The organism is Kribbella koreensis, assembly GCF_039525325.1.
Lineage (GTDB): Bacteria > Actinomycetota > Actinomycetes > Propionibacteriales > Kribbellaceae > Kribbella > Kribbella koreensis.
Genome location: NZ_BAAAHK010000011.1, coordinates 1 through 55,630 on the forward strand (window position 1 = coordinate 1; position 55,630 = coordinate 55,630).

The window sequence follows — 55,630 nt, forward strand, 5'->3', positions numbered from 1 at the left end:
CGGAGGTGGGGGCGGGGTTAGGGCTTGTCGGTTGTGGGGGCTGGGGGGCGCCGACGGGGTATTGGGCGGCGTGGGATGGGGCGGGGTGGTTCTGGGTCTACGTCGTGGCCGGCCAGGTGGTTGACGATGGTGCTGAGGACGGCGGCCGTCGGGACGGCCAGTAGGGCGCCGACGATGCCGGCGATGATGACGCCGGTGGCGATCGACAGGATGACCGCCAGCGGGTGGACGTTGACCGCGCGGCCGAGCAGGAACGGCTGCAGGACGTGCGCTTCCAGTTGCTGGACGGCGATCACGACACCGAGCATGATGATCGCCAAGATCGGTCCCTTGGCAACCAGCGCGACCAGGACGGCGACGATGCCGCTGACCAGGGCGCCGACCACCGGTACGAACGCGCCGACGAAGACCAGGATCCCGATCGCGCTGACCAGCGGCAGCCCGAGGATCGCGGCGCCGAGCGAGATGCCGATCGCGTCGACCGCCGCCACGATGATGGTCGCCCGGACGAACGCGGTCAGCGAGACCCACGCCTTGCGGCCGGACGAGTCGGCCTTCTCGCGGGCGTGCCGCGGGAACAGCCGCACCACCCAGGCCCAGATCTGCGGACCCTGGTACAGGAAGAAGAACAGGCAGAACAACGCGATGAACAGGCCGGCCACGACGTGCGTGGCGGTCGTCCCGACCTCGGCCGCCCGCTGACCGATGCCGCCACCGTTCATCACGGTGTCGCGGAGCTTGTTCAGCGAGTCGGTGATGTCCTTCTCGGTCAGCCCGAAGTTGAGCCGGAGCAGGTCGCGCAGCTTCTGCCAGCCCTCGCCGACCTGGCCCGACAGTTGGTCGAACTGACCCGCGATCTGCGTCCCGACCAGCGTGAGCAACCCCGCGACCAGCGCGATCGTGCCGATCACCGTGATCCCGGCCGCGGCGCCGCGCGGCAGCTTGAGCCGGCTCAGCGCGTTGGTCACCGGCACCAGCAACGCGGTGAGCAGGATGCCGACGGTCACCGGTACGACGACCTCGGACAGGTACCGCATCCCGTACGCGATCACGAGCACGGCCGCGACGATCACCAGGAACCGCCAGGACCACGCACTGGCGATCTGCATCCCCGGCGTGACGCCGGTGTCGATCGTCCCCTTGCTGGACGCCACCAGCAGGTGCTCCTCGTCGCGCGTCGAGACGACCGTGTCGCTGACGTGGTCGTCTGCCGCGTTGTCGGCGACGGGGCTCTCCCCGTCCCGCCCGACCTCGGGCACATCGACCCTCGTCGCGCTCTCAGCGGGCACCGCCTCGGCGCCGTCGGTCGAGTCGTCCCGCCGCACCGGCTCGTCCGGCTTGCTCATGACACCTCCGCGTCTCAGGTTCTCCTGAGACTAGTGCCCGCTCCGGACGGTTCCATGAATGTGCGCGGCCAGTCCCTCGGCCGCCTTCGGATCCAGTTCAGCCAGCAGCCCGACCCCGGCCAGCACATAGTCGGAGTCGACACACGTGCGCGCTGCGGTCGGTACCAGCCAGCCTTCCTCCTGCGCTCCGGCCGAGATCCCACCGAGGATCCGCGCCGCGACCTCCGGCCCGTTGTGCCGCAGCACTCCCCCGGACCCGACCAGCAGATCAACCTCGCGCAGATCCTTCCCGGACCGCTCGATCACCCGCCCACCCGGTCCGAACACGACCCGCTGCCGACCCGCGTGCCGCCGGAGCGCCACGGTCGCCGCCACTCGCGCCAGCGTCTCGTCGTACGACGCCTCCGTCGCATCACCCGGCAGGAACGACGGGTCCTCGTGCCGACGCACGGCCGCCGCCTCGAGCGCAGTACCGGCCTCGAGCAACCCAGCCTCCACACCAGCGCCAACGACCGGTACGGCGCTCCAGCGCATCCCCAGGTCGCCTTCGACCGTCCGCGTCACCGGATGCGTGGCGACCACCTCACGTCCGAGGTTCGCGTCCTCCGGATCGAGCTCGATCACCGAGTGAACGTCCGTCGTCGCCCCACCGATGTCGACGACGGCGACGTCTCCGTGCAAGGTGGCGAGGACCTCGACGCCGCGGAGTACGACATCCGGCGTCGCCGCCCGGACCATCCTCGCGAAACCCGGATCGCGCGACAGATTCTTGCCACCGATCACATGTGCCAGGAACATCTCCCGGATCGCCGCCCGCGCACTGTCCGGCGCGAACAACCCGATCTCCGGCACGACGTTGTCCGCGATCACGTGCGGAACATTTGCCTCCGACAACGACTCACGGATCCTGGACTGTGCCTCGACGTTGCCCGCAACAACCACCGGCCGCCGCCACTTGTACTTCGCCAGCACCGCGGCCGCGTTGGTGATCACCGCCGAGTTGCCGCCATCGGTACCACCGAGCAGCAGTACCACATCCGGCCGCTCGGCCCTGAGCGCCTTGAGCGAGGTTGCCGTCAGCCCACCGTTGACCACGGCAACCACCCGGCCGCCACTCGACAACGCGACCCGCCGGCCCGCTTCCGCGGTGACGAGCTCTTCGTTGCCGACGACACCGATGCGCAAGCCACCGCCCGCACTCGAACAGGCCAGTACCTCCGCCTCGGCGACACCCGAGTCCGCCGCCAGCAACGCAGTACGGCAGGCGTACCAGCCGTCCATCACGTCGCTGTCGACGGTCGTGCGGTGTTCGGCCCGGGCGACCAGGTCACCCGAGCCGGCGTCCACCGCGATCGCCTTGGTGAAGGTCGACCCGAAGTCGACCGCCACCCACAGGCTCATGACATCGCGCGGTCGAGGTCCTGGAGCAGGTCGTCGATCGTCTCGATGCCGACACTGAGCCGGATCAAGTCGGCCGGGACCTCCAGCGGCGTACCGGCGACCGAGGCGTGCGTCATCTTGCCCGGGTGCTCGATCAGCGACTCGACCCCGCCGAGCGACTCGCCCAGCGTGAAGACCTCGGCCTTGTTGCAGATGTCCAGCGCGTGCTGCTCACCACCGGTGACCCGGAACGACACGATGCCGCCGAACCGCTTCATCTGCTTGGCGGCGGTCTCGTGGCCGGGGTGACCCTCGACGCCCGGGTAGAGCACCGAGGTGACGCCCTTGTGCCGCTGCAGGAAGTCGACGACCTTCTCCGCGTTGTCGCTGTGCCGGTCCATCCGGACGCCCAGCGTCTTGATACCGCGCAGCACCAGGAACGAGTCGAACGGGCTCGCGACGGCGCCGATCGCGTTCTGGTGGAAGGCGATCTTGTCGGCCAGGTCGGCATCGCGGACGATCAGCGCGCCGCCGATCACGTCGGAGTGCCCGCCCATGTACTTCGTGGTCGAGTGCACCACCACATCGGCGCCGAGCTCCAGCGGCTGCTGCAGGTACGGCGAAGCGAAGGTGTTGTCGACGACCAGGATGGCGCCCGCGTCGTGCGCGATCTGCGCGACGATCGCGATGTCGGCGACGTTCAGCAGCGGGTTCGTCGGCGTCTCCAGCCAGACCACCTTGGTCTTGCCGGGGCGGATCGCGGCCCGGATCGCCTCCGGGTGGGTCACGGCCGCCGGGGTCATCTCGACGCCCCAGGCGCCGAGCACCTTGGAGAACAGCCGGAAGGTGCCGCCGTACGCGTCGTCGGGGAAGACGACGTGGTCGCCCGGCACGCACAGCGACCGGATCAGGGTGTCCTCGGCCGCCAGCCCGCTCGCGAACGCGAATCCGCGGGTGCCCGCCTCGATCGCCGCCAGACACTCCTCCAGAGCCGTCCGGGTCGGGTTGGCCGACCGGGAGTACTCGTAACCGTTGCGCAGCCCGCCGACACCGTCCTGCTTGTAGGTGCTGGTCGCGTAGATCGGCGGCACCACCGCGCCGGTGGTCGGGTCGGGCTCGTTTCCGGCGTGGATCGCAAGCGTCTCGAAGCCGTAGGAGTGTTCAGAGTTCACCGGACCAGCGTACGGCCTGGTCCCATTCCGGCTGGAATCCCGTCCCAGCCGCGAGACATGCCTGTGGATAACGGTCGGCGGGTGCACCTGGGATGGGCCTAGAGTTTCGCTGGCTGACGACAGACGGAAGGAATCCGCCGGATGAAGACGCAGGACAGGTCGCTCGACGAGGACAGCCTGGCGATGGCCGACCTCGCCGAGATCACCGACTGGACCCCGATCGCCGGGCCCGACGACGACGAGTCGGGCGAGGCAGTGGTCCGCGCGCTCGTCCATCGGGTGATGGCCTCGACCACCTGGAAGCCGTGGCCGCTCGAGCCGGGCGAGACGATCGACGACGAGATGGTCTCCTGGGGCTTCACCACCGGCCGTGGCATCACGATGGTCGTCTTCGCCGGGCTGGCGTTCTCGGACTGTCCGGACAGCGGCTGGTCGGCGTACGACATCGGTCCTGATGATCTGAAGGCCGCGGAGGCCGGGCTGGACGAGCGCTGGCCCGATCACCTCGCGCTGGCGACGCAGCATTGGGGTGTGCCCGACTACGTGAACGACGACAGCGCCGACGGGTTCGACGACGAGTGGGAACCGGGAGCGGGTGCGGGCCGTCGGCATCTAGCGGTCTGGGTGCGGCCGGGAGCGCAGTACCGGCTGTACAGCACCAGGCCGAGTAGCGATCCGCTGACGACCGCTGTCGGGGTCAACTACGCCGTCTACATCGACTAGGAGATCCGATGAGCCTCTCGAACCCGTCCCCGCGCCGGCTGACCCGGCGAGGCACCCGGACCCTGAAGGCGGCGTACGCCCAGGCGCAACGTGACGTGAAGCGGATGGACCCGGCCGTGCTGGCCGCCATCGGTCGCTCGAAGATGAACAGCCAGGACCTGAAGCACCTGGCTCACGCCAACATCAACGGGCTGCAAGGCGGAAACCAGGAGCGCGTCGCCCAGCAACTCAACGCGCAGGCCGCGGCGCAGGTCCAGGCGACGACCCCGGCCTCGCAGCGCACCCGCAACCCGTTCAAACAGCTCTCGAACTGGAACCAGAACCGCAAGGACATCCGGCACGGCAAGCAAACGCTCCAGATGGCCTACGCCCAGGCCAAGAGCGAGGTGAAGCGCATCGACCCTGCCGTCCGGCAAGGCATCGGCCGCTCCCGCGTCACGAAGCAGGACCTGGCCCAACTCTCCGTCGCCCAACTGGACGCACCACTGCGCGCCGGCATCAACCAGGCGGCCCAACACCACCACACCCAGGCCCGAATCGCCGCGGCAACCGCCGCCACCCAGCCCCCACGCCAATCCGCCGGCCAACGAGTAGCCAACGCGGTGAACACCGCCTCCCGCTGGAAGAACGCCGTCCGCGACGGCGCCAACGGCGCGATCGCCAAGGCCGAGAAGTTCCGCACCGACTACAACGAACGCCGCCAGAACCCGATCGGCCGCAACGCCCCCGCTACCACCGCCCCCTCGACCTCACCTCAGCCCGACCTCGCAGCCCAGAAGGCCGCCCAGGCCAAGGCTGTCCACGCCGGCCTGAACAACACGATGCTCACCCCAGAAGCCACCTCCCAGTCCCCCGAGGCCGCCTCGCAGTCTCCCGAAGCCGGCACCGGCCGCCACCGCGCCCCCGAAGCAGCCGCCGCCTTCGACGGCATCGCCCCGGCCAACGGGGCCGTAGCCTCCAAGCCGGCCACCCAACAAGCCACCACCGGCCAAGGCGAAGCCGTCCCCGCCCACAACAAACACCACAAACCCGAAGGCCAGGAACGCTGACCCGCGGGTTGTTAGTTGGTTTTGCGGGAGAGGACTGCGCCGGCTGCGTCGAGGAGGATGGCTTTCAGCTCGGCGTCGGAGACGTCGGATTCGTCCAGGCCGGTTGAGAGGACGGCGCCGACCACCTCGACGGCAGCGGCCGCGAGTACCCGGTCGGTGGGGGTTGGGTCGGGGCCGGCCAGCCAGAGTTGGAAGGCTCGGCTCTGGGCGATGAGGTCGTCCAGCTGGTCGTCGAAGGCGGCCAATACGGCGGTGATGTCGCGCAGGACGGTCGGGCCGGTGCTGCGGTGCTTGATGACGACGTCGAGGTAGGCAGCGAGTAGTTCGCGCTCGCGGTCCGGCGACCACGGCTGCTCGCCGACCTGGGCGAAGACGCTTTTGATGTCGTCGAAGAAGGTACCGATGATCGCCTGCAGGAGATCTTGTTTCGACGAGTAGTGGTAGTACAGCGACGCCTTGGTGATGCCGACCTGTTCGGCGATCTCCCGCAGGCTGGTCTTCTCGTAGCCGCGGCTCGAGAACAGCTCGAGCGCCGCCCGGTGGATCTCCGCCTTGGTGTCGCGAGCCTTGTCGCGCGCTCCGCTCTCATGCTGCACGTGACCACCCTCTCACTTCTCTTACCTACCGTGCGGCAGGTAGTCTACCTACCGACCGGCAGGTAGTTGGAAGGCAAGGGAGGGACCCTCGTGTTCAGCAAGCTCGGACGCTTCGTCGTCCACAACCCGTGGAAGGTGATCGCCGCCTGGGTGGTCGCCGCGATCGCCGTCCTGGCGTTCGCGCCGACGCTCGCGGACGTCACCAACAAGGACCAGGCGAGCTTCCTGCCTGATTCGTACGAGTCGGTTCAGGCGCAGCAGCTCGCCGCCGACGCGTTCGGCCAGACCAACGACGCCACCGCGAGCATCGTGATCAAGCGCGGCGACAACGGCGTACTGACCGCCGCCGACCAAGCCGAAGCCGCCGAACTGGCCGGCAAGATCACCGCCGAACACATTGACCGCGTCACCGGCGCCGTCACCGGCCCGCAGGCGCTCTCCCCCAACAAACAGGTCCAGCTGGTCAGCGTCGGACTCAAGGGACTGCCCGACGACCAGGCCGTCCTCGACGCCGTCCAGCAGGTCCGCGACCTGATCGGCCCCGCGATGGCCGACAGCGGACTCCGGTACGGCGTAACCGGCGACGCCGCCCTCTTCCTCGACAACCAGGACGCGTTCGACAACGCCTTGGTGGTAGTCGGCATCGCGACCGTCGTCCTGATCATCGGCCTGCTGCTGTTCATCTACCGCAGCCCGATCGCAGCCCTCCTGCCGATCCTCACCGTCGGCCTGGTCACCGCGGTCGCGCCCGGCCTGATCGCGCTCGCCGCCAAGGCGTTCGACCTGGAGGTGACGCAGGACCTGCAGACCCTGCTGACCGTCGTACTGTTCGGCGTCGGCACCGACTACATCCTCTTCCTGCTGTTCCGTTTCCGCGAACGCCTCCGCGCCGGCGAGCAGCCGAAGGAGGCGCTCGTCACCGCGACCGTCCGCGTCTCCGAGGTGATCGTCTCGGCGGCCGGCGCGATCGTCGTCGCCTTCAGCGCGCTGCTGCTGGCCGTGTTCGGCGGCTTCAAGAGCCTCGGCCCGGGCCTCGCGATCGCCGTCGCCGTGATGGCCTTCGCCGCGATCACCTTGATCCCCGCCGTCGTCTCGCTGCTCGGGCCCAAGGTCTTCTGGCCGAGCAAGTCCTGGCAGAAGACGCCGAAGGGCGCGGCCTTCAAGCGCATCGGCCGCTTCACCGCCCGCCGGCCGGGCGTGGTCGCGCTGGTCTCCGGCGGCATCATGGCAATCCTCGCCCTCGGCACCTTGGGCATGAAGGTCGACTACGACGCCTTCAGCCAGCTCCCCAAGGACACCGAGTCGTCCAAGGCGATCAAGGACCTCCAGTCCGGCTTCCCGGCCGGCGCCCTCGACCCCACCACGGTCTACGTCAAGAGCACGGACGGTACGCCGCTGAGCCCCGCCACCCTCACGTCGTACGCCGAAAAGCTGGCGAAGGTCGACGGCGTAGGCGCTCTCCTACCAGCCACCCCCGACGGCTCACCCGTCCTGCTCAACCAGGACAAGACTGTCGCCAAGCTCAACGTAGTACTCAAGAACCCGCCCTACGCAAAGGCATCCCTCGACCTCGTCGACGGCCCGTTGCGCGACGCGGCCCACGCCAACAAGCCGCCCAACACCACGACCCTGCTGGGCGGAGTCAGCGCGAGCTACACCGACATCCGCGACGCGAACAGCCGCGACCTCAAGGTCATTTTCCCCGTCGCCGGCGGCCTGATCGCGCTCATCCTGGCCCTCCTGTTGCGCAGCCTGCTCGCGCCCCTCGTACTGATGCTGGCGGTGGTACTCAGCTTCTTCGCCACCATCGGCACGACCGTCTTCGTCTTCCAGGGCGCGGCCGGCCACGCGGGCGTGACGTTCTCGCTGCCGATCATGCTCTACGTCTTCGTCGTTGCCATCGGCACCGACTACAACATCTTGATGATCGCCCGGCTACGCGAGGAAGCCGAGCGCGGCACCGATCCCCGCGAAGCCGCCGACCTGGCGATCGAACACGGCGGCCCGTCGGTCGCCGCGGCCGGCCTGATCCTCGCCGGAACGTTCTCCTCCTTGATGCTCGCCGGCATGGCACTCCTGACCGAGATGGGCTTCTCGGTCGCGGCCGGCATCGTGATCTCCGCGTTCCTGATGTCGATCCTGCTCGTCCCCAGCGTGACCGCACTCCTCGGCCACCGCGCCTGGTGGCCACGCAAAATCACAACAGCCCCGGTCTCCAAGGCCGAGGACCGCAGGCTCGAGCCGGTCGGCTGACCCTCATGGATTCCACAGGCTGAGGGGTCCTGTGGGTGTGCGGCTGCCGGGCCCCCTGGTCCGGCAGCCGCAGCTTTACCTGGCCGCTGCTTCGGTCTTGAGCTTGACCGTGAAGAGCGGAAGAAGGATGTGGACCAACGGCCCGATTGCCAGCGCATAGGCGACAGTCCCGATGCCGACCACGCCACCGAGCAACCAGCCGACCGCGAGCACGGTGACCTCGATACTCGTGCGGACAAGTCGCACGCTCTTTCCGGTACGCCGGACAAGCCCGGTCATCATGCCGTCGCGCGGGCCGGGGCCGAGCTGGGCGCCGATGTAGAGCGCACCCGCCAGGGCGTTCACCACGATGCCGGCCACCATGAACACGATCCGCAGCCAGAGCTGATCCGGCCGGTCCACGAGCGCGATGGTCAGGTCGACGGCCAGGCCGATCACGATGGCGTTGCTGATCGTGCCGAGTCCGGGCCACTGCCGCAGCGGGATCCAGGCCAGTAGCACGATGAAGCTGACCACGATCGCGATCGTGCCGAAGCTGAGGTCGACGTGCTTGGTCAGGCCGGAGTGCAGGACGTCCCAGGGGTCGAGGCCGAGGTTGCCCTGGACCATCAGGCCCATCGAACCGCCGTACAGCAGCAGCCCGATGTACAGCTGGATCAGGCGGCGCGGCAGGTGACCGGCCTTGAGTTGCTCGATCGGGTTCAGCGCGGCCAGCTGGCGGCCTCGGACTGGTTTGGCGGCAGGGGCTTCCGAAGTGGCGGTCACAGGATCCAGTTTGCGGCCGATTGGCCTGGTGTTCGATAGCCACTTGGGCAATAGTGGACTGCATGACAGGGCAACAGCTCCCCGCAAGCACTCTGGCCGGCCTGCTCGGTACGTGGTCGGACGACTCTGGACCGGCGTACCGGAGCTTGGCCGAGCGACTGCGGCTGCTGATCGCGGACGGGCGGATCATGCCTGGCGCGCGGGTGCCGTCCGAGCGCGAGCTGACCGACGCGCTCGGGGTGAGCCGGACGACGGTCGCTTCGGCGTACCGGGAACTGCGCGACCGCGGGTATCTGGTGAGCAGGCGGGGTTCGGGCAGCGTCACCTCGCTGCCGTCGAAGGTCGAGCCGGAGCTCGGGCGGCATCACGCGCCGTGGATCGACACCGTCGGGCTCTACGACTTCACTTGCGCGGCGTCGCCGTCCGTGCCGGGGATCAACAGCGCGGTCGCCGAGGCCGTCGAGGATCTGCCGCTGCATCTGGCGACGCCCGGGTACCACCCCCAGGGACTGCCCGAGTTGCGGGAGGAGATCGCCGCGTCGTACCGGGCCCGCGGACTGCCGACGACGGCTGACCAGATCATCGTCACGGCCGGCGCGCTGGCCGCGACCGCGATCGCGGTCCGGGCGATGACACAGATCGGCGACCGGGTGCTGACCGAGAGCCCGACGCATCCCAACTCGGTCGACACGATCCGGCGGGCGGGGTGCCGGGTGGTCGGCGTACCGATGAGTCCTGACGGCTGGGACCTTCCTTTGCTGGAGGCAACGATCCGGCAGTCGGCGCCGCGGGCCGCGTGGATGGTGGTGGACTTCCAGAATCCGACCGGGCGGTTGATGTCTGCTGCGGATCGGCAGCGGTTGGCTCGGGCGTTCGCTCGGGCCCGGACGACCGTGATCATCGACGAGACTCTGTATGAGTTGCCGCTGGACGGGCAGGAGATGCCACCGCCGTTCGCGTCGTTCGATCCGCAGGGCGTGATCACGCTGGGGTCGGTGAGCAAGTCGTTCTGGGGCGGGCTGCGGATCGGGTGGCTGCGGGTGCCGGAGACACTGGTCGCCCGCATCCTCGACGCGCGCGCGTCGCTCGACCTGGGGGCGCCCGTGCTCGAGCAGCTGGTCGTTACTCGGCTGCTGCGGTCGTACAGGTCGGTACTGCCCGAGCGGCGGGCCGCGTTGGCGCTGCGGCGGGACACGCTCGCTGCGGCGCTCCATACCGCGCTACCGTCGTGGCGGTTCACGTTGCCCGGTGGTGGGCTGTCGATGTGGTGTGAGCTGCCGGAGCCGGTGGGGTCGAGCCTGGTGGGGGTGGCCCAGCGGAACGGAGTACTGCTGGTCGCTGGGTCGCGGTTCTCACCTGATGGCGGGTTGGAGTCGTTCTTGCGGCTGCCGTACACACTGGATCCGGATACGCTGCGTGACGCCGTGGAGCGGTTGGCGGCGTCGTACGAGTCGCTCACGGCGGGTCCACCGCTCCGGCGTACCGCCGCGATGATCGCTTGACGTAAACGCCCCGTAATCGGCCGGGGGAAGGTTCACCCCGGGCGTCGCGTTGAGAGACTATGAAAGCCACTTTGCGAGAGGCGTGAGATGTCGTTCTTCAACCGCAACACAGCCCTGGTCGAGCCCGAGCGCGCGCTGCCCGGCCGCCCAGAGCCCACCTTCGCCGTACCGGCGGACAACATCGTGCTCGGTACGCCGCAGACCGCACCCGCTCCCGAGGGTTTCGAAGAGGTCTGGTTCGGCACCGGTTGCTTCTGGGGCACCGAGGAGATCTTCTGGCAGCAGCCCGGGGTCTACACGACCGCGGTCGGCTACGCCGGCGGTTACACCCCAAACCCGACGTACGAAGAGGTCTGCTCCGGCCGCACCGGCCAGACCGAGGCGGTCCGCGTCGTCTACGACCCCACCAAGACCACCTTCACCAACCTGCTGAAGGTCTTCTGGGAGACCCACGACCCGACACAGGGCATGCGCCAGGGCAACGACCTCGGCTCCCAGTACCGCTCGGCGATCTACTACACCACCGAGGCCCAGAAGGCAGAGGCAGAGCGCACCCGCGACCTCTACGCCCCCGTCATCAAGCCCCTCGGCTACGGCGACATCACCACCGAGATCGCCCCCCTCGACTCCCACTACTACGCCGAGGGCTACCACCAGCAGTACCTAGCCAAAAACCCCAACGGCTACCGCTGCCACAGCAACACCGGCGCCAAGTTCCCAGTAGACGCCTAACCCCACCCGCGACCCCACGCGATGCGAATCAAACCCGCATCGCGTGGGGTCAGTGCATTACGCGCTCGAGGACCTGCGGTTGAAATGTCGAGAGTCGCTGGTCGGTGCCGATGTAGCTTCGAGAGGGCCGATCGGCGGCTGCTCTGACGTTAGGGAACTCTGATGAAGTACGTCGTACTGATCCACTCCAACCCGCAGCCGTGGGGCCATCCGACCGGGGACACGGTGGCCGAGCACCAGGCCCTTCCCAAGGCCGAACGCGACCGGTTGAACTCGGACTTCGAGAAGCTGTTGGGCGAGCTCCAGGCCAGCGGCGAACTGCTCGGCGGCGAGGCGCTGGGCGACCCGGCCAAGTCCCGCCTCTACCGCTACTCCCGTAGCCGCCCGGTCATCACCGACGGCCCGTACTCGGAGGCGAAGGAACACCTGGCCGGCTTCTTCCTCATCGACGTCGCCACCCCAGAACGCGCCGACACCGTAGCCCAAACCTTCGCCGGCCCCGGCGAAACCATCGAACTCCGCCCGATCCACGTCTTCTGAAGTCCCCGTGGTACGGCCATCACAAGCAGTATCTAGCCAAACCCCAACGGCTACCACTGCCACACCACCGGCGTTAAGCTGCCGACAGACGCAGCCCTACCCATCCTCATCTAGCGGGCTGACGTCTTGAGCCCACCCAAACCACCACGGCCCCACGTATTGCGGATTAAACCGCGATCGCGTGGGGCCGACGTGTTGCCCTACCCGAACTCATATGTCGCGCCTGCCACACCGAGCCCACCCAAACCAGCCCCGCCTTCGCGCGATGTCCACTCGACCCACACTGCGCGCAACGGACGCCAGGCCTACCGCGGCCCGGAGAACTGTTCTGGCTGCATCCCCAGCAGCCCTCAACGCGCGAGCGGTCGCGCTAGGCAATGACCCCATATGGGCATGTGCCAACGCAACGACCTCGGCTCCCAATACCTAGCGAAGCTGTCCGAAGCTACATCGCGCGGCGGGCGGATGCCGTAGACCAAGGCGCTGCGGCCCAGGGGTCGGATCGCCAGGCTGGCAACTCCTTGTTCAGCGATCTTCAACGGTTCCGCGCCAGGGACCGACCGGGTCGCTGTTGGCGACTTCAGACCGTCTGTCCTTGGCCGAGAGGGGTCGGCGGTAAGACTGTCGAGGAGGCTCCGAAGTCGGCCTCGATCGTTGTAGACACACATGCGCTCAGGTAGCCGGGGATGGAAACACCGTGAACAAGTGCACTTTGCCGGACGGAGTCCAAGTAGAGGAAGTCGTCAAGGCCGGTCGCGAGCGATTAGCCGCAGGCCTTGCAGGGAAGTCTCCCATCCTGCCAACCGTCGCGACCGCTTCGATACTCCCGCAGCAGTCATCACTAAATACGGCGATGTTGCATGCGCCAGAGACCACCTCGGTAGATCTACTTCGTGGCCTCGTCCAGTAGCGACCATGCCTGCCCGCTTGCGCGGCTCGGGCCAGCAAAAGACTGCCTACGCAGCCTGCCGGTCAACAGAAACCTCAGATAGGTTCGACTCGCCGATGGATGCGGAACCAGACACAACGCGGGACACTATTCATCGCACATCGCGTATGACGGCGATCTGATCTTATTGGGGGGCTTGAATGAGCAGTCATGTGGAGCCTGAGGCTACCACTACCGGAGATCCTGACTGGGCGGATGAAGTCGAGCACCCCGCAATTCAACAGGTCGGAGACCTACTTCTAGCTGAGAGGTACGCCGAAGCCAGTTCTCTCGCCGCAGACCTGAAGGACGACCCTGCATCTCGCCCAATCGCTGAGCTACTACTTGCCCAAATCGCCGAAGATGAGGACAATCTCGGGCAAGCATTAGCGCATATCGAAGATGCCGTACGTCTAGCGCCGAACAACGTGCGAATAACCGCAAAGTATTTGGACCTACTCTTTGCGGTCGGAAATTATAGGCGAGCACTCGATTTTGCCTCCAGGCTATCCCAACATGTCAGATCACATCCCAAAGTACGGTACGAGATGTACTGGGTCTACTACGGCACCGATTGGCACGCCCACCTACGCGAAGAATTTTCACTGATCCCTGATAACGACCCAAGCGAGCCATACGTTTCAACAATCGAAAGGCTCTACGTTCGCCTGAAGCGCGCAACAGTCGATCACCTGCTACTGAGAACAGAGAGGGCGAAGGCCGAGAATTTCAAGGTCCAGTGCGAGGACCTCTGGGTGATAGACAAGCTATCTTTTCGTAACTTGTCGCAATATTATCGACTGAATGCTCAGTTGGATAGCGCTGCGCTTTCATACGCTCGAACGTTTGAAAACTGGAGAATAGTTCGGGCCGCATTGCGAAGCATATTCCTCGTGGCAGCCATTTCGGGATTGGCAGTCCATTACTCCAGCAACTCCAGCCCACACCCAGCACTCGAGCGAATCCTGCTTATGCCGCTTTCATCGATTGCAGTATGCGTTCTCGCAGCTTCCATCTTCAGATTGACACGCTACTACTCCCCGCAGACGTTTTTCATTGGACTTACCGGACTGGCAGCCATTCTGACTGGGACTGGCATGTATCGCCTAATCAGTCAGTCGCACAGCAAACTCCACCTGCTATCGCTTGGCATTATCGGCGGCGGGATTATCGTCAGCGCCGCCACCGTGAGTCAATTGATCACTTCACTATATTTCCGGAAATGGTGGCGTCGACATTACCGCCTGTTTGCTAGAGCAAATGTTATAGACATGCTCGCATCCATCCTTTCGGGTATGGCAAACGTCGATAAGCAAAACAATCCGGTCATTCGACGGAGATGGCTCTCGCAATTAGAATCGGCCGCAAAGTTGCTGGAATCCGAAGTGCCGAAAGAGGCTTGCCCGAACGACCCCGTAACGCGCGCTTGGCTCTCGGATCAACTCAAAGGAGTAGCGCAAACCTTACGACACCTGAAACGATCCATGATTGCTCCTTCTGGGAAGAGCTGGGAGACCGCGAGCAACGTTCTACGCCATCAGATCACTGCAATATCGACGGAGAATTGGTTTGCAGCCAAATATCGAGCACCAGAGCCGCGAGCCAAGACCAGCCGGCGGGATCAACTTCAAGCCGTCGGGAAATTCGTAGCCATAACATTAATTCCCGGCCTCGGCTATATCGCAATCGCTCCCGTCCTGGGAGCCGCTGAGAATTCAATCCAGAGAGGAGCCTTGCTCAGTGCCGCTTGGGGCCTTCTCTCGGCATTATTTACTCTGGACCCGGCAATCAAAGATAAAACAGCAGCAATGCGCGAGATGTCGGACACGTGGAGCCAAGTCGCAGATCGAAAAATTGAGGCAGAGAAGGCGCCACCCCGTCCAACCTAGACCGACTACGGATCCAATACGCCTTCAGTTCCAGCGAACGGCGCGGCGACCACGCCCGACGGCAAGATCCCGATGACCTTCACCCAGATTGTCGAGCGCCCAACACCGATCCGTGGACTGGTCGGCGGGTGACTCACTGATGTCCGGCTATCTCGAACAACTGTGCGAGGTCTCCTGTCGGATTTGGAGATGGACGTTCGTAGTACGGATGAGTGGTAGCTGGAGTGGCTGCCGGGATGTGGAGGGGTGAGATGCCGGAGTACTTGATCTCGTTCGGGCGTGGGGCGATGGGGCACATCAGCGAGGAGGAGCTGCCCGAGGTGGGGCGGCCGGCCGCGGCGGTGTGTAAGGAGGCCGAGGAGGCGGGGGTTTATGTGTTCGCCGACGGGCTGCAGTACGACGGGGATGGTGTCGAGCATGCGGTCGTGGGCATCGATGGGAGTGTTACGGATGGACCTTATGCAGAAGGCAAGGAGCTCATCGGCGGGATGTTGATCGTCTCGGTGCCGACCAGGGCGGATGCGTTGGGGTGGGCTGCGAAGGTTGCTGCTGCTTGCCAGCGCGCGCAAGATGTGCGGAAGTTCGGCTAGAGCGGGTTGATGCCGAGGGCTGCGAAGCGGTCGGTGAGGTCGTCGATCCAGGCGGGTGGGGTTCGGCCGTCGGGTAGGGGGACGCCGGCTTCACTGCGCCAGAGGGCGTCGCTGAGGACGGTACGGAGGTGCCAGGCCATCACTCGCGGCATAGAGAGGCGTCGGCCGGTGAGGTGGTCGTAGTGGCGTTGGGTGGCAGTTAGTAGCTCTACGCCGGGGCCTGTTCCGGGGAAGCAGCGCAGGTCGTACTCCGCCTCTGCGAGGCCTGCGGTCTCGAAGTCGACGACTGCGCGGAGTTGGTCGCCGTCCCAGATCTGGTTGCCGCCGTGCAGGTCGCCGTGGACGAGGACGGTCGGACCCGGCGTTGCCAGTACTTCGTCCGCCCAGTCGCACCACGCGAGAACGGCCGGACGCTGCTCCGGCAGAGTCCACTGAACGAACCGTTCACGCAGTACGTCCGTCGAGACCGGCGGCAGCGATGCAGGGCGGAGGGCGCCGACCGAAGCTTCGACGCCGGCCAGTGTCGCCGCAGAGTGCAGCTCGCTCAGGAAGTGGGCGAGTTGTCGACCGGCGTCGTCCAGGTCGACAGAGTCCACGATGTCGAACAACGCCCTGCCCGGCACAACCCTGGTCACCAAGAGCACCGGATCGGTGCTGCTGGCAACGACCTCCGGCAGGTGCGGGATCGGCAACGCGTCCAGCATGGCGATCTCGTGCGCTAGTCGGAGCGCCGCCGGTTCCGACCACGCGTACTTCGCGACGTACCTCTCCCCCACGACCGCACTCGCCGACCACCACACCGGGTCGTCCTCATCCCGCGACTCGCGCACCACGATCGGGTACGCCGCCAGCGCGGGCGCGAGCTCCTTTAAGGCCTCGGCGAGCGCGGCGGGTGACTCCAACCACCTCATGCCCGCCGAGGCTACTTCCCCGAGAAGCGTTCAGCCCATCGTTTTCTGGCCGTCGATCGTCTCGCGGATGATGTCGGCGTGGCCGGCGTGCTGGGCGGTTTCCGCGGTGATGTGCAGGAAGACCCGGCGTACCGTCCAGAAGACACCCGGCGGTTGCCACGGCGCCGCCGGGAGTTCGTAGCTCGCGTCGAGGTCGAGCGTCCGGACGAGATCGTCGGTGGCAGCCGCGACCTTCTCGTACTCGGCCAGTACGCCGGCCAGCGTCTCCCCCTCGGCCAGCCGGAACTGGTTCTCCCACTCGGCGATCATCTCCGGCGTGAACTCGACCTCCGCCGGAACCTCCTTGCCCCCACCGTTCTGCGCGAACTCGGCCCAGTTCTGCTCGACCGCGGTCACGTGCTTGATCAGCCCACCGATCGTCAACTCGCTGACCGTGCTGCGCGTGTTGGCCTGCTCGTCGGTCAGCCCCTCAGCGGTGTGCCGCAGGAAGTACCGGTGCTTACCCAGAAAGTCCAGAATGTCGTCCCGCTCACCAGTCACGATCCGCTCCTTCGTAGTCATGACTCCACCCTAAAGACGGTAGCGGCCAACTTCTGACCTCTACTCCTACCACTTCTTTGCGCGACCACCTGATCCCGCCGGAGCGGGGTTAGCCGGGGTTCGGGGCAGTGCCCGGCCTCTCGGCCACATCGACTGGGGCGTACCGAGCGGTCGGGTCAGCGGCAGCCGAGCCAGACCAGGCGGTTGGTGAAGGCGCCTTTTTCGGCGGCCTTGGATTGGCGGAGTTGCTCGAGCGTTGGGTGGTCGGTACCTAGGTCGGCGGCCAAGGCGTAGACGACTTCCAGTACGTCTGCCAGTTCTTCGATGGCGGCGCTGGAGTCGGCGGTGAGGAACTCGTCGACCTCTTCGAGCAGCTTGTCGCGGAGCCGTTGGCGGTACTCGGCTGGGGCGGCGACATAGGTGATCGGGTCTTCGCCATTGGCGCGGATGAGGTCTGGGATGCGGTCTCTGACCAGCTTGCCGTCGCTCACAGACCCGCCTCTGGCTTGGGGAAGCCGGTCCAGCGGAGGTCTTTGGGCAGGTGCCGCATGTCGTTGTAAACAAGGGCTGTTGCAGGACGACCTGGGGTGTAGCGAAGGACGGTGAGCGCCGCGTTGCAGTGGTTGAGCGCGAGCCAGCGCCAGCCCGGTGCGCCCAAAGCCTGGGTGACGAGATACCCGACCAGGAAGTTGTGCGTGATGAGCAACTCGTGCCGATCCTCGGGCCCGTCGGCTGGACCGGTGAAGAGCTCCAGAGCCTGGCGCGCAAGCGGCGGCCCCTCTTGCAGCTCATCAGGCGTGAACTGCCCCAGCACGTTACGCACGAAGTCGGCGTACTCAGCCGGTACTTCGCCAGCCGCCGGCGCAGCAGGAAGATAATCACCGGCCGCCGCCGAACCCTCCGCCGGAACACCCGCCCGCAACAGCCCACCAACCACCCCAGCCGTCTCCACCGCCCGCGGCAACGGACTGTGATGAAACGCCGCGAACCGCACGTCCCGAAGCCGCTTCCCCAGCAACTCCGCCTGCCGCCGCCCCTTCACAGTCACCCCACTCTGATCCGGCAACGCCTCCCCATGCCGAACGAGGTACAGGTAACGAGTAGCGGACATTCCGGCCTCCCTATGCTCCAGCGATCCTCACACAACCACGGTCCTCGGATAAGCCATTCACTCACAGGCGCAGGCATGTCACGCTCGAGTGGTGAGCACTAGGGACAGCGAGGATGAGCACGGAAAACCGGTACCACCGCCAACCTGGCCGGGTGATCCCGAGTTGCCCCCAGGCGCCGCCCTCCACCGCGAAACCGTCACGAATCCGGACAGCACGACTACTGAAACAGTCACCATCGCGGAGCTGTGAGCAACGAGCCGGGGCATGACCCGTCGGGGCATTTAGTGTGCCTGGACGGCGGCGTCGATCCGCGGTGCTGCCTGGCGAGGGGTGGGCGAATGGACATGGACCGGAGGCGGTTGCTCGCGCTCGGAGCGGGGGCAGCCGTGGCTGCTGGGGTCACCGGAGCAGCGCCGACAGCACAGGCGACGGGCACGACCACGGGCACAAGCGGCGTACCGTCCGATGCCGCACTGGCACGGAAGCTGGGGCTGCGGAGCAAGTACGCGAAAGGTCAGCACTACGTCATCGGCGGTCACGGTGAGCCGCTGGTACTGCTGCCAGGCTGGCCACAAACCTGGTGGTCCTTCAACAAGATCCTGCCCGCGCTGGCCAAGCACTACACGGTGATCGCCGTCGACCTCCGCGGCATGGGCGGATCAGCCAAGCCGGCCGACGGCTACGACAAGAAGACAATGGCCGCCGATGTCTACAACCTGGTCCGCCACCTCGGCTACGACTCGGTCAACATCGCCGGCCACGACATCGGCGCGATGGTCGCGCACAGCTTCGCGGTCAACCACCGCGCCGCGACCCGCAAGCTCGTACTGATGGACGTCGGCCACCCCGACCCGTCGCTGTACGACCTGCCGCTGCTCGTCCGCCCCGGGCAAGGCTTCAGCCTGTGGTGGTTCGCGTTCAACCAGGTCCAGAGCCTGCCCGAGAAGCTGATCACCGGCCGGTCGCGGCACATCGTCGACTATTTCATGGACGCCTTCCCACCGGATCCGTCGGCGATCGACGAGCTCTCGAGGCGCGTCTACGCCCACGCGTACGCCGCTCCGGACGCGATCCGCGCCGGCAACGCGTGGTACCAGGGCTTCCACCAGGACGTAGTCGACTTCGCCGGCTACGGCAAAATCACCGCGCCGTTCCTCGGTCTGACGTCGGAGTACAGCTACGAGTCCAACCTGGCTGTCTGGTCCGGCCAGGGCACCGACGTACGGGTCCACAAGGTCCCCGGGACCGGCCACTTCCTCGCCGAGGAGAACCCACAGGCAGTGATCAGCGAGCTGACCACCTTCCTCGGCTAGCCGACAGCGAGGGCGTCCAACAGCCCCGGGAAGGCCTTGTCGAGATCGTCGCGACGCAGTGCGTTGAGGCGGGATGTGCCGACGTAGTACTGCCGGATCAGTCCCGCCTCACGCAGCACCTTGAAGTGATGCGTGGCGGTCGACTTGTGCACCGCGATGTCGAAGTCACCGCACTTGATGTCGTGGTCCGCGGCGTCGAGCTGCTGGACGATGCTCCGGCGGACCGGGTCGACGATCGCCTCCAGCACCTGCTGGAGCTCGAACTCGGAGACCTCGGGATGCTGCGGCGCACGTGCCATGACCCCGATAATACGACATCCATCATAGTTTGATGGATTTCAAAGTTTGACAGTTCTCAAACTTCCGCCTTGACTGGACGCATGACGACGACCGTGCGCTTCCACGCCACCGGCGGCCCCGACGTACTCCGCCTGCACGACCTCGATCCAGGCGAGCCCGGCCCCGGCGAGGTGCTGCTGCGGATCGACGCGATCGGCCTCAACCGCGCGGACATCCTGTTCCGCAGCGGCAACTACATCGAGTCGGTGCGGCAGTTCCCCGCCGGCCTCGGCAGCGAAGCCGCCGGCGTGATCGAGGCGCTCGGCCCCGGCGTCACCGGCTTCACGATCGGCCAGCCGGTCAGCGTCATCCCCAACTTCTCCCAGAACGACTACCCCCTGTACGCCGAACGCGCGCTGGCCCCCGTCACCGCTCTCATCCCCCGCCCCGACTCCGTCGACGCCGTCTCCGGCGCGGCCGTCTGGATGCCGTACCTGACCGCGTACGGCGCGATGGTCGAGATCGCCCACATCCGCCCCGGCGACGTCGCAGTCATCAACGCCGCCTCCAGCAGCGTCGGCCTGGCCGCCATCCACACCGCCAACCGCCTAGGCGCAACCCCGATCGCCATCACCCGCACAACCGCCAAACGCCAGCGGCTCCTTGAGGAGGGCGCGGCCGAGGTCATCGTCTCCGGAGAGGAGAACGGGCTGGGGCAAGGGCGCCGGGATGGGCTGGGCCAAGGCGACGGGCAGGAGCGCCAAGGCGGCGGGCTCGCGAGCGGCATCCTCGAGCTGACCGGCGGGCGAGGTGCCGAGTACATCTTCGATGCCGTGGCCGGCCCAGGAGTCGCCGAGCTCGCGCGAGTGGTCGCCCCCGGCGGCACCCTCTTCCTCTGGGGAGCATCCAGCGGCCAGCCGACGCCGTACCCCGGCTTCGACCTCGGCATGCCCGCCCTCAACCTCCGCACGTACACCGTCCACGAGATCACCCGGCACCCAGAACGGTTGCGCAGAGCAACAGCCTTCGTCTCCAGCGGCCTGCAAAGCGGCGCCTTCAAACCCACCGTCGACCGCCTCTTCACCCTCGACAACATCGTCGAAGCCCACAAGCACCTCGAATCCAACACCCACTTCGGCAAACTGGTCGTCACCGTCCCCCGCTGATCCGGTCAGCTACGCTGCCCGCGAATGCCTTGTGGACGCAAGGCATTCAGAGCACATAGCTCGCGATCATCTGGCCGAGCTGCCGGATGTCCGAGGTCCCCTTGAACTCGAGGCGGACCTTGCCCAATCCGCTGAACCACAGGTCCAGCTCGGCATCGAGGTCGAAGGTGCCGGCGGTCTCGACCGAGAACGCCTGGATCTTCTTGTAGGGCAGCGAGGTGAAGTCCCGCTTCCGGCCGGTCATCCCCTGGACGTTCACGGCGATCAGACGCTTGTCGGTGAAGACGACGAAGTCCCGGACCGCCTTGAAGCACGACACGAGCTGTTCGCCTGGGATCAGCAGTGGAGCCACCATCGGACCGAGGTCGCCGACCGCGGCCGGACTGAGCTTGAAAACAGAACCGTTCGAGAAGTCGATCATCCCGCCAGGCAATCACAGGCAGGCCTTGTACCTCGCTCACCTCGCGGCGGAATCCAGCACCTACTTCGGCAAACTCGCGATCACCGGGCCGCGCTGAATTGCGGACGCGAATTGTCCGGGTGATGTTCTAGCGTGCGAGGTATGACTGAAGACGCTCTGGTGTTGGAGGATGTTCGGCTGCGCGGTGCCTTCCTGTGCGACGTGCGGCTGATCGGCGCTGAGCTCCACAACGTCGAGATCACCGGCGACATCCAGAACGTGTCGATCAACGGAGTCGACATCGGCCCGTTGATCGACGCCGAACTGGATCGCCGCGACCCCGACCGCGTCAAGGTCCGCCCGTCCGACCCCGACGGCTTCCGCGCCGCCTGGGATCTCCTCGAGCAACGATGGGACGAGACCGTCACCAAGGCGCGCGCCCTGCCGCCAGACCTCCTGCACGAGAGCGTCGACGGCGAGTGGTCCTTCATCGAGACGCTGCGCCACCTCGCCTTCGCCACTGACGCCTGGATCCGCCGGGCGATCCTCGGCGACCCCACCCCGTGGCATCCCCTCGACCTCCCGTGGGACGAGATGGACGACACCCCCGGCATACCGCGCGACCGCGCCGCCCGCCCCTCCCTCGACGAAGCCCTCGCCCTGCGCACGGACCGGATGGCCACCGTCCGCCAGTACGTCGACCAGCTCACCGACGAGCAACTCGCCGCCGACACCACCCCGCTCACCGGAGCCGCCGGCTGGCCCCGCCCGATCAGCTACCCGGTCCGCGAGTGCCTCCACATCGTCCTCAACGAGGAGTACATGCACCGCCTGTACGCCGAACGCGACCTCGCCGTCCTGGCCGAAAACTGAGAAATGTCGAGCGAGCCGGCGACGCCTCGACCTATGGCCATGGACCAACAACTGCTCACGTTCCTGGAAGCGCAACGAACCCGGGTCTTCGGAGTCATCGAAGGACTCACCCCGGAGCAACTCACGAAGCCCGTACTGCCCTCAGGCTGGACGGTCCTCGGCATGGTCGAGCATCTCGGACATGCCGAGCGCCACTGGTTCCAGCAGGTCGCCCTGGGCTCCGCCGCCCCACTCCCCTGGCCGGACGACCCGGCTGACGCCGACGAGGACGCCTTCACCTCGGCGCATTCGGCGGAGACCGTCTTCGGGTTCTATCGCGACCAGATCGCCCGCGCGAACGAAGTACTGGCGACGGTCCCGTGGGGCACGCCGCCGGTCGGTGATCACGGCCACGGCGACACCAGCCAGATCACCGACCTGCGTTTCATCGTGCTGCACCTGATCGAGGAGACCGCCCGCCATCTCGGCCACCTCGACGCCGCCCGCGAACTGATCGACGGGAGGACCGAGCTGGGCCAGGACTCGCTATGACGCCAGTCGCTCCGGCGAGAGGTTGAGCCGACGCAGCAGCTGGGCGTTGAGCGCGACCACGATCGTCGACAGCGACATCAGCACCGCGCCGGCCGCGGGCGACAGGACGATCCCGGCGAAGGCCAGGACTCCGGCCGCCAGCGGTACGGCGATGATGTTGTACCCCGTCGCCCAGACCAGGTTCTGCCACATCTTGCGGTAGCTCGCCTTCGACAGATCGATCACCGACAGCACCGCGCGCGGATCGTCAGCGGCCAGTACGACGCCTGCCGATTCGATCGCGACATCCGTACCGGCGCCGATCGCGATCCCGACCTCGGCCCGAGCCAGCGCCGGCGCGTCGTTCACGCCATCACCGACCATCGCCACCTTCAACCCACGCGCCTGCAGCTCGGCCACCTTGGCGTCCTTGTCGTGCGGCAGTACCTCCGAGAACACCTCGTCGATCCCCAACTCAGCCGCCACCGCCTCGGCCACCTGATGCGCGTCGCCAGTGATCATCGCGACCTTCACCCCACGCTTGTGCAGCGCATCGACAGCCTGCCGCGACTCATGCCGGACCTCGTCCTCCAACGCCACCGCGCCCAAAAACTCGTCCTCCCGAACCACCTGCAGCACAGCGGCCCCACGGTCCTTCCACTCCTGAATCGCCCCCTCCAACGCAGCAGGAACCTGTACTCCGGACTCGCGCAGCAACGCAGGTCCGCCTACCGACACATGAGCGCCGTCAACCACAGCCTCGACCCCACGCCCGGTCAGCGACCTGAAGTCGGACGCCTTCAAGCGCGCCACACCAGCCTCCGCTGCCGCCCGCACGATCGCCTTCGCCAACGGGTGCTCGCTGTCCGACTCCACCGCCGCGGCGATCGCCAGCAACTCGTTGTCAGCAACGGAAACCGTCGCCACGCCGGTGACCGCCGGCTCGCCCTTCGTCAGCGTCCCGGTCTTGTCGAACAGCACCACGTCGATCGTCCGCATCCGCTCCAGGGCCAACCGGTTCTTGACCAGGACGCCGGCCTTCGCCGCGCGCTCGGTCGAGATCGCGATCACCAGCGGGATGGCCAGCCCGAGGGCGTGCGGGCAGGCGATCACGAGCACGGTGACAGTCCTGGTCACCGCTTCGTCCAGCTTGCCGAGCAGGCTCCAGACCAGGAAGGTGATGACGCCTGCGGTGGAGGCGAAGTAGAACAGGAACGCGGCCGCGCGATCGGCGAGCGCCTGGGCTCGGGATGACGACGCCTGCGCCTCGGCGACCAGGCGCTGGATGCCTGCCAGGGCGGTGTTGTCGCCGACGGCGGTGATCTCGACCCGGAGGGCGCTGTCGGTGGCGACCGTACCGGCGACGACCTGGTCGCCGACGGCGCGGAGTACCGGACGGGATTCGCCGGTGATCATCGATTCGTCGACCTCGGCCTGGCCGTCGACCACCTGGCCGTCGGCGGGTACCCGGCCGCCGGAACGGACCAGCACGACATCACCTTCGGAGAGGTTGCTCAGGGCAACTTCGACGACGCCGTCGTCGGTGACCTTCTCGGCGGTGTCCGGCAGCAGCGCGGCCAGTGCGTCGAGCGCACCGGAGGCGGCGCCGAGCGCTCGCATCTCCAGCCAGTGCCCGAGCAGCATGATCACGATCAGCAGCGCGAGCTCCCACCAGAAGTCCAGGTCGAACCCGCCGATCCCGAGCGTCGTCACCCAGGACGCCACGAACGCGACCGAGATCGCCATCGAGATCAGCAGCATCATCCCCGGCTGGCGAGCCCTGATCTCACTCCACCCGCCGCGCAGGAACGGCTGCCCGCCGTACACGAAGATGATCGTCCCGATGATCGGCGCGATCAGATCCGCCCCGGCGAAGTCCGGCCGGCTGTAGCCGAGCAGATCCGAGAACATCTCACTGAAGAACACCACCGGCACCGCCAGCCCGAGGCTGATCCAGAACCGGTCCTTGAACTGCGCCGCGTGATCCCCATGCCCCGAATGCCCACCGTGCCCGCCATGCTCGTGCCCACCGTGCTCGTGCTCACCATGGGAGCCGTGGTCAGCGTGTTCGTCCGCCGACCTGGCGTGGTGGTCGTGGTCGTGGTCGTGGGTGGCGGGCGCAGCGCCCGAGCCGTGTTCGTCGCTCATCGTGACCTCCGTCGGTTCCCAGCGCTTCGACTATACCCCCATGGGGTATGACCGCCGCAACCCACCGCCCCTCGGGCCTATTCCCGTCCGGGACAAATTTGCTGGAGATTCGCCCCCACCCCCGGCGAGACTGACCGGATGGAAGCAGTAGAGATCGCCCGAAGGCTCGTCCAGGAGCGTTATCCACAGGCACGCGCCGCCTGGCTCGGCGGCAGCGTTGCCCAGGGCACCGCCACCTCGACCTCGGACCTCGACATCACCGTCCTCCTCCCCGGCCCGCCCGCCCCACTGCGCGAATCACTCCAGTACGCCGGTTGGCCGGTCGAACTCTTCGTCCACACCGAGGCATCCCTCGCCCACTACTGCGAGAAGGACCGCCGACGCCGCCAGCCGTCGATGATGCGCCTGGTCGGCGAGACGATCGTCCTGCTCGATACCGACGGCTCCGGCGCGACCCTCCGAGCGAGCGGCAAGGCTCAGATCCTGGCAGGCCCACCGCCGCTGGAAGCTCAGGACATCGCCATGCTCAGGTACAAGATCAGCGACCTGCTCGAAGACCTGATCGGTGCCGACAGCAACGACGTACGGACCGCCATCGCCACCCTCCTCTGGCTGGACGCCAGCGCCCTCCTCCTGACCGGCGCCAACCACTGGACCGGCACCGGCAAAGGCCTCCTCCGTGAATTGGCCGCCTACGACGCAACGCACACCACCGACTACGCAACCGCCCTACCCGCCGCCGTCCGCGCCGCCTCCACCGGCGACCCGACAGCGCTGATCGCCACCGTCGATACCATCCTCAAGCCCTACGGCGGCCGCCTCTTCGACGGATTCCAGTTGTCCGGCGACTGATCCGGGCAGTCGCCAGCGCTCATCGCGCGGTGAAGTCGGCGAGTACCTCGTTGATCACGTGCTGGGCGTTGGCGGCGATGCCGGGGTTGGTGTCGCGGTAGTACGGGAGTTGGATGAGCGCCATCGACAACGCCCGCCCACGACCTCGGACCCAAGCATCGTCGTCAACCCCCAACGCCTCGCGGTAGACCTCGCGCCCAGCCGCAGGCAGCAGATTCCAGGCAGGAATCAGATCGCAAGCCGGATCCCCGACCCCTGCGGTAGCGAAGTCGATCACCGCCGCAAGCCGTCCGCCGTCGGTCACCAACAGATTCGACGGCATCAGATCGGCATGCACCCAGCACGGCGAGCTCGCCGGCGCCACCGCCAGCGCCGACTCCCAAGCAGCCAACGCGGTCCCCGTATCAATCCACCCCTCCAACTGCACCAGCGCCTTCCGCGTCTCCTCATCCTGCGAAGACAACGGCCCACCCCGGTACGCCGCCGGCGCCTCGATCCCCTCGCCGCCCAGGCCGTCCGGCACGTCGGTCCCCGCGGCCGATGCCCTGCTCGGCCCGGCGGTCCCCTCGCCCCCTGCCCTGGCCGGCGCGTCGATCGAGCGCATTGCTCGGACGAATCCGGCGAGATCTTCCGCCAGGCCGACCGGCTCGCGCACCTCACCAGCAACCGCGATCGACCCCGGGATCCACTCCTGCACCAGCCACGGCCACGGATACCCGTCGGCCGGCTCCCCCAGCGCCACCGGCGTCGGGATCCGTACCGGCAGCAGCGGCGCGAGTCGTGGCAACCACTCGAACTCCTTCTCGATGTCCGGCACCCCACCCGCGATCCGCGGCAACCGCACGGTCAGCGAATCCCCCAGCCGGTACATCGCATTGACCGTCCCACTCGACGGAATCTCGGCCACCGCCAGCCCGCTCCATCGCGGAAACTGCCCCGCGACCAAGCGCAGTACCAGCTCGTCGTCGATCAACGCCTCGTTCGCATGCATCCGGCCCATACCGTCATCCAAACCCAGCCAGCCCGAATCTCAGAACGAATTTCGCCGCCGCATCCGCCGCGGCCGACCGTCCGGGTCATAGACATGGTCGTAGAGCGGCCGTGCCCAGACCCTTGCCACCCGCCCGACCGGCACCGGCTCATGCCGCCGCAGCTGCCCCGCCGGCCGCACCCCGACCTCACCCTCCGCATGCCAAGAGTCCAGCGCCTGAGCCGCAGCCCGAAACTGCTCAAAACCCTTAACCGGGTCAAGTTCGGGCTCGACCCCCAGATGCTCTGACCAGAGCTCCGCCCGCACCGACCGCGCCAACCCTTCCCCCACCACCGCACACGTCAGCTCGCTGTCGTTGGTCCACGAGCGCCGGTTGAAGTTGTCCGACCCACACGTGAACCACTCGTCATCGACCACGCAGACCTTCGCGTGCACGTAGATCGGCGTACCGGCCGCGTTCTCCAGGTCGTACACCGCGAACCGATCCGGCGCCACGGAATGCAACATGTCGAGCGCCTGCAGTTGCCCGTACCGCGCCGGCGGTCCGCTGATCCGCCCGTCCGCATCCGGGTACCGCGGCACCACCGCGATCACCCGCAACTCCGGCGACCGCTCCAGCGCCTCACACAACCCCTCGGCCACCACCGACGACCACAAGTACTGGTCCTCGACATAGATCAACCGCCGCGCCCGCCCGAACGCCTTCCGGTACGCCCGCGCGATGCTGTACTCCCCCTTCGGCGCGAAGCGGAACGGCGGATGCTTGTGCCCGAACGTCCGCAACACCTGCACCGAGTGGTCCCCGGCCGCCGGCGGATCCGGAAACCTCTCCGGCAGCTTCGACGGATGCCGCGGCATGTCCGCCTTCCGCTGCACGAACATCCGGTACGGCGTACGCCGGTCGAGCGGATGCGGATCGTCCCACCGCTCGACGAAGGTGCGGAGCACATCCCCGACGACCGGCCCGCGCAGCTCGAGAGCCGCGTCATGCCACGGCGTCCGATTCCCGTACCGAGGATCCATCGGCGCCTGCTGCGGATCACCCAGATGCCGAGCGTCGTCGCGCCGCTGGTGACTCAGATCGATCCCACCCACGTACGCGACGTCCTTGGCCGCTTCACCCCGGTGCCGGATCACGAACAACTTCTGATGATGCGAAGCCAGCCGCCGCACCCGCTGATCGAGCAGTACCTCCGCCCCGGCCTCATTCAGCTCGGCCCCCAGCCGCTGATTCTCCTGCGCGTTGAACTGCACATGATCCGAATGCGACCGCCACAACAACCCCCGCACCTCGATCCCGGACTTGGCGAGGTCACACAGCACCTCGCCCACAGACGGCCCACCCTCGTAGAGGATCTCGTCCGCATCCCCACGCCAGTCGGTGAAGTACACCCGATCGCCGGCACCCAGCGCGCACAGTTCGTCGTACAGCCGCTGGAAGTAGACGGCACCGTGCACGAGCAGCCGGACCGAGTTCCCCTCCGTCCACGCACCCTCGAGGTCAGTGGCAGGGTTGCCCCGCTCCTCAGCCGTCAGAAACCAGTCACTCATCCGCTCCCAGTACCCCGGCCAACCCAGTCCGAACTCCACGGGCTGCTCGAGACCACTGGACGGTGACAACGAGTAAGTAGGTGATGGCACCAACGGGCGCCACCCAGATTCGGTAGAAGGGGAAGTTGCCGCTGGCTGCGGTGATGAAGAAGACGGTGGCGATGGTGACGCAGCCGACGACCGCGCCCCGGCGCTGGGAGTCGCGGGCTGTGCTGGGCAGGGGGCCCAGCTGGCGGTCCAGAGCTGCGGCAACCGCGGAGAGAGCGGCGATGGCGGTGAGCGCGACGATCAGCATGCCGGGTGGGCCGCCCAGGAAGGCGGCGAAGACGTTGGCGCCGGCGAAGAGCGCGACAACCAGGAGGGTCAGGAAGGCTCCGGCTCCCAGGTGACGAAGCTGGCGGCCGCGGAGGTCGACGGCTTCGGCGGAGCGGAGGATGCCGGCGGGGGCGGTGAGGCGGCGGAGTACGAAGTACAGGCCGGCGAGGGTGAGCGCCGCGGTCAGGGCGAAGACGATCGTCAGGACGGTCGAGCGGGTCGGCGAGATGAACTGGTGAAGCTGGCCGTCGCCGAAGTCGCAGGTGGCGTGTGGGGGCAGCGATGAGCTGGTGATGCGCAGGCCGTTGCCCTCGGCCAGGGGAAAGGCCTGCTGGCAGTCGCGATCCGGGTCGTACCAGCTCGGCATCGACGCCGACACCGCCAGACTCCACCCAAGCATCGCCACCAGCCCCAGCGCGAGCACGCTCCCCGCCCGCCGCATCAGCACGCTCCCCGCTCTGCCCGTCAGCACGCACACCGCCGGCGCGTCATCACGCACAACGGGCGCGTCGGCACGACGCCCGCTTGCCGCGTCAGCACGGTGCCTGGCCGATGGTCGAGCCGGTGATCGGGATGCAGTCGAGGAGCATCTGCTCGGGGTCTCCAGTACTTGACGACGTGATCTGGTCGACCAGTAGACGCACCGCTTGGCGCCCGAGTTCGCGTCGCGGGACCTCGAACCCGCTCAGCTCCGGGTGGCCCGCTGGTTGGCCGAGCACCGCGAGCGACAACTCAGCTGGCACCCGGATGTCGTGCACCGCGTCCAGCAAGGCGGCCGAGAGCGACCCGGTGTCGGTCTCCTCGACGACGACGGCCGTCACCCCCTCGCCACGCCAGCGCTCGACCAACTCGCGGACCTCGGACCCCAAGGCGCCGACCTCGGCGTCGGCAGCGCGCACGACGATTCGGCGTACCGGCAACCCGGCCGAGGCAGCTGCGGTGAGGACGCCTCGCTCGCGGTCGGTCGAGGAGAGGGCGTCGTCGAGCGAGCGGAGGTAGCGGATCTCGCGGTGGCCGGCCTCGACCAGGCGGTTGACGACGGCGGCGGAGGCCGCGACGTAGTCCACTCCGACGTACGGGATCCGGCCCGCCAACTCGTCGCGCCGGCCGATGTAGACGAGCGGAAACCCACCACCAAGCAACCAGTCGATCGGCTCCTCCGGCACATGCCGCCCGAAGAACAGGCACCCATCGGCAATCCGGGTACGCCGAATCGCCGTCTTGTCGTCCGCCCTCGCCCCGAGACCGCCGGTTCCGGTGAAGAGGATGAGGTCTTGGCCGAGGGCGGCCGCCTCCTCCTCGATGCCGGCCAGGATCGGGTAGTAGAAGCCATCGACCGCGGTCGGGAACGCCGACGCGAAGGTGTACACGCCGATCATGTGGTTGCGCGACGACGCCAGCCGGGTGGCGACCGGATCCGGCACATAGCCGAGCGTCTCCGCCGCCTTCAGCACCCGGAGCCGGGTCGACTCCGCCAGCCGCATGCCGTCGGTGTTCCCGGACAGGATCAGCGAGACCGTCGTCTGCGAAACCCCGGCAGCGGCGGCGATATCCGCCTGACGCGGCGCCCTTGCCATACACCTCACCTTAGCTAATACGGATTAGCTTATTGACTGACCCAACGGACGAATCCCACACTCGGCAGCAACCCCGCCCCCGACATGTGTGAGGAACCAAGGATGACGAACCTACCTCCCGTCAGCCGCCGGACCCTACTCCGCGGCACCGCCGGCCTCGGGCTCGGCCTCGCGGCCGGCGTACCGATGACCGGCAGCGCCCAGGCCGCGCCCGGCGGATTCCCCAACTACAGCTACGTCCGGGTCGCATTCGACAAGGCCAACCTGCGCTACAACCCCACCGGCGAACTGATCTTCCCCAGCGTCCGCGGCACCGTCGGCCGGATCAGCAACGCCCTCGGCCGTTTCTACCTGTACTACGCCCCGCACGACGCCCCCGGCGGCCTCTGCCTCGCCTACTCCAACTCGCTCGGCGGGCCGTACACGGAGTACAACGCCAACCCGATCATCAGCCGCACCTGGTCGCCCAACTACAACGTCTCCCACGTCTCCTCGCCGCACGCCCTGTGGAACGACGACGTCAACGAGATGTGGATGTACTTCCACGGCGAGAACACCACCACCCGCCTGGCCCGCTCGACCGACGGCATCCACTTCACCTACGACAAGGTCGTCCTCAACACCTCGATGCTCCCGGCCGGCACGACGGAGACGTCCTACGCCCGCGTCTTCCGCCACGACCTCCCGTCCAAGAACGCCCGGTACGTGATGGTCTTCATGATCAACACCACCGCGAACCGTCGCTCGATCGGCTGGGGCTGGTCGGGCGACGCCCGCACCTGGACCTTCTCGCAGACCCCGCTGATCAACCCGCAGGACGTCGGGGCACTCAACATCGGCGCCCCGGCGGTTGCCGAGCGCAACGGTTCGACGTACGTCATCTACCACACGAACATCGAGGCCGGCGGGTCGATGCGGATCACCGAGGTGGGCAACAACTTCGACAAGCGCAACCACCTCGGCGTCTTCCACTCCCCACTCAGCGGCGCGCCGGACAACGGCCGCTGCGCGGCACCGGCGTTCGGCTCGGACAACGGCGTGGAGTACATGATCTACGAGGCCGGCGAACGCCTGGCCGGCTCCATCGCCATCGCCCGAGCGGTCTGAGCCACTAACCAGGCTTGATGTTCTGATTCAGCTGGAACACGTTGCCCGGGTCGAACTCACCCTTGACCCGGGCAAGCCGCTCGTAGTTGTCCTTCCCATAACCGGCGACCACCCGATCCTGGCCCTCGTCCCCGATGAAGTTCAGGTAGACCGCACCGGTCGCCCACGGCTTCATGTCGGTACAGAGGTTCCGCGCCCACTCGATCCCGCGCTGATCGTCGGCAGCATCCGCCCAGAGCCCGAACGGGTGGATCACCCACGCCGCGTTCCGATGCGGCAACGGCCACTTGTCGGCATCACGCCCCACCGCACCGCCCCACGGCACCAGTATCTGCTGCGAAGGCGACGGATGAAGCATGCCGGCCGCCCCACCGACGAAAGCGGCGATCGCCTCGTCGGGCAGCTCACTCAGATGCTCCGCCGACCAGTAGTTCCGGAAGCCGGGCGGGTCATCCAGAGCCGACTGAATGGCCGAGTAGGGCATCTCCGCGATCATCACGCCCTCGGGCGACAGGTCCATCATCGGCTGGAAGATCGCCCGCGTCTCCTCCTCGGTCCCGGCGTAGAACGCGGCCGCGCCGACCAGCCGCTCGCCTTGCAGGTGCAGCGGCACGAAGTCCTCCGGCGGGCCGGTGAGGTAGATGACACCACCACCCAGTTCGTCCGGTACTCCCGCCTCGATCAGATCGCGGTACCGGCGGATCACCTCCGGCCCCGCGTCGGCCGGCCAGAACAGCATCGCCAGCGTCATCGACGTCAGCGGCCGCAGCTTGAACGTCAGCGACGTCGCCACCCCGAAGTTGCCGCCACCACCGTGCAGCGCCCAGAACAGCTCGGTGTTCCGCGTCTCGTCCGCGATCACCAACTGCCCGTCCGCCGTGATCAGCTCGACCGATACCAGGCTGTCGCACGCCAACCCGAACTTGCGCTCGAGCCAGCCGGACCCGCCACCAAGCGTGAGTCCAGCCACCCCCGTCGTCGACACCCTGCCACCGGTCGTCGCCAGCCAGTACTGCTGGCAGGCGCCATCGAGATCCGCCCAGGTCGCACCGCCGGCCACCCGTGCCAGCTTGGCTTCCGGATCCACCTGCACGGACCGCATCTTGCGCAGGTCGACCACCAGGCCGCCCTCCGTCACCCCCGCACCCGCAACGCTGTGACCACCCCCTCGTACTGCGATCTCCAAGCCTTCCGAGACCCCGTACCGCACCGCCGCGGCGACATCGGCCGCCGACTCGCACTGCGCGATCACCCCCGGCCGCTTGTCGATCATCGCGTTGAACACCGACCGGGCCTCGTCGTACGACGGATCACCCGGCCGGATCACCTCTCCCCCGAAACCGTCCGGCCGCCCCCGATGAGAACCCGGCGAACGCGCCATCGTGTCGGACATGGGAACTCCCCCTTGCGTCGCTGTTCCCCAGTTGACACCCCGATGCTGCGCCCGCTCCCACACCCGGTCAACGCTTCGCCGCTTACCAAAGGGTGACGTGAATCCCCTGTCTACCAACGGTTTCCATCCGACTACGGGCGGCTCTGTCCCGGACGACAGGACATAGTCCGCGGTTGGATCGGTTCCCACGCTCACGGAAACGGCGAGAAGCCGCCGAATGAGCACTATGTCCTGTCGCTCGGGACAGGGGTAACCGCTTGCCGATACGCTCGAGGCATGACCGTCACCGACGCGCAGACCGCAGCAGTGCTGGGTGGACCCGGGCAGGTCCTGTCCGACGCCGACGTCACCGCCTTCATCCACGAGCAACTGGCCGGCGCCGGGCTCGACGGCCGGAGCGTCTGCGTCATCGTTCCGGACGCCACCCGCAGCTGCCCGTTGCCGCTCCTGCTCGGGGCTGTCCACAGCGCCCTGACCGGCAAGGTCTCCCGGCTGACCGTGCTCGTTGCCCTCGGCACCCATGCCGAGATGTCCTCCGATGAGTTGCGCGCCCATCTCGGCGGCGAGTACGACGTGCTGAACCACGAGTGGTGGAAGGAGGAGACCTTCGCCGACCTCGGCACCATCAGCGCAGACCGGATCGGCGAGATCTCCGGCGGCCTGCTGCAGGAGGAGGTTCGGGTCCGGCTCAACCGCGCGGTCGTCGAGCACGACGTCGCGCTCGTCGTCGGCCCGGTCTTCCCGCACGAGGTGGTCGGCTTCTCCGGCGGCAACAAGTACTTCTTCCCGGGCGTCGCCGGCCAGGAAGTCATCGACCTGTCGCACTGGCTCGGCGCGCTGATCACCAGCGCCGGCATCATCGGTACGCCAGGGATCACGCCCGTGCGCGCGTTGATCGACGAGGCTGCCGCGCTCATCCCCGCCGGCAAGCTCGCGATCAGCGTCGTCGCGCAGTCGGGGACGAACGGTCTGCACGCTGTGGCCTTCGGCGACACTGCCTCCTCCTGGCAGGCCGCCGCTGCGGTGTCCGCGCAGACCCACGTCCGTTATCTCGACAAGCCGGTACGCCGGGTCGTCTCGCTGATGCCGTCGCGCTATCAGGACATCTGGACGGCCGCCAAGGGCTTCTACAAGGTCGAGCCGATCGTGGCGGACGGCGGTGAGGTGATTCTTCATGCCCCACACGTGACGCAGTTGGCGGCGATGCACCCGGAGATCGAGCAGATCGGGTACCACTGCCGCGACTACTTCCTGGGGCAGTGGGATTCGTTTCGCTCGATGCACTGGGGAGTGCTCGCGCACTCGACTCATCTGCGGGGCGCGGGGACCTGGGATCCGGTGGACGGGGAGCGGTGCCGGGTGGACGTCACGCTGGCGACGGGCATACCGGAGGAGGTCGTCCGGAGGGCCAATCTCGGGTACCTGGATCCGGCGGGGTTCGAGCTTGCGCAGTACGAGAACGACCCGGACACGTTGGTCATCCCGAACGCCGGCGAGATCCTTCATCGGCTCCGCTGACACGGACCTGACTGACGGGTAACCTACGCTCCTATGGAACCAGTTGAGGTCGCCATCATCGGGTCCGGCTTCGCCGGGATTTGCATGGGCATCAAGCTTCGCCAGGCCGGATGCGAGAACTTCGTGATCCTGGAGCAGGCGGATCGCCTCGGCGGGACCTGGCGCGACAACACCTATCCGGGCTGCGCCTGCGACGTACCGTCGTACCTGTACTCCTTCTCGTTCGAGCAGAATCCGCGCTGGACTCGCATGTTCGCGCCGTGGGACGAGATCCTCGCCTATCTGGAGCACTGCGCGGACAAGTACGGGATCGCGGACAAGATCCGGTACGGCTCGGACGTCACCGAAGCGGCGTACGACGAAGCCACCGGGCACTGGACCGTCACGGTCAACGGCACCGAGACCGTGCAGGCGCAGGCATTGGTGAGTGGCGTGGGCAACCTGCACAAGCCGAAGTTCCCGGAGATCGCCGGGATCGATTCCTTTGCCGGTAAGGCGTTTCACTCGTCGCAGTGGGATCACTCGGATGACCTGACGGGGAAGCGGGTGGCCGTGATCGGGACCGGCGCCTCGGCGATCCAGTTCGTGCCGCGCGTTGCGGAGAAGGCGGCGCAGGTGGATCTGTACCAGCGGACGCCGCCGTGGATCACGTCGAAACCCGACCGCGCGATCGGGTCGCTGGAGCGGTCGCTGCACGCCCGGTTCCCGGCCGGGCAGCGGGCGATCCGCGACATCATCTTCTGGGGGCTGGAGGCGCGCGGGCTCGGCTTCGCGGGCAATCCTCGGCTGATGAAGGGGCTCGAGCTGCAGGCCAAGCGGCAACTGCGCAAGCAGATCAGCGATCCGGTACTGCGGGAGAAGCTGACGCCCGACTACCAGATCGGCTGCAAGCGGGTCCTCATTTCGAACGACTACTACCCGGCGCTGACTCGGGACAACGTCGACGTCGTCACTGACGGGATCGCCCGGGTGACGCCGACCGGCGTGGTCACCGCGGACGGCGTCGAGCGGGAGTGCGACACGATCGTGTTCGGCACCGGCTTCGAGGTGTCCGGCAACCTGACCCGGATCAGCATCCTCGGCCGCGACGGCGTCGACCTCGCCGACGCCTGGAAGCAGAACGGCATCGGCGCCCACCTCGGCATCACGGTCGCCGGCTACCCGAACCTCTTCCTCCTGGTCGGCCCCAACACCGCCCTCGGCCACTCCTCCATGGTCTTCATGATCGAGGCCCAGGTCCGCTACGTCATGCAGGCGCTAGACCTCCTGCGCCGCCGCAACGCCACCTCCGTCGAGGTTCGCGAAGACGTCCAGGACCGCTTCGTCTCCGAGGTCCAGCAGGACCTGGACGGCAGCGTCTGGCAAGGCGGCTGCACCAGCTGGTACCTCGACGCCCAGGGCCGCAACTCCACCATCTGGCCCGACTTCACCCTCACCTACTGGCGCCGCACCCGCCGCCTCAACCCCACCGACTACGTAATCACCCACTAACCCGGCACCCCACCATTTCCTGTCCAAGCCCACCACTGGCGGGCTCGCACGCCACTGGCGGGTTAGCACGCCACTGGCGGGTTCGGACAGCTAACGGTGGGCTTGAACAGCTGGCGGTGGGCTTGAACAGCTGGCGGTGGGCTTGAACAGCTGGCGGTGGGCTTGGACACGTTATTGCTTGTTCAAGGTCGCCGTTTGGTGTTCAAGGTCGCTACGAATGGCCGGCGGAGCGGCGGTCAGGGGAGTTTCGGGGGCGTCCCGGAGTACTGGAGTAGGAGACGGCCGGGAGCGGCGTACGACTATAGGTGGAGACGAAGACAGGTCTTTGGACCGACGTTTTCCGGTCGTTTCCGGAGGACTCTTGGAGCATGAACCTCCTCCAGATCCTCAGCACAGTCGTCATCGTCGGCGGTGTCGTGATCACCGCCCTGATCGCCATCATCCCCACGGTCGTAGACCGCTGATCAAAGCCCCGCACTCGAGCCCGGGCGTGCTTCCACCCCACCCCCAACGCCCCGGTGGCCGGCCAGGCGCCCCCACCACCGAGCGCTCGAGTGCGGCCGCCCCACACCCGAAGAGCCCTCGGGGGGCTCGTCGGCTGTGGAGCAAGCAGAAGCAGTACGCCGGCGCTGCGAGCACCTCGCCTGCCAGCGCCTACGAGCAGCTGGTGGCACGCAGCGCCACCGCTAGCTCGCCTAGCGGGTGCGACGACATTTGAACGCACCTCCAGAAGCGCCTACGCCGGTCGTCCCCGTGGGGGGCGGCCGGCGTCGGCGGTTCTGTTTATTGCTTGGGGCAACAGAAGTATGAGTAGAACAAGGGGTTCTGATACCTCAGGTGGACTGCAAGACCGGTCCGGGGGCCGATGGCCGGGAGGGGTTTCCGGAGGACTGTTGAGGTATGGAAATTCTTCAGATTCTCGGGTCAGCAGCGATCGTGGTCGGTATCTTGCTCACGGTTCTGATCGCCATCGTTCCCACGGTTGTGGACAGGTAGGAGGTCAGCTGACGGACAGGTGACCGAGCAGGTCCTGGCGGGTCAGTACGCCGACGGGCTTGCCATCGTCGAGCACCATCAGCGCGTCCCGGCCTTCGAGCAGCTCGACCGCCCGGGTGACCGATTCGCCCGCACCGAGCGACGGCAGCGCCGGGTCCATGTGCAGTTCGACGATGTCCGCGAGCCGCGCCTTCCCGGAGTACAGGGCGTCCATCAGCGTCCGCTCCGACACCGAACCAGCCACCTCGGCCGCCATGATCGGCGGCTCGGCCCGTACCACCGGCATCTGCGATACGCCGTACTCGCGCAGGATCTCGACCGCCTCGGCGATCGTCTCGTGCGGGTGCGTGTGCACCAGCGGCGGCAGACTCCCGTCCTTGCGCGCCAGCACCTCGCCGAGCGTCGCCCCCTGCCGCTCGTGCGCCAGGAATCCGTACTGCGCCAGCCACTCGTCGTTGAACACCTTCGTCAGATACCCACGCCCACCATCCGGCAGCAGCACGACGATGACCGCCTCCGGGTCATCCAGCTCCTTGGCCAACCGGATAGCCGCCGCAGCCGCCATCCCCGCGGACCCACCGACCAGCATCGCCTCTTCGCGAGCCAGCCGCCGCGTCACCGCGAACGAGTCGGCGTCCGACACCTCGATGATCCGGTCGCAGATATCCCGGTCGTAGGTCTCCGGCCAGAAGTCCTCACCCACACCCTCGACCAGGTACGGCCGCCCGGACCCACCGGAGTACACAGAACCCTCCGGGTCCGCCCCGATGATCTGCACGCGCCCGCCGGAGACCTCCTTGAGGTACTTCCCGGTGCCGCTGATCGTGCCGCCGGTACCGACGCCCGCCACGAAGTGCGTGATCTTGCCGTCCGTCTGCTCCCAGAGCTCCGGCCCGGTCGACTCGTAGTGTGAGATCGGGTTGTTCACGTTGGCGTACTGGTTCGGCTTCCAGGCGCCCTCGATCTCGCGGACCAGCCGGTCGGAGACGTTGTAGTACGAGTCCGGGTGCTCCGGCGCGACCGCGGTCGGGCAGACCACCACCTCGGCGCCGTATGCCTTGAGCACGTTGCGCTTGTCCTCGCTGACCTTGTCCGGGCAGACGAAGACGCACTTGTAGCCCTTGGCCTGGGCAACCATCGCGAGCCCGACGCCCGTGTTGCCCGACGTCGGCTCGACGATCGTTCCACCCGGCTTGAGCTCGCCGGAGGCCTCGGCCGCCTCGATCATCCGCTTGGCGATCCGGTCCTTCACGGACCCGCCCGGGTTGAAGTACTCGACCTTCGCGAGCACCAGCGGCTTGGCGCCGTCGGTGGTCTTCGAAAGCCGCACGAGCGGCGTGTTGCCGACCAGGTCCAGGAGAGATTCTGAGTAGCGCACGATCTCACTGTACGAGACGTGCGCGGCGTTCCCCTATTTCACTTGCTTCGGCGTCACAGCGTGTAATCCTGGTCCTATGACAAAAGCCCGGGCCGCCAAGAAACTGGCCCAGGCCGCAGCCTTCGGTGGCGGGGGACTCGGACTGATTGGGGCGACGCTGTACGGCGTACTGACCGCGGAAGCGCGGTACGCCAAGCACGTCATCGGTCCGATGAAGGCTCACCCGGCCAAGGGCGACGGCCTGTACGGTCGGTACCCAGGTCGACCGATCACGCTCGCGATGATCGGCGACTCCAGTGCAGCCGGATACGGCACCTCCTCGCCCGACGAGACTCCCGGCGTACTGCTCGCCTGCGGTCTCGCCGAGCTGGCGAAGCGCCCGGTCCGGCTCGTCGACGTGTCGCGAACGGGGGCCAAGTCCGTCGACCTGGCCGGCCAGGTCGACAACGCCCTGCTCGCCGGCCCACATGTGGCCGCGATCCTGATCGGGGTCAACGACGTGAAGGCGCAGGTGCCTCCGTCCACATCGGTCCGGCTGCTCGATTCCGCCGTACGCCGGCTGCGCGCCGCGAACTGCGAGGTCGTCGTGGGCACCTGCCCGGACCTCGGCGTCGTCCGGCCGATCATGCCCCCGCTGCGCCAGGTCGCCCGCTCGTGGAGCCAGCGTCTGGCCGCCGCGCAGACGATCAGCGTGGTCGAGGCTGGTGGCCGCACGGTGTCCATGGGCTCCTTGCTGAGCGAGGCTTTCCGCACCAACCCGTCGATGTGGGGCCCGGACAACTTCCACCCGTCGGTCACCGGGTACGCCGCCGCGTCGGCCGCCTTGCTGCCATCGGTGGCCGCCGCGATGGGGATCGGGCCGGAGTCGTACGTCTATCCGGAGCCGTTTCGGGGCGAAGCGGTGCTGCCGATCGCGGAAGCCGCAGTACAGGCTGCCCGGACCGCCGGCACCGAGGTCGCGGCGACTGAGGTGGCCGGGCACGAGCGCGGTCCGCGTGGTCGCTGGGCCGAGCTGCGGCATCGCCGGCGCCATCCCAAGGTCGAGGTCGAGCGGGTCGAAGAGGCCGCCGGCGGTACCGCGAACGCAGTACCCGTTGGGAAATAGAGCGTCCGCTGAGCGTTGACTTTCATGAAGAAGGGCTTGCACGCAACGTCTTCCTGATGCACAGTCGAATGACTACGCGATACCCCGGATGAAACGGGAGGCGAAGATGGGCTTGAACCACTCCGAGGAGACGCACCAACGTCTGGTGGAGAAGGTGCCCAGGTGCACTGGACGTGAGATGGCCGAGTGGTTCAGGTTGATGAACGACGGACCGTCGTTCCTGCGCTTCGACGACAGAGTGAGATGGCTTTCCAGCGAGTACGCCCTCGCACACGGGCACGCCACAGCCATCGTCCATGAGTACGACCTCGCCAAAGCGCACAGGCGAATGGGCTGACGAGCCGAACAGGAGACCGAATTTCGCCGGAGACCTGCCCTTTCAGGTGGAGGGGCAGGTCTTCGCTGTTTCCGTCGGAACCCCTCCTGAGGGATGCTCACTTTCCGCACTCGACTGACTACTGAGCGTCAGTTAGGCTGCGGAGATGAACATTCGACGGGGAATTCTCCTGGCGGTTGCCGGTCTGTGTACCGCGTCAGCGTTCGTCGGCGGCTCAGCTGTTGCCACTGCGCAGGCGCCGACGACGGTCTCGGCGACCACTCATTTCGAAACCTACGGCGCCGAGGGCGTCTCGGCCTGGGGCGAGGTCACCGTGCCCTCCGGCGACAAGGCCCGGGTGCAGGGCTGGATCAGGGACGACAAGTGCGACCGCCGCAACGCCGCGGTCAAGGTCACCTTCGACTATCCGCTCGTGGGGACCGACAAGACGAAGTACTTCGTGAACAACACCGACGGCAAGTGCGGCCCGGATCGGCTGAAGTCGTTCGACACGGCGCAGGCGACGGCCAACCTGCAGAACATCTACATCACGGAGTACACCGACAACTGGTGGAGCTCGGAGACCTGGGGCGCCAAGGTCAAGGTCTGGTCGCACTAGCGCGGGGCATGACGAAGGCCCGGCTCCTCCACCTGAAGGAGCCGGGCCTCGTTTTGGTCAGCTAGCTGTGTCAGTTCCCGCGAAGGATGGCGAGGATCCGCAGCAGGTTGATGTACAGCCAGACCAGCGTGACGGTCAGGCCGAACGCGGCCCGCCAGGCCTCGTTCTGCGGCGCTCCGGCGGCGACGCCCCGCTCGACCAGGTCGAAGTCGAGGATCAGGTTGAACACCGCGAGGCCGGCGCCGAGCGCGGCGAACAGCAGGCCCATCGCGCCGAACCCGCCGATGCCGCTGTGGTAGCCGAGCAGGCTGGCGACGAAGTTGATCAGCAGCACGCCGGCGAAGGCCATCGTGGCGATGATGACCATCTTGGTGAAGCGCGGCGTCACCTTGATCGCGAAGTACTTGTACGTCGCCAGGGTCAGCGCGAACGTCACCATGGTCGCCAGGACGGCCTGGACGATCACATCGGAACTACCGACGTACCCGGCGATGAACTTGCTGAAGATCCCCAGGAACACGCCCTCGGCGGCGGCGTACGCCATCACCAGGACCGGGTTGATCCTGCGCGAGAAGGACAGCACCATCGCGAGCACGAAGGCGACCAGGGCACCGGCGACGAACACCGGCGTGACCAGGTTCTCCGGGGTGCGCCACCACGACAGGGCCGCCGCGACGACGACCACGCCGAGCGTGATGCTGGTCTTGACGATGACGTCGTCCAAGGTCATCGGACGGCTGTTGGCGGGGGCACCTTGGTACTGCTGGCCCGGCATTCCGGGTCCGCCGTACTGGCCGGGCTGACCGTAAGGACCCGGCTGACCGTACGGAGCTGCCCCGGGATAGGCCTGGCCTTGGCCAGGCGCAAACGCACTCGACCGGTTCAGGACCGGGTTACTGCTCTGCATGTCATCCTCCTGATAACCCACTGTGGGTCGTACCTGGATACTACGGGCCCACCCTTAACAACGCCTGAGGATCAACCAGGTGTTCCCCAAGCGATATCACCCGGTAACGACCTTCTCCCCGAGCATCCGCAACCGCTCGGCCGCCAGCGGCGGCGCTCCGAGCAGCACCCACCGGATCCGGGCCCGGAACCGCGCCGGCCGGTGGGCCGCGTGCAGCGTCAACCACGCCACCACCCGCTCCCGCCCGACCGCCTCGACAAACGCCGTGTCCGCCCGCCGGCTCATCCAGCGGCACCAGAAGAAATTCATCAGCACCTGGACAGGCACCATGACCACATAGGCGCAGGCCAATGCCAGCAGCAGCGACAACCAGTAGTTCTCGACGAACCGGCCGGCGAGCAGGATGGCGACAATGCCCACGACGCCGCCGAGAACCGTCATAGCCACCTTGAGTCGCCTGCGTCCTCGCGCCGGGCCGAGCCGCGCCTGTACGAGGCCCTGGACGATGACCAGCTCCTGCTCTTCCTCCGTGGAGAACTCGTTCACATGGTCATGCACTGTGAGCGTGGCTACCCCATGGCTGTTCTCCTGCAGCCGGATGCAGTCCTCCCCGATCACGCCTTCGACCCAGTTGATCGTCGGCATCGGGTAGCCGATGCGGCCGGCCCACTCCCCGACGCGGAGGAACATCTCTTGCTCATTCACCTGCGCATGGTGACGTACGGCGGCCGGTCGCGGCTAGTGGGTTGGCCAGGCGTACCGGCGTACCGGGTGTGGACGCGGTGCGGCGTCGTACCTGTATGGGCAAGTACGACGCCGGGACCGGTGGCCACCCAGGATGTGGTTCTTCCCGCAGGCCAGTTCTGGGGTTATCTCATGGGTTACGCAGAGTGCTCTCCTGCGATGCGAGGGCCGCGCCGACCTGGTCGGCGAGAGCGACAGCGACCAGCCGCTGCTCGAGGTCGGGGCGCGAGATCCGGCTCGCCGCCGTCAGCAGGAACCGGCCCTGGACGACACCCGCGTGCTGGACGACCAACTCGATCTCGGCATCGGTCGGCAACCCGTCGCGCTCGACCTTGATCAGCCGGTCCCGCCGGGAGACCGAGCCGTCCGGGTTCAGCTGCGGCGAATGCTCACGCTTGCCACCGGCAAGGAACCGGCAACCGTCGATACGCAGTACGGCGGTGAGCTCCGTCCGCACCTGGTCGATCACCTCGGCCGTCGACCCGCCCGCCGCGATCGCCTGCGAGGTGGTCATGACGCCGGCCAGATACCCGGTCTGCCGGCTGGCCCGAGCTTGTTGCCGCCGGCCCCAGATCGCGATCTCGGTCACCGCCGCACCGATCACCACCAGCAGGATCGTCGTCTCGATGTCGTCCTGGTTCTCGATCGTCAGCCGGTTGTAAGGCACCGTCAGAAAGAAGTCGAACCAGACCGCACTGGAAACCGCCGCCACCACCCCAGCCGGCCGCACCCCGAACGACGCCACCGCCACGATCACCAGCACCAGCAGCAACGCCGCATTGGCATTGTCAAAACTGTGCCTGAACGGCGAAACCGCCGCACAAATGATCAATGGGGCGAACACCGCGCCCGTCAGCACCGGATTCCGGTAACTCTCCACACCCTCATTGATACGCCCCACGGCCCAACAATCCAACGCTTCTCACCAGACTCTGACAAACTCCCCTAACCTGACCGGATGACGTCCGACCAGGTGCAACCCGTCGAACGCACCCGCCCGCTGCAGGAGGCGGACGAGCGCGCGACTCTGAACAGCTTGCTCGACTTCCTCCGGGCCACGGTGGTGAACAAGGTCGCCGGCCTCACCGACGAGCAGGCGTCCACCCGCTCCGTCCCCGCCTCGGCCCTGACCCCCGCCGGCCTGGTGAAGCACCTCACCGGCACCGAACGCTTCTGGTTCGCCATCGACTTCGCCGCCCAGGACATCGAATGGCCTTGGCCCGACGACAACCCCCACGGCGCCTTCACCCTCTCCCCCGACGACACCCTCGCGTCCCTGGTCGCCGCCTACCAAGCCGAATGCACCCGCTCCCGCGCCGTAGTAGCCGCCGCCCCCTCCCTGGACGACCCAGCCCAAGGCCAAGGCATGACCTTCAACCTCCGCTACGCCCTCAACCACATGATCGAAGAAACCGCCCGCCACCTAGGCCACCTAGACCTCCTCCGAGAGTCCATCGACGGCTCCACCGGCCAATAAGCTCGGGCCCGTGAGCCTTCTAGTGGGTTGGGGTCAACGGATCAGACGCTGGCCGAAGTACGCCGGCAGCGGACCGTGGCCGTGGGGTAGCTACCAGATGTCGACCGCCATCAAGGTGATCTCCACCGAAACCTTGAGAAGCTGATGGCTCGGGTGGAAGGAACACCAGGTCTCCATGCCAACGGTCGTCCGGAGTGGCTGGACGAACACCGAAGCGGACTCGGCGACCACTACGTCGTGGTCTTCGGACCCCCAAGACGTGCACTACCGCTGTGTGGTGGTCAGCGAACTCGCCGGAGAGCTCGCGGGGTTCTACTCCCTCGACCTGCCCATCCGTACCTTCCACCAACTGCCGGACATCTCTCCGGCGGCACTGGTGAGATTCGCTCACGGCTATCTCAGCGCGACTGAGCACATCCCTCTCGACGCCTCACAGCAGAAAAGTTGGGATGCAGGCGAATAGCCCGGCATACGATCGGTCCCGTGACCGATTCTGCTGCCGAACACGTCGAGCTCGAGCGGATGGTGGATGCGTTCTTCTCGGCCTTCACCTCTGGTGAGGGCGTTGGGGCACGCCTTGGTGTCCTGCGGCAACTCCTCATCCCCCAAGCCGTGATCGTCCGGACCTGCGGCGGCGAGCCGGCCGTCTACGGCGTCGAAGACTTCATCGCCCCACGGCAGGCGCTGCTCGAAGGCGGCACGCTGACCGGCTTCCATGAATGGGCGCTTGGTGGAAGTACAGAAGTCTTCGGGGACATCGCCCACTGGTGGGGCAGTTATGCCAAGGAAGGTGTGCAGGACGGCGTCGCCTTCACGGGTCGCGGCAGGAAGACCATCCAATTCATCCGTACCACCGAAGGCTGGCGAATCTCCGCCGCCGCCTGGGACGACGAACGCCCCGGCCTCACGATCGACTAGTCGAACGGCCCACGCGTCCCACTTACCTCGTGCTTGAGCACCTGTACGTCCTTCAGCTCGAAGTGCTCCGTCGCCGCCGGCGCGATCGCCCGCCAGGCATCCAGCGCCTCATGCGATTCCCAGTACTCAAAGAGATTCACCCGCCCCGGCTCCACCGAATCCGCCGAGATCGACACATCCAAACACCCCGGATACTCCCGCGCCCGCTCGACAATCACCCGATGCGCCGCAACGGCCCGCTCCTGCACCTCCGGATCGACGTACACCTTGCCCGCCACGATCACCCTCACACTCCACTCCTTCCGTCACCAGTACGACGTACAGGCGCAGCCGAAACGGACAACCTCAGCCAATGACTTCCTTCGTACCTCAGTGGTCGGTCGAGCCGGAACGCATCCCACAACTGATGGACCTCTTCGGCTCGGCCTGGTGGACAGCAGACCGCACTCCCGACGACCTCAGCCAGATGCTCCGGGAATCAGACCTCGTGCTGGCCCTGATCCATCAGCCGACGGATCGCCTCGTGGCCTTCACCCGAGTCCTCACCGACTACACCTACCTGGCAATGCTTCTCGACGTAGTCGTCGCCGACGCTTTCCGCGGCTCCGGCCTCGGCGCTGCCCTCATGGACGCCGTCATCCAGCACCCTCGGCTCACCGGCGTACAAAGCATCGAACTCGTCTGCCAACCCGACCTCGTCCCCTTCTACAACCGCTGGGGCTTCACCACCGAAGTCGGCAACTCCCACCTGATGCGCCGAACCACAAACCCACGCCTAACCTCGAAGTCCGGCTAGTCGCCCACGAACCGGAGCGTGCTCCCTGGGCTGTCTCGGCACGTCAGGGCGAGCGCACGGAGACGCAGAAGCCCTTTGCGCTGAAGGTCGCTAGTGGCAGAAACAACCAGCCGATCGATTTCCACGATCAGTCTGTCCATCTCAGCCGGCGAAAAGCTCTTGTCGTCGAACGGCTCGACCTGGCTGAGTACGGGGTACTCGGTGGCATCGACCGGCACCAACTCATCGAAGTCCCCAGCAGCATCAAACGTGCCACCAGCAGGATCCGGCAGTCGAACCACTGCGCCGCCGGCACCAACAAGCTCCGCACGAATACCCACCCGGACATCATGCCCGGCTGGTGTGAACCAGAGCAGAAATGCAACTGCGGGATGCGAACGGAGGATGGGGGCGTGGTCGATCCGCGTGGTGCTACGAAGCCTGGAGCGGTCAGGCTGGGGTGAGGAGGCAGAACTCGTTGCCTTCTGGGTCGATCAGGACCGTCCACGGGATGTCGGTCTGGCCCAGGTCGGCGGGGGTGGCGCCCAAGGACAGCAGTCTGGCCGTCTCAGCCTCCATGTCGTCGCTCGGGTAGGGGCGGAGGTCCAGGTGGACTCGGTTCCAGACGGTCTTCTTGTCGGGGGTGCGGATGAACTCCAGGTATGGACCTACGCCCTTGGCGGAGCGCAGTGCCGCGCTGTGGTCGGTCACCTCGTGCAGGGTCCAGTCCATCGCCTCACCCCAGAACCGAGCCATGGCTCGCGGATCCACACAGTCCACCACCACAGCCGCAATCGGCCCGGTGTCCCGGTAGATCGCCCGCGGCTCCAGCACACAAAACTCATTGCCCTCCGGATCGGCCATGACCGTCCAGGGCACGTCTCCCTGCCCCACGTCGGCGAGCGTTGCGCCGAGCCCCTCAAGACGCGCGACCAACTCCTCCTGATGCTCTACGGAGGTGGTAGCGAGGTCGACGTGCACGCGGTTCTTCACCGTCTTCGGCTCCGAGGAGACGACGAGGTCGATGCAAACGGCGACAGGATCGGGATAAACAAACCCCTCCGGCTCAAGATTGGTCACCCCAGGCGCTTCACTGGAGATCCCCCACCCAAGCGCCTCCGCCCAGAACCTCCCTAACGCCGAGTCATCCCGAGCCTTCATATTGATCTGCACAAGCCGCGTCGCCATACCGCCGATGCTAACGGCGAGCACCTAGGTGCCCGGAACGGGATTCGAACCTGTACACCTTTCGGCTGCGAGGTTTTAAGTCGACCTGGAGGTGGGGGTGACCGCAGCGGTTCGTATCGCCTCCGGCGCGCGGCGACACCCCCTGCCCGAGCGCTACCGAACGCGGTCGAACTGCAACCGGAACTGCAACCGAGACGACCCTACGGATCAGCGCGGCTGCCTGCCTTCTTCGTTCTGATGAAGGCGAAGACGAAGCAGCCGATTCCAAAGAGGGCGAAGGGACCGCTCGTCGCGGCGAGGCCGCTCGCGAAGGATTGCCCGCTGTTCAACTGGTCGGTGGGCATGTTGGTGCGTATGTCATCCGGGTCGACCGTGACGTGGATCGGCTGCCCGACCTTGGCGCCGAGCTGATTGCTATCGGCGAAGTCCACATCGATTAGCCGGCCATCTGCCAGGGCGGCGCGAACTGCTAACGACTCCTTCGATCTGTTGTACTCGGTCACCTCGGTTACGGTGGCCGACACCTCCTGACCTCTGGCCGTGAGGATTGTCCGAGCGTCGTACTCGTCCCTGACGTTGCTCATGAACGCGCCGGCCAATGCAAGACCGGCAACCCCGAGGAATACCGGAACCCGCCCAGCTCGGAACAACCAATGCATGAGGCTTAGTGTCGCCGACCTGCGCGGATTCGCGTCACCGACCGACATCAGATGCACCGGGCCATCCTTCGCGCCGCCTTGACCGACCCTTGACTCCTGGCATGGCATGGGCCGGGGGCGCATCGACGCGGACGGCTTCGCAGGCTCGGTGCCCGCTCAGCGACGGTGTGCCCGGGACGGGATTCGAACCCGTATGCCTTTCGGCTACGAGGTTTAAGTTCGACCCGACGCCATTCCGGATGGTCCACAGCCGTTCATCTGAGTCGCGACGACCTGGACCGGAACCACTCCGACCAGAGGCGAACGGAGACGAACTACAACCGCAACTGCAACCGGAACCGCCAGCCGTCAGCCGTCAGCCGTCAGCCGTCAGCCGTCAGAAGGGGATTCGGTGGCTTCCGGACGCCTCTTCTCAAGTGGCTGATGCTCGGGCCAAGGGTCTTGTGGGTTGCCCCATCGGGCTCGTCAACAAGCTGCGTCGTCCGACAGCCGTCCCCCGCCATGAGTCATCCACGGTAGACAGCTTGTTGACACGTGGGCGTGTTATGTCGCAGGACATAACAACCGCACCGAGCGAGTCTCCAAAGCCAAAGCATTCGGATCGGCCACGCAGGTTCCTTCTAGCCAGACCGCAGCAGCCCACGAGCTTCTCCTAGAGGAGCTACTCAAGCCGGCCGGTTCGGTTTCGAGCGGATCATCGGCGAGACACTCCTCATCGAGCACGCGAGGACCCTAGCCGCGGGAGGCGGAGCGACAATATTCCTGTAGCCCGCGATCAGGTCGTTATTGCCGAGCCCTAGGCAGTCTCAAATGCCATGAGTAGCATCACCGCTATGGCTGCCGAAGAGACGCAGATGCTGGGACTTAAGGGCGTCTATGAGATAAAGCAATGGCTAGAGTCGACGACTCACATCAGATTGCCTTTTAATGTCTACGAAAACCAAGCCGCTTGCACCGTCAATTGCCTAAATAGCGAAGTCAAGCGGTTTGACATTTATGGACATCTGCTGCGTAAATCTCCGGTTCCTCTCGTAGTTGAAGCCAAGCGGTACACCACCCCGGGCCATCAAGGGACTGAATTCAGAAAGTTTCTTGCGATCGCATATAGCTCAATCGTCAAGAGCATCAAGGACAACGGAGCGGATGATCGCCGAGAATTCATGTGGGTCACCTTCCACCCATTCAGCCAAGGGGACTGGCCCGACCTGCTGTCAAAAGCCTATCTACGAGAAGCACTGAAAGTACATTCCGGATACCTTGCTGGCGAGGAGATAGACGAGGAACTGATAGACGGCATGCCTGACAGATTGTGGGTCCTGGTCTACCACAGCAAACAGAAGAGCCTTCTTCTCACGAGAGAAGAATTACTCTTAGCGCATTCCGTACTAAAAAGGGAGGGAGAAGGATGGTAGTCGAGCGCGGCTTTGCCGAGGCGGTTGCTGGCATCATGTCGAACACAAGTCCTAACCGGATTATCCAAGACGTTCATGGGATTGTTGGACGAGAGCTGGCGCGCCTTGACCCTACAGCCGAGATTGAAACGACCACATACTTCAACCACTCATACGTGCCAGACTTCGTCTTGAGCTGGGGCAAAGGCAGCCTACGCGCACAACGAGCCGTCTACCTACGCAATACGCTAGAAGCATCGGTTGTATCCCAGGATGCAGAAGAATTAGGGGCTGAAGCGCCGGTCGTACTTTCTCTAGCTCGGACAGAAAGCAGCGAGGTAATCGACGCCGCCGACCTGGCCGTCGAAGAGGCTCCTCGGATTCTGATGACCAACGCCGCCGCTTTGGAAGAATTCACCGAAGACACAGAATTCTCCAACCCGCTTGAGGGTCTCGTCCGGTCAAATCTCGTTCGAGGCGCCAGAGGTCTACTGACCCCTGAGCGGGCCAGGCAGTTCACCATCGTCCCGGATGTAGCTGACGAGGGTTATATTGCAGCAATCCGTCGGAATTTCGATGAACCCGCTGCGTTCAGGTTGAGTCGCGCCGCACAAATAATCAGACTTGGGCTAGGAGATGGCCTCGACGAGTTCTTCAGAGCCTCGGAGCCATTCGACCTGGCAGAAGGCGAACTATCGGTAGCTGAACTCGCGGTTATACTGCCGTATCTATTAAGGCATCCACAAGGAACCTATGATCCGAGGTTCTGGGAATTCGTTGGACTGATGACGGATTTGGCCTCAGTCGAGGCGGTGGCTGTTGAACTGTCCGACATGGACATAACTAGAATCGTGTTACCAAACCTCAACAACTGGTTTGGAATAAGAGCATCTCTCGGAATCCGCCCCGATCTCTCAGTAGATAACAACCGCGCCTACGAAGACGGATGGCAATTCAATGCACGCATGCTTGCCCTCATCGTAGACCGATGGATCGTCCACATCTCGTCAGACGCAAGACACTTGAAGGGCCGAAAGGATTCTGCGCCAGCGCGTTGGGAAGACCTGGTAAACCGTCTCGAAGGTCTCAACGTATCTGCCGTCCGCCTAGTCGGCGCATCGCGTCGTGTCGACGTATCGTCCGATCGCTCTGCCGATGTCCGATCGGACGTGGCTACAATTTCTGCATCGATTGATGATGCTTTCCATGTCCCGGAAGTTCGGGTTGGGTTTGACGAGAGTTCGATAACCGCCGACTTCTCTCGCATGCTCGCTACTGCGCAACCGTCTGCTTCATTACGTGAACTGGTGAACGTCACCTTGACAGTACTCGGATATAGATACCCCATCTCCGACGAGTACTTGTGGTTAGCGGGTCCTGAATAGGCGACTTGAGGCTCATTGACTCCTACGTGTCAGCGCCCGGGCTCCTCAGCATCGCCCCGATAGCTGCCGACCTTAGGTTCGGTTCGGTGCGGGTCCAGGGGCGAGCTTGCTCGATCGCGAAGCGACGCCGGAGGCGCCCTTGACGCGGGCCGGGCCGGACCGTCCCTCCCATGATTGCTAGCGGGGCGATGCGGTTACCCAGACTCATCCGGGCGGGTGCGCCTGGACCACGGCGAGTGGTGGCCGGCGGATTGGCGAGTGGTATTCCGACTGGGGTGTCGGCTCGTTCGATGGCGAGTTCCGCTGTCTGCGACCGGCACCCTTGGCACGTGCGCGCCAAGCCAACGGGGGACGGGGCCGACGAGCCCTTAGGCGAGGAGCCGGAGGTTGCCCCGCTCCCCCGGTCCTTCGGTGGCGGCGCGCCTTCGGGCCCTGGAGGGGCCCGTCTTGAAGACGTAGAGAAAGTTGTCAGAACGGCGGTGGTCACAAATGTTGGGTCAAGCTTTGCCGGAGACTAGACCGGCGCAAGGGCCTTCAGTACCGTAGCGACCGTTGGTCAGGCTAGGGGGCTACGAGTGACCTACGTGGTGGGGGAACCGGCATGAAATCGAGTGAGACATGATAAACCGCGTCCACTTTAAAAGGTTCAAGCAGTTCAAAGATACTGCGATCGACCTTCGCCCGGGCGTGACATTATTGGCGGGCGGAAACAATTCCGGCAAGTCGTCTCTTCTCCACGGACTCGCCGTATGGGAGTTCTGTCGTACCGCGACTTTAATGGAGCGCGGCGAGGAAGGCTTGTTAGAAGTGGCCACATCGCGCCAAGGACTCGGTCTTGGCGATGATGAATTCTCGCCTGTAAATGTACCTTCGTTGAAGCATCTTTGGACGAATCTGAAAACTCAGAAGTCTACCGGCGATGCTGATGGGTACACCTTGCGCGTGGGTTGCGAATGGGAGGATGACGGCGTCTCCAAAGTCTTGACTTTTGGTCTCGCCCTAGCGAACGACCGCTTGTTTATCAAGACAGTCGAGTCGAACCTGATTTCGGGCGATGCAGTGCCAACTATTGCCTACCTTCCACCTTTCGCCGGAATTACGGCTCACGAACAGAGGATGAGCGGCGCGATTCGGCGGCGTCGCATCGGCGAAGGTGTCGCTGGCGCAGTTCTTCGCAACTTGTTGCTTGACATGCAGCAGGTGAATACGGCGAAGCGCGCCGCGCTTCGTGCTGGAAAATCTAAGATTAGTGACGCGGATCTTAAACGGCTTCGGGAGGAGGATCCGTGGGAATTGCTCCTGAAGACTCTTCGTGAAGTTTTTTCGGCTGAATTGATTGTTGATGATTTTCGCGAGGAGTATCACTCGTACATCAATGTGCATGTAGTAAAGGGTGAAGTCGACGGCTACAAGCTGAAGCGCCACGCCGGATACAATCAGCGCGATCTAATGGTGGAAGGTAGCGGCTTCCTTCAGTGGCTGAGCGTTTATACACTGGCCACCAGTACATCTTTTGATGTGCTCTTGTTCGATGAGCCCGATGCGCATCTCCATCCGACCCTTCAAGGGCAGCTCCTCTCTCATCTGGATTCGCTGGCAATTGCAACCGGGAAGCAGGTCCTTCTGGCTACGCACTCAAGTGAAATCCTCAAGGGTGCAGATCCTGAAAGGATATTGCAGATCAGATCCAATGGGTCGAGCAAATATCTGACAGAGAATCATCAGAAGGTTGGCCTGCTGGTAGGCCTCGGCGCCGACTACTCGCCTCGAATCGATTCGATTCGACGCACTAAGCGAATGCTGTTCATTGAGGGAAGCTCCGACCTGACTGTCTTGCGTGGAGTTTGCAAAACACTCGGGTACACATGGCCCGAGAACTGGATCGAGTGGCAAACGACCGCTAGCCACAAGGAACGCCGAAACCTATGGACCGCTCTCAGAGAAGAACTCGGGGACGTGAAAGCATTCAGTCTCCGCGATCGCGATGACGATCCATTAGGGACCGTCGGCGCAGATCTCCGGGACACTGGAGAATCTTTCTCTGATGGATTCTTTCCCCGCAAATGGAGGCGGCGATACATTGAGTCTTATCTGATTTGGCCACCGACCCTCGCAAAGTGCAGCGGAAAGTCCGAGGAAGAGGTCCGGAAGGTACTGCAAGAGGATCACGGCATCGCAGTAGGCGGCACTTTCAAAGTAAGCGAAGCGCCACAAGCGCTTCTCGATGTCAGAGCTAAAGACGTTCTTAAGTCATTTGGGCTTAATGTCGCCGATGTCGCGAAAGAGCTTCCCCCAGATGCGATATGCGACGACCTGCGAATGATTGTGGAGCAACTCATCGACCTCGCCAAGTGACGAGAAGATCTGTCTGCCCTCACCTCTACTCGGTGAGCGAGATGTCAGCACTGCAAGCTCGACGACTCGTTGGGTGGCTAGGCGGTGTGCTAGAACAGTGGCGTGGAGCTTCTTCATCAGGGCAAGGTTCGTGATGTGTACAGCGATCGGCCGGGGGAGGTGATCCTCGTTGCGACTGATCGTGTTTCGGTCTATGACGTGGTGTTGCCTACGCCGATCCCCGATAAGGGCAAGCTGCTGACGAGTCTCTCGTTGTGGTGGTTCGAGCAGCTCAAGGACGTGATGCCGAACCACGTCATCTCAAGCACTGACGTGCCGGCCGAGTTCGCTGGACGCGCTGTGCGTTGTCAGCAGGTCGACATCATTCAGGTTGAGTGCATCGCTCGCGGTTACCTTGCTGGGCTTGGGTGGGAGGCCTATCAGGAGACCGGGAAGATCTCCGGGGTGTCGATTCCTCCGGGGCTGCGAGAGGGCGACAAGCTGCCTCAGCCGGTCTTTACGCCGACAACCAAGACTGCGCCTGAGGATGGGCATGACGAACCGATGACCTTCGAGGAGGTCTCGGAGGCTGTTGGGCCGGAGTTGGCGAAGACGCTTGAGGCCAAGACGCTTGAGCTGTTCACGCGGGCTACTGAGATCACGGCCGGCCGCGGGGTTCATCTGGCTGACACCAAGTTCGAATTCGGGTTGGCGAAGGACGGGACGCTTGTCCTGGCGGATGAGGTTCTGACTTCGGACTCCTCGCGGTACTGGCGCGATGAAGACTGGAAGCCTGGACAGCGGCAGGTGTCGTACGACAAGCAGTTCGTACGGGACTGGGCGCGAGACTTGGGGACCTGGGACAAGACTCCCCCGGGCCCGGAGATCCCGGCTGCGGTCGTCGACGAGACTCGGGCTCGCTACGTGGCGATGTACGAGCGCATCACCGGGCTGAAATGGGACTGACCGTGGCGACATGGGATGAGATCCAAGAGGCTCGCCTGAGCGAAGTACTGGAACTGCAGAAGGTTCACCACCGACTGCTGGCCGCCAAGGCGCAGGGCGTCGAGCCGGAGCCGGCTGACGTCGAGGTCGCTCGGTCCGTTGCGGCCACCGGGTTGAACGTCGACCGGATCAACGCGCGGGACGATTACTAGACCTTCGCGCGCGGTTCTGCCTATGCTGGCGGTGTTCTAGAACACCGATTGAAGAGTTCGAGGTTTTGTTATGCCCCCGAAGTTGGTGCGTCCCGCGCCGCCGTACCTGCAGATTGCCGACGCGATCCGTACCCGGATCTCCAACGGTGAACTGCAGGCCGGCGACCGCGTGCCGTCCGTACGAGCGCTGATGCGCGACTATGGGGTGGCGATCGCGACTGCGCAGCGGGCATTGACCAGCCTGCGAGCGGAGGGATACATCCGGCCAGAGCGTGGTGTCGGGAGCATCGTCACGACCGAGGACGAGCGCGGCCGGGCAGCCAATGACCGAGTCGACAAGTCCCGGCGCACGGGCAAGGTCTACCCGACCGGCCAATACGCCAAGATCACCCATGCGGCGCTCGACAAGGCGGGCGAACAGGTCGCTGACGCGCTCGGACTCAAGGCCGGCGACCCAGTGATTCGGCGCGTGCGAGTCACTTATCGCGCCGACGACAAGCCGATCTCTGCCTCAACCTCTTATTTCAAAGGCGATCTGGCCGAGCTCGCTCCGCTATTGCTGAGCGCCGAGCGGATTCGCGAGGGAACTTTCGCGTACGTCGCCGGCGCGCTCAAGCGGGCCATCGATGCCTGGCAGGACCAGTTCGAACCAGCAGCGGCAACCGCTGAGCAGGCAGCCGAACTCGGCCTCGACGAAGGCGACCTCATCCTCGTCGGGCGCAACTGGATCTACGACGATTCCGGCGACGTCCTCGAGTACGGCGAAAGCATCACCTACGGCCGCGTCACCTACCGCGGCCGCCTCGGCGACTGACCGCCCGCCACCCGCCCTACAGACCAGACGATCCCGAGAGGCTTGTACGTTCGATCCAAGTGTTCTAGTCTCTGAACTAGCACACTCGATCTCATGGAGCACGCGATGAGCGACCCGGATCACACGAAACCCCTTCTTCTCGGATACCGGCAGCACTTGCTGATGACCGAAGACGAACTGGCTGGCGTCAAGGAACGGCTGGCCAACTACGCCACCGTTGAGGGCTTCACGATGGGACCGGTCTTCGTGGAGCAACGGGAGTCGACGCCAGCCGCCTTCGAAGCACTCGTTCAAGCCATCGGCCAGTACCGGGCAAGAGCCGTCGTACTTCCGAGCATGCTGCATTTCGCCGTGCTCGGTACTCCGCTCGCCGTCAAGCTCACCTTCGAACAGGCGACCGGCGCCCAGGTGTTCGTCGCCTCCCCCGTCGACGCGACTCCATAGTCCGGCGGGTGGACGTACCAGGGCCCTGCACCCTGCGTCCACCTGCCACTCCAGTTGCCCATAGCAACCAAATCAGATGAGGCGCTCATGTCCGACATCCAGAGACTCAAAGCCCAGCTCTACCAACTCACCACCGAGGCCCAGCAAGGCGCCGGTAGCCTCGGCGGCTTCCGGCAGAAGTTCGGCCAGACGGGCGCACAGGTTCAAGCCCTGATCGCCGGCTCAGCCACCGGCGCCGATCGCGACATCGCTCAACTCCTCGACGCCGCCGGACGCTCCCTCGAACAAGCCGTGGAATCTCTCCAGATCGCCGCCCACGGCTGCCGAAGCTATGCCGACCAGATCTAGCCGCCACAGGCACGCGGATGCCCTCCGAACTCCAGCGCGTAGCCCAGGCGTTGTTGACCGCTCTCGACGAGACTCCTCGCGTTGCCGACTACCTAAGGCGAATGGCTCAGAGGTGCCGGGAGAACGCCGGCTACGTCGGCCACATGTCCAACCACCCAGCAGCCCGGCTGGCCGCAGTACAGCTGGACGAGGCGGCCCGCCGCTGCGACGACGCAGCTCAGTACCTGGCCCAGGTACGACCAAAGGCACGCGACTGGGCCGAACAGATGGTCAGGAGCGGGCGGCAGGGCCATGACCGGGCCGCGGAAGGGCCGAAGCCGCGAGCTGTCACGACGGCAGGCGAGGACTCGAGCCCGGAACGAAGTCGATCGCAGCCCACGATCAGCGATGAACAGGCCAGGGATCTGTTTCGGAAGCTGCCAGTACGCGTTGAGCGTCGAGGCCACAGAGAGAAGACCAGCGGCCTCTGGCGAGACCCTGACGGCAATGAGCAGCCTTTACTCAGCGGCATCGACAGGCATCGAGAGATGGCTGACCGTCTGGCATTGGACAAGACGCTGGGTGACCCGCCACATACCTTGGCGATCACCTCGCACGTCGAGATCAAGTTCGCGTTGATGATGCGTGAGCGCGGACTCACGGACGAGACGATCGTGGTCAACAAGAGGCCGTGCGACGGTGACCTCGGATGCGATCAGATGCTGAGCAGGTTTCTCCCGGCGGGCGGTAGTTTGACCGTCTACGGACCAGCTGGGTTCAAGCGGACCTATCGCAGTACGGAACAGGATGGATGACGACATGACAGCGACTGTTCGGGCCTTTTACAAGAACGGCGCGGGTCCTACGCTGCTGACTTCGGCCGCCGATGTCGATGCCCTGGTCGACGCGGTCCTGGCTGAGCCGTTCGAGAATTCAGTTGTCGCGTTGTACAGCGAGGCACGCCCGCTGCTGGAGTCCGGAGTACGCGATCACGAACTGCGGATCGGTATCGATGCCGAAGCCAAGGTGGGTGGCATTCGCTACGCCGGCAACGACGGAACCGGGCGCGGCGTTTGGTACGTACCGGGGAATCCGAGTCAGCGCGACGAGGCGTTCTATTACTACCAAGGCCACGACGAGGGTTGGCCGCAGGACTCCGAGGTCTCTGTCGAGGATGTCCGCCG

Annotated in this window: 59 protein-coding genes (1 of these 59 cut by a window edge); 34 read left to right on the top strand and 25 right to left on the bottom strand. The window is 65.7% G+C overall.

Annotation, left to right across the window (positions count from 1 at the left end; genetic code table 11):
* Positions 1–17 precede the first annotated feature (17 nt).
* Genes ABD116_RS21925 through ABD116_RS21935 form a run of 3 tightly spaced genes read right to left on the bottom strand, consistent with a single transcriptional unit; the run spans position 18 to position 3,898 of the window.
* Entirely contained in the window at positions 18–1,346 is a 1,329-nt protein-coding gene (locus ABD116_RS21925) for an AI-2E family transporter (RefSeq protein WP_343973174.1), read from the bottom strand.
* A gap of 30 nt (positions 1,347–1,376) precedes the next feature.
* Positions 1,377–2,747, bottom strand: coding sequence for a glutamate mutase L (locus ABD116_RS21930; RefSeq protein WP_343973177.1), 1,371 nt, complete (start codon positions 2,745–2,747; stop codon positions 1,377–1,379).
* Positions 2,744–3,898 carry a cystathionine gamma-synthase gene (locus ABD116_RS21935; RefSeq protein ID WP_343973180.1) on the bottom strand — a complete coding sequence of 385 codons (1,155 nt, stop codon included), beginning with the start codon at positions 3,896–3,898 and terminating at the stop codon, positions 2,744–2,746. The genes ABD116_RS21930 and ABD116_RS21935 overlap by 4 nt, the downstream gene beginning before the upstream one ends.
* 141 nt (positions 3,899–4,039) lie before the next feature.
* Here ABD116_RS21935 and ABD116_RS21940 point away from each other — a divergent pair, with 141 nt between their 5' ends.
* The gene (locus tag ABD116_RS21940; protein WP_343973183.1) at positions 4,040–4,621 is read left to right on the top strand and encodes a hypothetical protein; all 582 of its coding nucleotides are present in this window, start codon (positions 4,040–4,042) and stop codon (positions 4,619–4,621) included.
* Positions 4,622–4,629: 8 nt separating this feature from the next.
* Positions 4,630–5,670: a hypothetical protein gene (locus ABD116_RS21945; protein WP_343973185.1), complete on the top strand. Its 1,041-nt coding sequence runs from the start codon at positions 4,630–4,632 to the stop codon at positions 5,668–5,670.
* Positions 5,671–5,681: 11 nt separating this feature from the next.
* Here ABD116_RS21945 and ABD116_RS21950 read toward each other — a convergent pair whose 3' ends face one another.
* Positions 5,682–6,266 (bottom strand): TetR/AcrR family transcriptional regulator, encoded by a 585-nt coding sequence (locus ABD116_RS21950; protein WP_343973188.1) that lies wholly within the window; start codon positions 6,264–6,266, stop codon positions 5,682–5,684.
* A gap of 90 nt (positions 6,267–6,356) precedes the next feature.
* On the opposite strand from ABD116_RS21950, the gene ABD116_RS21955 reads away from it, so the two are divergent.
* Positions 6,357–8,519 carry an MMPL family transporter gene (locus ABD116_RS21955; RefSeq protein WP_343973191.1) on the top strand — a complete coding sequence of 721 codons (2,163 nt, stop codon included), beginning with the start codon at positions 6,357–6,359 and terminating at the stop codon, positions 8,517–8,519.
* Between the two features lie 75 nt (positions 8,520–8,594).
* On the opposite strand, the gene yczE is transcribed toward ABD116_RS21955, so the two are convergent.
* Positions 8,595–9,284, bottom strand: a complete 690-nt coding sequence (gene yczE / locus ABD116_RS21960) for a membrane protein YczE (RefSeq protein WP_343973194.1) — start codon at positions 9,282–9,284, stop codon at positions 8,595–8,597.
* 62 nt (positions 9,285–9,346) lie between these two features.
* Between yczE and yczR the strand changes: the two genes are divergently transcribed.
* The 5 genes from yczR to ABD116_RS21985 all read left to right on the top strand — a co-directional run bounded on the left by yczR (position 9,347) and on the right by ABD116_RS21985 (position 15,465).
* The gene (yczR, locus tag ABD116_RS21965; RefSeq protein WP_343973197.1) at positions 9,347–10,786 is read left to right on the top strand and encodes a MocR-like transcription factor YczR; all 1,440 of its coding nucleotides are present in this window, start codon (positions 9,347–9,349) and stop codon (positions 10,784–10,786) included.
* Between the two features lie 87 nt (positions 10,787–10,873).
* Positions 10,874–11,518 (top strand): peptide-methionine (S)-S-oxide reductase MsrA, encoded by a 645-nt coding sequence (msrA, locus tag ABD116_RS21970; RefSeq protein ID WP_343973200.1) that lies wholly within the window; start codon positions 10,874–10,876, stop codon positions 11,516–11,518.
* A gap of 162 nt (positions 11,519–11,680) precedes the next feature.
* Complete coding sequence (locus ABD116_RS21975) at positions 11,681–12,058, top strand: YciI family protein (RefSeq protein ID WP_343973203.1); 378 nt, start codon at positions 11,681–11,683, stop codon at positions 12,056–12,058.
* 1,089 nt (positions 12,059–13,147) lie between these two features.
* Positions 13,148–14,875 carry a tetratricopeptide repeat protein gene (locus ABD116_RS21980; protein ID WP_343973206.1) on the top strand — a complete coding sequence of 576 codons (1,728 nt, stop codon included), beginning with the start codon at positions 13,148–13,150 and terminating at the stop codon, positions 14,873–14,875.
* Positions 14,876–15,126: 251 nt separating this feature from the next.
* Entirely contained in the window at positions 15,127–15,465 is a 339-nt protein-coding gene (locus tag ABD116_RS21985) for a YciI family protein (protein ID WP_343973209.1), read from the top strand.
* Here the strand turns inward: ABD116_RS21985 and ABD116_RS21990 are convergent.
* The 4 genes from ABD116_RS21990 to ABD116_RS22005 all read right to left on the bottom strand — a co-directional run bounded on the left by ABD116_RS21990 (position 15,462) and on the right by ABD116_RS22005 (position 18,027).
* On the bottom strand, positions 15,462–16,376 hold the full coding sequence (locus ABD116_RS21990) for a phosphotransferase (protein WP_343973211.1): 915 nt from the start codon (positions 16,374–16,376) through the stop codon (positions 15,462–15,464). The genes ABD116_RS21985 and ABD116_RS21990 overlap by 4 nt on opposite strands.
* Before the next feature lie 30 nt (positions 16,377–16,406).
* Positions 16,407–16,937 carry a DinB family protein gene (locus tag ABD116_RS21995; protein WP_343973213.1) on the bottom strand — a complete coding sequence of 177 codons (531 nt, stop codon included), beginning with the start codon at positions 16,935–16,937 and terminating at the stop codon, positions 16,407–16,409.
* Between the two features lie 155 nt (positions 16,938–17,092).
* Positions 17,093–17,407: a nucleoside triphosphate pyrophosphohydrolase gene (locus ABD116_RS22000; RefSeq protein ID WP_343973214.1), complete on the bottom strand. Its 315-nt coding sequence runs from the start codon at positions 17,405–17,407 to the stop codon at positions 17,093–17,095.
* Positions 17,404–18,027 (bottom strand): histidine phosphatase family protein, encoded by a 624-nt coding sequence (locus ABD116_RS22005; protein WP_343973216.1) that lies wholly within the window; start codon positions 18,025–18,027, stop codon positions 17,404–17,406. Before ABD116_RS22005 ends, ABD116_RS22000 begins: the two co-directional genes overlap by 4 nt.
* Before the next feature lie 339 nt (positions 18,028–18,366).
* Here ABD116_RS22005 and ABD116_RS22010 point away from each other — a divergent pair, with 339 nt between their 5' ends.
* Positions 18,367–19,341 carry an alpha/beta fold hydrolase gene (locus ABD116_RS22010; RefSeq protein ID WP_343973219.1) on the top strand — a complete coding sequence of 325 codons (975 nt, stop codon included), beginning with the start codon at positions 18,367–18,369 and terminating at the stop codon, positions 19,339–19,341.
* Here the strand turns inward: ABD116_RS22010 and ABD116_RS22015 are convergent.
* Complete coding sequence (locus ABD116_RS22015; RefSeq protein WP_343973222.1) at positions 19,338–19,640, bottom strand: ArsR/SmtB family transcription factor; 303 nt, start codon at positions 19,638–19,640, stop codon at positions 19,338–19,340. The genes ABD116_RS22010 and ABD116_RS22015 overlap by 4 nt on opposite strands.
* An 81-nt stretch (positions 19,641–19,721) precedes the next feature.
* Here ABD116_RS22015 and ABD116_RS22020 point away from each other — a divergent pair, with 81 nt between their 5' ends.
* On the top strand, positions 19,722–20,786 hold the full coding sequence (locus tag ABD116_RS22020) for a zinc-dependent alcohol dehydrogenase family protein (protein WP_343973225.1): 1,065 nt from the start codon (positions 19,722–19,724) through the stop codon (positions 20,784–20,786).
* Between the two features lie 46 nt (positions 20,787–20,832).
* Here ABD116_RS22020 and ABD116_RS22025 read toward each other — a convergent pair whose 3' ends face one another.
* Positions 20,833–21,207 carry a PH domain-containing protein gene (locus ABD116_RS22025; RefSeq protein ID WP_343973228.1) on the bottom strand — a complete coding sequence of 125 codons (375 nt, stop codon included), beginning with the start codon at positions 21,205–21,207 and terminating at the stop codon, positions 20,833–20,835.
* 141 nt (positions 21,208–21,348) lie between these two features.
* Between ABD116_RS22025 and ABD116_RS22030 the strand changes: the two genes are divergently transcribed.
* Both ABD116_RS22030 and ABD116_RS22035 read left to right on the top strand, forming a co-directional pair.
* Complete coding sequence (locus ABD116_RS22030; RefSeq protein ID WP_343973231.1) at positions 21,349–22,059, top strand: DinB family protein; 711 nt, start codon at positions 21,349–21,351, stop codon at positions 22,057–22,059.
* Positions 22,060–22,098: 39 nt separating this feature from the next.
* Entirely contained in the window at positions 22,099–22,590 is a 492-nt protein-coding gene (locus ABD116_RS22035; RefSeq protein ID WP_343973234.1) for a DinB family protein, read from the top strand.
* Here the strand turns inward: ABD116_RS22035 and ABD116_RS22040 are convergent.
* Positions 22,585–24,717 (bottom strand): copper-translocating P-type ATPase, encoded by a 2,133-nt coding sequence (locus ABD116_RS22040; protein WP_343973237.1) that lies wholly within the window; start codon positions 24,715–24,717, stop codon positions 22,585–22,587. The two genes, ABD116_RS22035 and ABD116_RS22040, sit on opposite strands and share 6 nt — an antisense overlap.
* Before the next feature lie 138 nt (positions 24,718–24,855).
* On the opposite strand from ABD116_RS22040, the gene ABD116_RS22045 reads away from it, so the two are divergent.
* Positions 24,856–25,569, top strand: a complete 714-nt coding sequence (locus ABD116_RS22045) for a nucleotidyltransferase domain-containing protein (protein WP_343973240.1) — start codon at positions 24,856–24,858, stop codon at positions 25,567–25,569.
* 19 nt (positions 25,570–25,588) lie between these two features.
* On the opposite strand, the gene ABD116_RS22050 is transcribed toward ABD116_RS22045, so the two are convergent.
* From ABD116_RS22050 to ABD116_RS22065, 4 genes are all read right to left on the bottom strand, one after another.
* Positions 25,589–26,569, bottom strand: coding sequence for an aminoglycoside phosphotransferase family protein (locus ABD116_RS22050; RefSeq protein ID WP_343973243.1), 981 nt, complete (start codon positions 26,567–26,569; stop codon positions 25,589–25,591).
* Between the two features lie 30 nt (positions 26,570–26,599).
* Positions 26,600–28,111: a phospholipase D family protein gene (locus tag ABD116_RS22055; RefSeq protein ID WP_343973246.1), complete on the bottom strand. Its 1,512-nt coding sequence runs from the start codon at positions 28,109–28,111 to the stop codon at positions 26,600–26,602.
* On the bottom strand, positions 28,104–28,868 hold the full coding sequence (locus ABD116_RS22060) for a hypothetical protein (protein WP_343973249.1): 765 nt from the start codon (positions 28,866–28,868) through the stop codon (positions 28,104–28,106). The genes ABD116_RS22055 and ABD116_RS22060 overlap by 8 nt, the downstream gene beginning before the upstream one ends.
* Positions 28,869–28,959: 91 nt before the next feature.
* Positions 28,960–30,003 carry a LacI family DNA-binding transcriptional regulator gene (locus tag ABD116_RS22065; RefSeq protein ID WP_343973252.1) on the bottom strand — a complete coding sequence of 348 codons (1,044 nt, stop codon included), beginning with the start codon at positions 30,001–30,003 and terminating at the stop codon, positions 28,960–28,962.
* A gap of 102 nt (positions 30,004–30,105) precedes the next feature.
* Between ABD116_RS22065 and ABD116_RS22070 the strand changes: the two genes are divergently transcribed.
* The gene (locus ABD116_RS22070; protein ID WP_343973255.1) at positions 30,106–31,110 is read left to right on the top strand and encodes a glycoside hydrolase family protein; all 1,005 of its coding nucleotides are present in this window, start codon (positions 30,106–30,108) and stop codon (positions 31,108–31,110) included.
* Positions 31,111–31,114: 4 nt separating this feature from the next.
* Here the strand turns inward: ABD116_RS22070 and ABD116_RS22075 are convergent, their stop codons facing one another.
* On the bottom strand, positions 31,115–32,503 hold the full coding sequence (locus tag ABD116_RS22075) for an FAD-binding oxidoreductase (RefSeq protein ID WP_343973258.1): 1,389 nt from the start codon (positions 32,501–32,503) through the stop codon (positions 31,115–31,117).
* A gap of 276 nt (positions 32,504–32,779) precedes the next feature.
* Between ABD116_RS22075 and ABD116_RS22080 the strand changes: the two genes are divergently transcribed.
* Both ABD116_RS22080 and ABD116_RS22085 read left to right on the top strand, forming a co-directional pair.
* Positions 32,780–34,021 carry a lactate racemase domain-containing protein gene (locus ABD116_RS22080; protein WP_343973261.1) on the top strand — a complete coding sequence of 414 codons (1,242 nt, stop codon included), beginning with the start codon at positions 32,780–32,782 and terminating at the stop codon, positions 34,019–34,021.
* A 33-nt stretch (positions 34,022–34,054) separates the two neighbouring features.
* Positions 34,055–35,512: a flavin-containing monooxygenase gene (locus ABD116_RS22085; protein WP_343973264.1), complete on the top strand. Its 1,458-nt coding sequence runs from the start codon at positions 34,055–34,057 to the stop codon at positions 35,510–35,512.
* Positions 35,513–36,512: 1,000 nt separating this feature from the next.
* Here ABD116_RS22085 and ABD116_RS22090 read toward each other — a convergent pair.
* Positions 36,513–37,886: a cystathionine beta-synthase gene (locus ABD116_RS22090; protein WP_343973267.1), complete on the bottom strand. Its 1,374-nt coding sequence runs from the start codon at positions 37,884–37,886 to the stop codon at positions 36,513–36,515.
* A gap of 76 nt (positions 37,887–37,962) precedes the next feature.
* Between ABD116_RS22090 and ABD116_RS22095 the strand changes: the two genes are divergently transcribed.
* The 3 genes from ABD116_RS22095 to ABD116_RS22105 all read left to right on the top strand — a co-directional run bounded on the left by ABD116_RS22095 (position 37,963) and on the right by ABD116_RS22105 (position 39,926).
* Complete coding sequence (locus tag ABD116_RS22095; protein WP_343973270.1) at positions 37,963–38,991, top strand: SGNH/GDSL hydrolase family protein; 1,029 nt, start codon at positions 37,963–37,965, stop codon at positions 38,989–38,991.
* Between the two features lie 88 nt (positions 38,992–39,079).
* On the top strand, positions 39,080–39,328 hold the full coding sequence (locus ABD116_RS22100; RefSeq protein ID WP_328328336.1) for a DUF4287 domain-containing protein: 249 nt from the start codon (positions 39,080–39,082) through the stop codon (positions 39,326–39,328).
* Between the two features lie 145 nt (positions 39,329–39,473).
* Entirely contained in the window at positions 39,474–39,926 is a 453-nt protein-coding gene (locus ABD116_RS22105) for a hypothetical protein (RefSeq protein WP_343973282.1), read from the top strand.
* A gap of 70 nt (positions 39,927–39,996) precedes the next feature.
* Here the strand turns inward: ABD116_RS22105 and ABD116_RS22110 are convergent, their stop codons facing one another.
* From ABD116_RS22110 to ABD116_RS22120, 3 genes are all read right to left on the bottom strand, one after another.
* A complete protein-coding gene (locus tag ABD116_RS22110; RefSeq protein ID WP_343973284.1) occupies positions 39,997–40,833 on the bottom strand; it encodes a Bax inhibitor-1/YccA family protein in 837 nt (278 codons plus the stop codon).
* A 96-nt stretch (positions 40,834–40,929) separates the two neighbouring features.
* A complete protein-coding gene (locus tag ABD116_RS22115; protein ID WP_343973287.1) occupies positions 40,930–41,538 on the bottom strand; it encodes a hypothetical protein in 609 nt (202 codons plus the stop codon).
* Between the two features lie 169 nt (positions 41,539–41,707).
* Positions 41,708–42,457, bottom strand: a complete 750-nt coding sequence (locus ABD116_RS22120) for a DUF4118 domain-containing protein (RefSeq protein WP_343973291.1) — start codon at positions 42,455–42,457, stop codon at positions 41,708–41,710.
* A 78-nt stretch (positions 42,458–42,535) separates the two neighbouring features.
* Between ABD116_RS22120 and ABD116_RS22125 the strand changes: the two genes are divergently transcribed.
* Genes ABD116_RS22125 through ABD116_RS22140 form a run of 4 tightly spaced genes read left to right on the top strand, consistent with a single transcriptional unit; the run spans position 42,536 to position 43,972 of the window.
* Positions 42,536–43,054, top strand: a complete 519-nt coding sequence (locus ABD116_RS22125; RefSeq protein ID WP_343973294.1) for a DinB family protein — start codon at positions 42,536–42,538, stop codon at positions 43,052–43,054.
* Positions 43,055–43,064: 10 nt separating this feature from the next.
* Positions 43,065–43,199, top strand: a complete 135-nt coding sequence (locus tag ABD116_RS22130; protein ID WP_343973297.1) for a hypothetical protein — start codon at positions 43,065–43,067, stop codon at positions 43,197–43,199.
* Between the two features lie 30 nt (positions 43,200–43,229).
* Complete coding sequence (locus ABD116_RS22135) at positions 43,230–43,517, top strand: hypothetical protein (RefSeq protein ID WP_343973300.1); 288 nt, start codon at positions 43,230–43,232, stop codon at positions 43,515–43,517.
* 20 nt (positions 43,518–43,537) lie between these two features.
* A complete protein-coding gene (locus ABD116_RS22140; RefSeq protein ID WP_343973302.1) occupies positions 43,538–43,972 on the top strand; it encodes a DUF4440 domain-containing protein in 435 nt (144 codons plus the stop codon).
* Here the strand turns inward: ABD116_RS22140 and ABD116_RS22145 are convergent.
* Entirely contained in the window at positions 43,969–44,262 is a 294-nt protein-coding gene (locus ABD116_RS22145; RefSeq protein ID WP_343973305.1) for a putative quinol monooxygenase, read from the bottom strand. The genes ABD116_RS22140 and ABD116_RS22145 overlap by 4 nt on opposite strands.
* A 62-nt stretch (positions 44,263–44,324) precedes the next feature.
* Between ABD116_RS22145 and ABD116_RS22150 the strand changes: the two genes are divergently transcribed.
* Positions 44,325–44,768 (top strand): GNAT family N-acetyltransferase, encoded by a 444-nt coding sequence (locus ABD116_RS22150; RefSeq protein ID WP_343973308.1) that lies wholly within the window; start codon positions 44,325–44,327, stop codon positions 44,766–44,768.
* On the opposite strand, the gene ABD116_RS22155 is transcribed toward ABD116_RS22150, so the two are convergent.
* From ABD116_RS22155 to ABD116_RS22165, 3 genes are all read right to left on the bottom strand, one after another.
* Complete coding sequence (locus tag ABD116_RS22155; protein ID WP_343973311.1) at positions 44,765–45,088, bottom strand: hypothetical protein; 324 nt, start codon at positions 45,086–45,088, stop codon at positions 44,765–44,767. The genes ABD116_RS22150 and ABD116_RS22155 overlap by 4 nt on opposite strands.
* A gap of 109 nt (positions 45,089–45,197) precedes the next feature.
* Positions 45,198–45,935 carry a VOC family protein gene (locus ABD116_RS22160; RefSeq protein ID WP_343973314.1) on the bottom strand — a complete coding sequence of 246 codons (738 nt, stop codon included), beginning with the start codon at positions 45,933–45,935 and terminating at the stop codon, positions 45,198–45,200.
* Between the two features lie 200 nt (positions 45,936–46,135).
* Entirely contained in the window at positions 46,136–46,651 is a 516-nt protein-coding gene (locus tag ABD116_RS22165) for a hypothetical protein (RefSeq protein WP_343973317.1), read from the bottom strand.
* Between the two features lie 776 nt (positions 46,652–47,427).
* Between ABD116_RS22165 and ABD116_RS22170 the strand changes: the two genes are divergently transcribed.
* From ABD116_RS22170 to ABD116_RS22215, 10 genes are all read left to right on the top strand, one after another.
* Complete coding sequence (locus ABD116_RS22170) at positions 47,428–48,006, top strand: hypothetical protein (protein WP_343973320.1); 579 nt, start codon at positions 47,428–47,430, stop codon at positions 48,004–48,006.
* Complete coding sequence (locus ABD116_RS22175; protein WP_343973323.1) at positions 48,000–49,370, top strand: hypothetical protein; 1,371 nt, start codon at positions 48,000–48,002, stop codon at positions 49,368–49,370. Before ABD116_RS22170 ends, ABD116_RS22175 begins: the two co-directional genes overlap by 7 nt.
* 618 nt (positions 49,371–49,988) lie before the next feature.
* The gene (locus tag ABD116_RS22180; RefSeq protein ID WP_343973326.1) at positions 49,989–51,725 is read left to right on the top strand and encodes an ATP-dependent nuclease; all 1,737 of its coding nucleotides are present in this window, start codon (positions 49,989–49,991) and stop codon (positions 51,723–51,725) included.
* A gap of 102 nt (positions 51,726–51,827) precedes the next feature.
* Entirely contained in the window at positions 51,828–52,670 is an 843-nt protein-coding gene (locus tag ABD116_RS22185) for a phosphoribosylaminoimidazolesuccinocarboxamide synthase (RefSeq protein WP_343973329.1), read from the top strand.
* 2 nt (positions 52,671–52,672) lie between these two features.
* Positions 52,673–52,861, top strand: a complete 189-nt coding sequence (locus ABD116_RS22190) for a hypothetical protein (RefSeq protein ID WP_343973332.1) — start codon at positions 52,673–52,675, stop codon at positions 52,859–52,861.
* Between the two features lie 70 nt (positions 52,862–52,931).
* Positions 52,932–53,675, top strand: a complete 744-nt coding sequence (locus tag ABD116_RS22195) for a GntR family transcriptional regulator (protein ID WP_343973335.1) — start codon at positions 52,932–52,934, stop codon at positions 53,673–53,675.
* A 105-nt stretch (positions 53,676–53,780) separates the two neighbouring features.
* Positions 53,781–54,119: a hypothetical protein gene (locus ABD116_RS22200; RefSeq protein ID WP_343973341.1), complete on the top strand. Its 339-nt coding sequence runs from the start codon at positions 53,781–53,783 to the stop codon at positions 54,117–54,119.
* 87 nt (positions 54,120–54,206) lie between these two features.
* The gene (locus ABD116_RS22205; protein WP_343973344.1) at positions 54,207–54,467 is read left to right on the top strand and encodes a hypothetical protein; all 261 of its coding nucleotides are present in this window, start codon (positions 54,207–54,209) and stop codon (positions 54,465–54,467) included.
* 266 nt (positions 54,468–54,733) lie between these two features.
* A complete protein-coding gene (locus ABD116_RS22210; protein WP_343973947.1) occupies positions 54,734–55,261 on the top strand; it encodes a DddA-like double-stranded DNA deaminase toxin in 528 nt (175 codons plus the stop codon).
* Between the two features lie 4 nt (positions 55,262–55,265).
* A protein-coding gene (locus tag ABD116_RS22215) for an Imm1 family immunity protein (protein WP_343973347.1) crosses the window boundary here: on the top strand, positions 55,266–55,630 show its 5' portion. 82 nt of this gene lie beyond the right edge of the window; only the first 365 of its 447 coding nucleotides appear in the window; the start codon lies at positions 55,266–55,268; the stop codon falls past the right edge of the window.

Bases quoted from the DNA above. Each gene is read 5' to 3' on its own strand.
- ABD116_RS22100 (WP_328328336.1), top strand. From the start codon at position 39,080: ATGAAACGGGAGGCGAAGATGGGCTTGAACCACTCCGAGGAGACGCAC.
- ABD116_RS22150 (WP_343973308.1), top strand. From the start codon at position 44,325: ATGACTTCCTTCGTACCTCAGTGGTCGGTCGAGCCGGAACGCATCCCA.
- ABD116_RS22040 (WP_343973237.1), bottom strand. From the start codon at position 24,717: ATGAGCGACGAACACGGCTCGGGCGCTGCGCCCGCCACCCACGACCAC.
- ABD116_RS22110 (WP_343973284.1), bottom strand. From the start codon at position 40,833: ATGCAGAGCAGTAACCCGGTCCTGAACCGGTCGAGTGCGTTTGCGCCT.
- yczR (WP_343973197.1), top strand. From the start codon at position 9,347: ATGACAGGGCAACAGCTCCCCGCAAGCACTCTGGCCGGCCTGCTCGGT.
- ABD116_RS22135 (WP_343973300.1), top strand. From the start codon at position 43,230: ATGCCAACGGTCGTCCGGAGTGGCTGGACGAACACCGAAGCGGACTCG.
- ABD116_RS21980 (WP_343973206.1), top strand. From the start codon at position 13,148: ATGAGCAGTCATGTGGAGCCTGAGGCTACCACTACCGGAGATCCTGAC.
- ABD116_RS22175 (WP_343973323.1), top strand. From the start codon at position 48,000: ATGGTAGTCGAGCGCGGCTTTGCCGAGGCGGTTGCTGGCATCATGTCG.
- ABD116_RS22210 (WP_343973947.1), top strand. From the start codon at position 54,734: ATGGTCAGGAGCGGGCGGCAGGGCCATGACCGGGCCGCGGAAGGGCCG.
- ABD116_RS22035 (WP_343973234.1), top strand. From the start codon at position 22,099: ATGGACCAACAACTGCTCACGTTCCTGGAAGCGCAACGAACCCGGGTC.
- ABD116_RS22200 (WP_343973341.1), top strand. From the start codon at position 53,781: ATGAGCGACCCGGATCACACGAAACCCCTTCTTCTCGGATACCGGCAG.
- ABD116_RS22020 (WP_343973225.1), top strand. From the start codon at position 19,722: ATGACGACGACCGTGCGCTTCCACGCCACCGGCGGCCCCGACGTACTC.
- ABD116_RS21945 (WP_343973185.1), top strand. From the start codon at position 4,630: ATGAGCCTCTCGAACCCGTCCCCGCGCCGGCTGACCCGGCGAGGCACC.
- ABD116_RS21995 (WP_343973213.1), bottom strand. From the start codon at position 16,937: ATGACTACGAAGGAGCGGATCGTGACTGGTGAGCGGGACGACATTCTG.
- ABD116_RS22005 (WP_343973216.1), bottom strand. From the start codon at position 18,027: ATGTCCGCTACTCGTTACCTGTACCTCGTTCGGCATGGGGAGGCGTTG.
- ABD116_RS21930 (WP_343973177.1), bottom strand. From the start codon at position 2,747: ATGAGCCTGTGGGTGGCGGTCGACTTCGGGTCGACCTTCACCAAGGCG.
- ABD116_RS22170 (WP_343973320.1), top strand. From the start codon at position 47,428: ATGGCTGCCGAAGAGACGCAGATGCTGGGACTTAAGGGCGTCTATGAG.
- ABD116_RS22060 (WP_343973249.1), bottom strand. From the start codon at position 28,868: ATGCGGCGGGCGGGGAGCGTGCTCGCGCTGGGGCTGGTGGCGATGCTT.
- msrA (WP_343973200.1), top strand. From the start codon at position 10,874: ATGTCGTTCTTCAACCGCAACACAGCCCTGGTCGAGCCCGAGCGCGCG.
- ABD116_RS22045 (WP_343973240.1), top strand. From the start codon at position 24,856: ATGGAAGCAGTAGAGATCGCCCGAAGGCTCGTCCAGGAGCGTTATCCA.
- ABD116_RS22015 (WP_343973222.1), bottom strand. From the start codon at position 19,640: ATGGCACGTGCGCCGCAGCATCCCGAGGTCTCCGAGTTCGAGCTCCAG.
- ABD116_RS22075 (WP_343973258.1), bottom strand. From the start codon at position 32,503: ATGTCCGACACGATGGCGCGTTCGCCGGGTTCTCATCGGGGGCGGCCG.
- ABD116_RS22050 (WP_343973243.1), bottom strand. From the start codon at position 26,569: ATGGGCCGGATGCATGCGAACGAGGCGTTGATCGACGACGAGCTGGTA.
- ABD116_RS22055 (WP_343973246.1), bottom strand. From the start codon at position 28,111: ATGAGTGACTGGTTTCTGACGGCTGAGGAGCGGGGCAACCCTGCCACT.
- ABD116_RS21990 (WP_343973211.1), bottom strand. From the start codon at position 16,376: ATGAGGTGGTTGGAGTCACCCGCCGCGCTCGCCGAGGCCTTAAAGGAG.
- ABD116_RS22205 (WP_343973344.1), top strand. From the start codon at position 54,207: ATGTCCGACATCCAGAGACTCAAAGCCCAGCTCTACCAACTCACCACC.
- ABD116_RS22160 (WP_343973314.1), bottom strand. From the start codon at position 45,935: ATGGCGACGCGGCTTGTGCAGATCAATATGAAGGCTCGGGATGACTCG.
- ABD116_RS22080 (WP_343973261.1), top strand. From the start codon at position 32,780: ATGACCGTCACCGACGCGCAGACCGCAGCAGTGCTGGGTGGACCCGGG.
- ABD116_RS22085 (WP_343973264.1), top strand. From the start codon at position 34,055: ATGGAACCAGTTGAGGTCGCCATCATCGGGTCCGGCTTCGCCGGGATT.
- ABD116_RS21925 (WP_343973174.1), bottom strand. From the start codon at position 1,346: ATGAGCAAGCCGGACGAGCCGGTGCGGCGGGACGACTCGACCGACGGC.
- ABD116_RS21975 (WP_343973203.1), top strand. From the start codon at position 11,681: ATGAAGTACGTCGTACTGATCCACTCCAACCCGCAGCCGTGGGGCCAT.
- ABD116_RS22125 (WP_343973294.1), top strand. From the start codon at position 42,536: ATGACGTCCGACCAGGTGCAACCCGTCGAACGCACCCGCCCGCTGCAG.
- ABD116_RS22095 (WP_343973270.1), top strand. From the start codon at position 37,963: ATGACAAAAGCCCGGGCCGCCAAGAAACTGGCCCAGGCCGCAGCCTTC.
- ABD116_RS22065 (WP_343973252.1), bottom strand. From the start codon at position 30,003: ATGGCAAGGGCGCCGCGTCAGGCGGATATCGCCGCCGCTGCCGGGGTT.
- ABD116_RS22180 (WP_343973326.1), top strand. From the start codon at position 49,989: ATGATAAACCGCGTCCACTTTAAAAGGTTCAAGCAGTTCAAAGATACT.
- ABD116_RS22010 (WP_343973219.1), top strand. From the start codon at position 18,367: ATGGACATGGACCGGAGGCGGTTGCTCGCGCTCGGAGCGGGGGCAGCC.
- ABD116_RS22030 (WP_343973231.1), top strand. From the start codon at position 21,349: ATGACTGAAGACGCTCTGGTGTTGGAGGATGTTCGGCTGCGCGGTGCC.
- ABD116_RS22070 (WP_343973255.1), top strand. From the start codon at position 30,106: ATGACGAACCTACCTCCCGTCAGCCGCCGGACCCTACTCCGCGGCACC.
- ABD116_RS21940 (WP_343973183.1), top strand. From the start codon at position 4,040: ATGAAGACGCAGGACAGGTCGCTCGACGAGGACAGCCTGGCGATGGCC.
- ABD116_RS22025 (WP_343973228.1), bottom strand. From the start codon at position 21,207: ATGATCGACTTCTCGAACGGTTCTGTTTTCAAGCTCAGTCCGGCCGCG.
- ABD116_RS21985 (WP_343973209.1), top strand. From the start codon at position 15,127: ATGCCGGAGTACTTGATCTCGTTCGGGCGTGGGGCGATGGGGCACATC.
- ABD116_RS22195 (WP_343973335.1), top strand. From the start codon at position 52,932: ATGCCCCCGAAGTTGGTGCGTCCCGCGCCGCCGTACCTGCAGATTGCC.
- ABD116_RS22105 (WP_343973282.1), top strand. From the start codon at position 39,474: ATGAACATTCGACGGGGAATTCTCCTGGCGGTTGCCGGTCTGTGTACC.